This window comes from Acidovorax benzenivorans (assembly GCF_028680575.1).
GTDB classification, from domain to species: domain Bacteria; phylum Pseudomonadota; class Gammaproteobacteria; order Burkholderiales; family Burkholderiaceae_C; genus Acidovorax; species Acidovorax benzenivorans.
In genome coordinates, this window is record NZ_JAPCKI010000009.1 from 112,585 (window position 1) to 161,391 (window position 48,807).

General features: G+C 63.6%; 55 protein-coding genes and 1 tRNA gene (1 of these 56 only partly in view). 36 read left to right on the forward strand and 20 right to left on the reverse strand.

All coding sequences use genetic code 11. The annotated features are described in order from the left end of the window. The 10 genes from OIN59_RS16380 to OIN59_RS16425 all read left to right on the forward strand — a co-directional run. A protein-coding gene (locus OIN59_RS16380) for a BMP family ABC transporter substrate-binding protein (protein WP_274112136.1) crosses the window boundary here: on the forward strand, positions 1-637 show its 3' portion. The gene continues 449 nt to the left of window position 1, outside the view; only the last 637 of its 1,086 coding nucleotides appear in the window; its start codon lies off the left edge, out of view; its stop codon occupies positions 635-637. A 54-nt stretch (positions 638-691) separates the two neighbouring features. Further along, a complete protein-coding gene (locus OIN59_RS16385) occupies positions 692-1,342 on the forward strand; it encodes a flavin reductase family protein (RefSeq protein WP_274112137.1) in 651 nt (216 codons plus the stop codon). An 11-nt stretch (positions 1,343-1,353) separates the two neighbouring features. Next, positions 1,354-1,851 (forward strand): nucleoside deaminase, encoded by a 498-nt coding sequence (locus OIN59_RS16390; protein ID WP_274112138.1) that lies wholly within the window; start codon positions 1,354-1,356, stop codon positions 1,849-1,851. Positions 1,852-1,984: 133 nt separating this feature from the next. Next, the gene (locus OIN59_RS16395) at positions 1,985-2,917 is read left to right on the forward strand and encodes a LysR family transcriptional regulator (protein ID WP_274112139.1); all 933 of its coding nucleotides are present in this window, start codon (positions 1,985-1,987) and stop codon (positions 2,915-2,917) included. Between the two features lie 79 nt (positions 2,918-2,996). Further along, positions 2,997-4,604, forward strand: a complete 1,608-nt coding sequence (locus OIN59_RS16400) for an ABC transporter ATP-binding protein (RefSeq protein WP_274112140.1) — start codon at positions 2,997-2,999, stop codon at positions 4,602-4,604. Then, positions 4,597-5,670, forward strand: coding sequence for an ABC transporter permease (locus OIN59_RS16405; protein ID WP_274112141.1), 1,074 nt, complete (start codon positions 4,597-4,599; stop codon positions 5,668-5,670). The genes OIN59_RS16400 and OIN59_RS16405 overlap by 8 nt, the downstream gene beginning before the upstream one ends. Continuing rightward, on the forward strand, positions 5,670-6,590 hold the full coding sequence (locus tag OIN59_RS16410) for an ABC transporter permease (protein WP_274112142.1): 921 nt from the start codon (positions 5,670-5,672) through the stop codon (positions 6,588-6,590). The genes OIN59_RS16405 and OIN59_RS16410 overlap by 1 nt, the downstream gene beginning before the upstream one ends. Positions 6,591-6,704: 114 nt before the next feature. Further along, on the forward strand, positions 6,705-7,871 hold the full coding sequence (locus OIN59_RS16415; protein WP_274112143.1) for a BMP family ABC transporter substrate-binding protein: 1,167 nt from the start codon (positions 6,705-6,707) through the stop codon (positions 7,869-7,871). Positions 7,872-7,993: 122 nt separating this feature from the next. Further along, positions 7,994-8,977: an aromatic ring-hydroxylating dioxygenase subunit alpha gene (locus OIN59_RS16420; protein WP_274112144.1), complete on the forward strand. Its 984-nt coding sequence runs from the start codon at positions 7,994-7,996 to the stop codon at positions 8,975-8,977. Continuing rightward, positions 8,977-10,029, forward strand: coding sequence for an adenosine deaminase (locus OIN59_RS16425; protein ID WP_274112145.1), 1,053 nt, complete (start codon positions 8,977-8,979; stop codon positions 10,027-10,029). Before OIN59_RS16420 ends, OIN59_RS16425 begins: the two co-directional genes overlap by 1 nt. 7 nt (positions 10,030-10,036) lie before the next feature. Here the strand turns inward: OIN59_RS16425 and OIN59_RS16430 are convergent, their stop codons facing one another. Continuing rightward, positions 10,037-10,507: an HIT family protein gene (locus OIN59_RS16430; protein WP_274112146.1), complete on the reverse strand. Its 471-nt coding sequence runs from the start codon at positions 10,505-10,507 to the stop codon at positions 10,037-10,039. Between the two features lie 123 nt (positions 10,508-10,630). Between OIN59_RS16430 and OIN59_RS16435 the strand changes: the two genes are divergently transcribed. The 4 genes from OIN59_RS16435 (at position 10,631) to OIN59_RS16450 (ending at position 14,287) form a co-directional block, all read left to right on the forward strand. Then, on the forward strand, positions 10,631-11,731 hold the full coding sequence (locus OIN59_RS16435) for a BMP family ABC transporter substrate-binding protein (protein WP_274112147.1): 1,101 nt from the start codon (positions 10,631-10,633) through the stop codon (positions 11,729-11,731). 92 nt (positions 11,732-11,823) lie between these two features. Further along, a complete protein-coding gene (gene guaD, locus OIN59_RS16440; RefSeq protein WP_274112148.1) occupies positions 11,824-13,122 on the forward strand; it encodes a guanine deaminase in 1,299 nt (432 codons plus the stop codon). A gap of 80 nt (positions 13,123-13,202) precedes the next feature. Further along, a complete protein-coding gene (dcd, locus tag OIN59_RS16445; RefSeq protein WP_015012892.1) occupies positions 13,203-13,775 on the forward strand; it encodes a dCTP deaminase in 573 nt (190 codons plus the stop codon). A 143-nt stretch (positions 13,776-13,918) separates the two neighbouring features. Beyond that, positions 13,919-14,287 (forward strand): hypothetical protein, encoded by a 369-nt coding sequence (locus tag OIN59_RS16450; protein WP_274112149.1) that lies wholly within the window; start codon positions 13,919-13,921, stop codon positions 14,285-14,287. Between the two features lie 56 nt (positions 14,288-14,343). Here OIN59_RS16450 and OIN59_RS16455 read toward each other — a convergent pair whose 3' ends face one another. The 3 genes from OIN59_RS16455 to OIN59_RS16465 all read right to left on the reverse strand — a co-directional run bounded on the left by OIN59_RS16455 (position 14,344) and on the right by OIN59_RS16465 (position 17,340). After that, the gene (locus OIN59_RS16455; protein WP_274112150.1) at positions 14,344-16,044 is read right to left on the reverse strand and encodes a sensor domain-containing diguanylate cyclase; all 1,701 of its coding nucleotides are present in this window, start codon (positions 16,042-16,044) and stop codon (positions 14,344-14,346) included. After that, positions 16,041-17,030: a delta(1)-pyrroline-2-carboxylate reductase family protein gene (locus OIN59_RS16460; protein WP_274112151.1), complete on the reverse strand. Its 990-nt coding sequence runs from the start codon at positions 17,028-17,030 to the stop codon at positions 16,041-16,043. Before OIN59_RS16460 ends, OIN59_RS16455 begins: the two co-directional genes overlap by 4 nt. Positions 17,031-17,151: 121 nt before the next feature. After that, positions 17,152-17,340, reverse strand: a complete 189-nt coding sequence (locus OIN59_RS16465; protein WP_274112152.1) for a C15 family peptidase — start codon at positions 17,338-17,340, stop codon at positions 17,152-17,154. Between the two features lie 112 nt (positions 17,341-17,452). Here OIN59_RS16465 and ypfJ point away from each other — a divergent pair, with 112 nt between their 5' ends. The 9 genes from ypfJ (at position 17,453) to OIN59_RS16510 (ending at position 26,312) form a co-directional block, all read left to right on the forward strand. Continuing rightward, positions 17,453-18,337 (forward strand): KPN_02809 family neutral zinc metallopeptidase, encoded by an 885-nt coding sequence (gene ypfJ / locus OIN59_RS16470; RefSeq protein WP_274112153.1) that lies wholly within the window; start codon positions 17,453-17,455, stop codon positions 18,335-18,337. A 34-nt stretch (positions 18,338-18,371) separates the two neighbouring features. Further along, complete coding sequence (locus OIN59_RS16475; RefSeq protein ID WP_274112154.1) at positions 18,372-20,564, forward strand: SulP family inorganic anion transporter; 2,193 nt, start codon at positions 18,372-18,374, stop codon at positions 20,562-20,564. A 133-nt stretch (positions 20,565-20,697) separates the two neighbouring features. Then, positions 20,698-21,120: a group II truncated hemoglobin gene (locus OIN59_RS16480; RefSeq protein WP_274112155.1), complete on the forward strand. Its 423-nt coding sequence runs from the start codon at positions 20,698-20,700 to the stop codon at positions 21,118-21,120. Between the two features lie 102 nt (positions 21,121-21,222). Further along, the gene (locus tag OIN59_RS16485) at positions 21,223-21,816 is read left to right on the forward strand and encodes a LemA family protein (RefSeq protein ID WP_274112156.1); all 594 of its coding nucleotides are present in this window, start codon (positions 21,223-21,225) and stop codon (positions 21,814-21,816) included. Positions 21,817-21,835: 19 nt separating this feature from the next. Next, positions 21,836-22,927 carry a M48 family metalloprotease gene (locus OIN59_RS16490; protein ID WP_274112157.1) on the forward strand — a complete coding sequence of 364 codons (1,092 nt, stop codon included), beginning with the start codon at positions 21,836-21,838 and terminating at the stop codon, positions 22,925-22,927. Between the two features lie 66 nt (positions 22,928-22,993). Continuing rightward, complete coding sequence (locus tag OIN59_RS16495) at positions 22,994-23,467, forward strand: RidA family protein (RefSeq protein WP_274112158.1); 474 nt, start codon at positions 22,994-22,996, stop codon at positions 23,465-23,467. Continuing rightward, positions 23,464-23,877 (forward strand): GFA family protein, encoded by a 414-nt coding sequence (locus OIN59_RS16500; protein ID WP_274112159.1) that lies wholly within the window; start codon positions 23,464-23,466, stop codon positions 23,875-23,877. The genes OIN59_RS16495 and OIN59_RS16500 overlap by 4 nt, the downstream gene beginning before the upstream one ends. Before the next feature lie 11 nt (positions 23,878-23,888). Next, a complete protein-coding gene (locus OIN59_RS16505; RefSeq protein ID WP_274112160.1) occupies positions 23,889-24,122 on the forward strand; it encodes a DUF7661 family protein in 234 nt (77 codons plus the stop codon). Between the two features lie 192 nt (positions 24,123-24,314). Next, the gene (locus OIN59_RS16510; protein ID WP_274112191.1) at positions 24,315-26,312 is read left to right on the forward strand and encodes a bifunctional 2',3'-cyclic-nucleotide 2'-phosphodiesterase/3'-nucleotidase; all 1,998 of its coding nucleotides are present in this window, start codon (positions 24,315-24,317) and stop codon (positions 26,310-26,312) included. A 128-nt stretch (positions 26,313-26,440) separates the two neighbouring features. Here the strand turns inward: OIN59_RS16510 and OIN59_RS16515 are convergent, their stop codons facing one another. Together OIN59_RS16515 and radC are read right to left on the reverse strand one after the other, a co-directional pair. After that, positions 26,441-27,187: a Smr/MutS family protein gene (locus OIN59_RS16515; protein WP_407655112.1), complete on the reverse strand. Its 747-nt coding sequence runs from the start codon at positions 27,185-27,187 to the stop codon at positions 26,441-26,443. Between the two features lie 203 nt (positions 27,188-27,390). Beyond that, a complete protein-coding gene (radC, locus tag OIN59_RS16520) occupies positions 27,391-28,104 on the reverse strand; it encodes a RadC family protein (protein WP_274112161.1) in 714 nt (237 codons plus the stop codon). Positions 28,105-28,193: 89 nt separating this feature from the next. Here radC and OIN59_RS16525 point away from each other — a divergent pair, with 89 nt between their 5' ends. Together OIN59_RS16525 and ispH are read left to right on the forward strand one after the other, a co-directional pair. Then, positions 28,194-28,658, forward strand: coding sequence for an FKBP-type peptidyl-prolyl cis-trans isomerase (locus OIN59_RS16525; protein WP_274112162.1), 465 nt, complete (start codon positions 28,194-28,196; stop codon positions 28,656-28,658). Further along, on the forward strand, positions 28,658-29,653 hold the full coding sequence (ispH, locus tag OIN59_RS16530; protein ID WP_274112163.1) for a 4-hydroxy-3-methylbut-2-enyl diphosphate reductase: 996 nt from the start codon (positions 28,658-28,660) through the stop codon (positions 29,651-29,653). Before OIN59_RS16525 ends, ispH begins: the two co-directional genes overlap by 1 nt. Before the next feature lie 133 nt (positions 29,654-29,786). On the opposite strand, the gene OIN59_RS16535 is transcribed toward ispH, so the two are convergent. Beyond that, positions 29,787-30,515: a CBS domain-containing protein gene (locus OIN59_RS16535; RefSeq protein ID WP_274112164.1), complete on the reverse strand. Its 729-nt coding sequence runs from the start codon at positions 30,513-30,515 to the stop codon at positions 29,787-29,789. Positions 30,516-30,683: 168 nt separating this feature from the next. On the opposite strand from OIN59_RS16535, the gene OIN59_RS16540 reads away from it, so the two are divergent. The 3 genes from OIN59_RS16540 to OIN59_RS16550 all read left to right on the forward strand — a co-directional run bounded on the left by OIN59_RS16540 (position 30,684) and on the right by OIN59_RS16550 (position 33,239). Beyond that, a complete protein-coding gene (locus tag OIN59_RS16540) occupies positions 30,684-31,625 on the forward strand; it encodes a threonine/serine dehydratase (protein ID WP_274112165.1) in 942 nt (313 codons plus the stop codon). Between the two features lie 132 nt (positions 31,626-31,757). Further along, complete coding sequence (gene serS, locus OIN59_RS16545; protein ID WP_274112166.1) at positions 31,758-33,116, forward strand: serine--tRNA ligase; 1,359 nt, start codon at positions 31,758-31,760, stop codon at positions 33,114-33,116. Between the two features lie 33 nt (positions 33,117-33,149). Next, a tRNA-Ser gene (locus tag OIN59_RS16550) sits at positions 33,150-33,239 on the forward strand. 540 nt (positions 33,240-33,779) lie between these two features. On the opposite strand, the gene OIN59_RS16555 is transcribed toward OIN59_RS16550, so the two are convergent. Then, positions 33,780-34,232 (reverse strand): helix-turn-helix transcriptional regulator, encoded by a 453-nt coding sequence (locus OIN59_RS16555; RefSeq protein WP_274112167.1) that lies wholly within the window; start codon positions 34,230-34,232, stop codon positions 33,780-33,782. Positions 34,233-34,311: 79 nt separating this feature from the next. Here OIN59_RS16555 and OIN59_RS16560 point away from each other — a divergent pair, with 79 nt between their 5' ends. Further along, a complete protein-coding gene (locus OIN59_RS16560) occupies positions 34,312-34,584 on the forward strand; it encodes a hypothetical protein (RefSeq protein ID WP_274112168.1) in 273 nt (90 codons plus the stop codon). Between the two features lie 117 nt (positions 34,585-34,701). Here the strand turns inward: OIN59_RS16560 and OIN59_RS16565 are convergent, their stop codons facing one another. The 3 genes from OIN59_RS16565 to OIN59_RS16575 all read right to left on the reverse strand — a co-directional run bounded on the left by OIN59_RS16565 (position 34,702) and on the right by OIN59_RS16575 (position 36,458). After that, a complete protein-coding gene (locus OIN59_RS16565) occupies positions 34,702-35,013 on the reverse strand; it encodes an HU family DNA-binding protein (RefSeq protein WP_056057356.1) in 312 nt (103 codons plus the stop codon). A 70-nt stretch (positions 35,014-35,083) separates the two neighbouring features. Further along, positions 35,084-35,887, reverse strand: a complete 804-nt coding sequence (locus OIN59_RS16570; protein ID WP_274112169.1) for a DNA/RNA non-specific endonuclease — start codon at positions 35,885-35,887, stop codon at positions 35,084-35,086. A gap of 277 nt (positions 35,888-36,164) precedes the next feature. Beyond that, the gene (locus OIN59_RS16575) at positions 36,165-36,458 is read right to left on the reverse strand and encodes a DUF4148 domain-containing protein (RefSeq protein ID WP_108498094.1); all 294 of its coding nucleotides are present in this window, start codon (positions 36,456-36,458) and stop codon (positions 36,165-36,167) included. Positions 36,459-36,814: 356 nt separating this feature from the next. Between OIN59_RS16575 and OIN59_RS16580 the strand changes: the two genes are divergently transcribed. The 3 genes from OIN59_RS16580 to OIN59_RS16590 all read left to right on the forward strand — a co-directional run bounded on the left by OIN59_RS16580 (position 36,815) and on the right by OIN59_RS16590 (position 37,774). Then, positions 36,815-37,024 carry a hypothetical protein gene (locus OIN59_RS16580; protein ID WP_274112170.1) on the forward strand — a complete coding sequence of 70 codons (210 nt, stop codon included), beginning with the start codon at positions 36,815-36,817 and terminating at the stop codon, positions 37,022-37,024. 19 nt (positions 37,025-37,043) lie between these two features. Continuing rightward, positions 37,044-37,265 carry a hypothetical protein gene (locus OIN59_RS16585; RefSeq protein WP_274112171.1) on the forward strand — a complete coding sequence of 74 codons (222 nt, stop codon included), beginning with the start codon at positions 37,044-37,046 and terminating at the stop codon, positions 37,263-37,265. 68 nt (positions 37,266-37,333) lie between these two features. After that, positions 37,334-37,774: a DUF4124 domain-containing protein gene (locus tag OIN59_RS16590; protein WP_274112172.1), complete on the forward strand. Its 441-nt coding sequence runs from the start codon at positions 37,334-37,336 to the stop codon at positions 37,772-37,774. Positions 37,775-38,879: 1,105 nt separating this feature from the next. Here the strand turns inward: OIN59_RS16590 and istB (OIN59_RS16595) are convergent. Then, on the reverse strand, positions 38,880-39,695 hold the full coding sequence (gene istB / locus OIN59_RS16595) for an IS21-like element helper ATPase IstB (RefSeq protein WP_274112173.1): 816 nt from the start codon (positions 39,693-39,695) through the stop codon (positions 38,880-38,882). Continuing rightward, positions 39,688-41,211: an IS21 family transposase gene (gene istA, locus OIN59_RS16600; protein WP_274112174.1), complete on the reverse strand. Its 1,524-nt coding sequence runs from the start codon at positions 41,209-41,211 to the stop codon at positions 39,688-39,690. The genes istB (OIN59_RS16595) and istA overlap by 8 nt, the downstream gene beginning before the upstream one ends. A gap of 140 nt (positions 41,212-41,351) precedes the next feature. On the opposite strand from istA, the gene OIN59_RS16605 reads away from it, so the two are divergent. Further along, complete coding sequence (locus OIN59_RS16605) at positions 41,352-41,561, forward strand: FAS1-like dehydratase domain-containing protein (RefSeq protein WP_274112175.1); 210 nt, start codon at positions 41,352-41,354, stop codon at positions 41,559-41,561. A gap of 29 nt (positions 41,562-41,590) precedes the next feature. After that, entirely contained in the window at positions 41,591-41,734 is a 144-nt protein-coding gene (locus OIN59_RS16610; RefSeq protein ID WP_274112176.1) for a hypothetical protein, read from the forward strand. A 94-nt stretch (positions 41,735-41,828) separates the two neighbouring features. Here the strand turns inward: OIN59_RS16610 and OIN59_RS16615 are convergent, their stop codons facing one another. Genes OIN59_RS16615 through OIN59_RS16630 form a run of 4 tightly spaced genes read right to left on the reverse strand, consistent with a single transcriptional unit; the run spans position 41,829 to position 44,737 of the window. After that, positions 41,829-42,554, reverse strand: a complete 726-nt coding sequence (locus OIN59_RS16615; protein WP_274112177.1) for an SDR family oxidoreductase — start codon at positions 42,552-42,554, stop codon at positions 41,829-41,831. After that, complete coding sequence (locus OIN59_RS16620; protein ID WP_274112178.1) at positions 42,551-42,850, reverse strand: DUF1330 domain-containing protein; 300 nt, start codon at positions 42,848-42,850, stop codon at positions 42,551-42,553. The genes OIN59_RS16615 and OIN59_RS16620 overlap by 4 nt, the downstream gene beginning before the upstream one ends. A 15-nt stretch (positions 42,851-42,865) precedes the next feature. Continuing rightward, the gene (locus OIN59_RS16625; RefSeq protein ID WP_274112179.1) at positions 42,866-43,702 is read right to left on the reverse strand and encodes an alpha/beta fold hydrolase; all 837 of its coding nucleotides are present in this window, start codon (positions 43,700-43,702) and stop codon (positions 42,866-42,868) included. 36 nt (positions 43,703-43,738) lie between these two features. Continuing rightward, positions 43,739-44,737, reverse strand: coding sequence for a Bug family tripartite tricarboxylate transporter substrate binding protein (locus tag OIN59_RS16630; protein WP_274112180.1), 999 nt, complete (start codon positions 44,735-44,737; stop codon positions 43,739-43,741). A gap of 163 nt (positions 44,738-44,900) precedes the next feature. Here OIN59_RS16630 and OIN59_RS16635 point away from each other — a divergent pair, with 163 nt between their 5' ends. After that, on the forward strand, positions 44,901-45,824 hold the full coding sequence (locus OIN59_RS16635; protein WP_274112181.1) for a LysR family transcriptional regulator: 924 nt from the start codon (positions 44,901-44,903) through the stop codon (positions 45,822-45,824). A gap of 73 nt (positions 45,825-45,897) precedes the next feature. Here the strand turns inward: OIN59_RS16635 and OIN59_RS16640 are convergent, their stop codons facing one another. Beyond that, positions 45,898-46,170, reverse strand: a complete 273-nt coding sequence (locus OIN59_RS16640; RefSeq protein WP_328517982.1) for a hypothetical protein — start codon at positions 46,168-46,170, stop codon at positions 45,898-45,900. A 153-nt stretch (positions 46,171-46,323) separates the two neighbouring features. Between OIN59_RS16640 and OIN59_RS16645 the strand changes: the two genes are divergently transcribed. Beyond that, on the forward strand, positions 46,324-46,908 hold the full coding sequence (locus OIN59_RS16645; RefSeq protein ID WP_328517983.1) for a YagK/YfjJ domain-containing protein: 585 nt from the start codon (positions 46,324-46,326) through the stop codon (positions 46,906-46,908). A gap of 84 nt (positions 46,909-46,992) precedes the next feature. Here OIN59_RS16645 and istB (OIN59_RS16650) read toward each other — a convergent pair whose 3' ends face one another. Together istB (OIN59_RS16650) and OIN59_RS16655 are read right to left on the reverse strand one after the other, a co-directional pair. Further along, positions 46,993-47,889 (reverse strand): IS21-like element helper ATPase IstB, encoded by an 897-nt coding sequence (gene istB / locus OIN59_RS16650; RefSeq protein ID WP_274112183.1) that lies wholly within the window; start codon positions 47,887-47,889, stop codon positions 46,993-46,995. Next, positions 47,882-48,807: Mu transposase domain-containing protein (locus OIN59_RS16655; RefSeq protein ID WP_407655109.1), on the reverse strand; the 926-nt coding region annotated here is incomplete at its 5' end. The genes istB (OIN59_RS16650) and OIN59_RS16655, both read right to left, overlap by 8 nt.

The window sequence follows — 48,807 nt, forward strand, 5'->3', positions numbered from 1 at the left end:
TGTGACCAAGACCAACACGTTGGGTTATGTGGCGCCGTTTCCGATTCCCGAGGTCATCCGCAACCTGGATGCCTTTGTGCTGGGTGCGCGCAGCGTCAACCCCAAGGTGACTGCCAAGGTGGTGTGGATCAACAGCTGGTACGACCCGGTGCGCGAGCGCGACGCCGCGCAGGCACTGATCAACCAGGGCGTAGACACGCTCTACCAGAACACCGATTCGCCCGCCATCGTGCAGCTGGCCGAGAGCAAAGGGTTGTATGCCTTTGGACAGGATTCGGACATGAGCCGCTTTGGGCCGCGCGCCCACCTCACAGGCAACGTGCTCAACTGGGGTGTGTATTACGTGCACAAGGTGCGCCAGAAGCTGGCGGGCCAATGGAAACCCGAGGACACCAAGTGGGGCATGAAGGAGGGCATCGTGCAATTGGCGCCCTTCAGCAAGCAACTGCCGCGCGATGTGGCCGAGCAGGTGGAGAAACAACGTGCCGCCATCGTGGCTGGGCAGTTTCATCCTTTCACCGGCCCGGTGAAGGACCAGGCGGGCAAGCAGCGCCTTGCAGCAGGCCAGACGTTGCCGGAGTCGGAGTTGTGGACCATGAAGTGGTATGTGGATGGCATCGTGGGTCAGCAGCCCTGAAATGCAGCGGCCCGCGTGTTGGGCGGCCCCGAACACCCTAGAAAGTGACTGCCAATGGATATCGATTTTTCGACCATAGACGCCTACCAGCGCTACAAGCTCATGGCCAGCCTGATCGTGCCGCGTCCCATCGCGCTCATCACCACCCTGGGGTCAGATGGCACGGTGAACGCAGCGCCTTTCAGCATGTTCAACATGCTCGGCGAAGACCCGCCCGTGGTCATGGTCAGCATCAACCGATTGCAGGGTGGGGCGCTCAAGGACACGGCCGCCAACATCTTGCGCACCGGCGAGTTTGTGGTGCATATCACCGACGAGGCCATGGCGGAGCGCATGCACGCCTGCGGCGACCCGCTGCCCCCGCACGAGAGCGAGTTGGTGCATGCGGGGCTCACGGCGGTGCCGTCGGTCAGCGTGGCGCCGCCCCGTATCGCCGAAGCGCCCGTGGCCTTTGAGTGCGTGCTGCACGAGACCCTGGAAACCGCCAGTCGCTATGTCTTTATCGGCCGTGTGTTGTGGTTGGGCGTGCGCGACGGTCTGGTGGACACCGAGCGCTGGCGAGTGCGCCTGCAGGACTTTCACCCGGTGGGGCGCTTTGGCGCGAGCTTTTATGTGCGCACCGGCGAGCGTTTTGCCATCGACCACACCCAGCAGCAGCCGGGTGCTGAATCCACCGCGCACTCCACCGCCATCGATGAAATCTGAGGAGATATTCCATGCCCCGCGCCATCCACGCCATGCCGTTCTCCGATCACGACCAAGCCGCCATGCGGCTCGCCATCGACGCGTCCCTGCAGGCGCGGGCCCGGGGCGACAGCCCCTTTGGCGCCACGCTGGTTTCTCCGGCGGGGGAGGTGCTGTTGGTGGCACAGAACAACCAGAACACCACACAGGACTGCACGGGCCACGCGGAGATGGTGCTGGTGCGCGAGGCGGCTGCAGCGCTGGGGCCGCAGGCCCTGAAGGGCGCGACCGTCTATGCCAGCGGCGAGCCGTGCGCCATGTGCAGCGGGGCCATGTTCTGGGCGGGTATTGCTCGCGTGGTGTTCGCTGCCACCCAGCAGGACATTGCCCAGGCCCTGGGCGGCCCTGTTCTGCCGACAGGGTGCGAGGAGTTGCTATCGGCAGCCCGGCCCACCGTGGCCGTGCAACACGGCCTGCTGCGCGCTGAGGCGGCTGCCGCATTGCGTGGGGCGGTGGCGTCGGCGGGCTGAGGCGGTGCTTGGCACCCAGTGGGCGCGTGGTACCTGCGGTTAAAGTTCTGGCACCTCCCACCCACACGGTACAGCGCGGCAAACCCATGCTGCGGCATACGTGATGGCGTATGACAAGAATGCAGGCCCCCGTATGAGAGACCACGCCCTTTTCGACAAGATAGACCTCCATCTCATAAGGGTCTTGCACACCGTGCTCACAGAACGCAGCGTATCGAGGGCCGCCGTCCGCCTGGGCATGCACCAGCCGGCGGTGTCGGCTGCGCTCAAGCGGCTGCGCGACCTGTCGGGCGACCCGCTGCTGGTGCGCTCGGGCGCCAGCATGATGCCCACCGATGCCGCGCTGCGCATGGTGGAGCCCGCAGGGGCCATTCTGCGTTCGGCCGAGGCCTTGTTTTCAGATGCGCGGGGGTTTGACCCGCGCACTGCCACCCGCACCTTCCGTGTGGCCGCCAGCGACTACCTCGACCCGCTTTTTCTGCCCCAGCTGGTGGCCCGCATCAAGGTGGAGGCGCCTTCGTGCCCCATCGAAATCCTGCCCCTGTCGGCCGACGCGCACTACCACGCGCATCTGGCGCAGGGTGATGTGGATGTGGTGATCGGCAACTGGCCCCAGCCGCCGGACGACCTGCACATGGGCCGCTTGTTTGGCGACGAGGTGGTGTGTCTGGTGGGCAAGGATCACCCCGCCGTGCGGCGAGGCTGGGACGTGGAAAGCTGGCTGGCCGCCGAACACATCGCGCCCACCCCCACCCACCCTGGTGCGCGCGGTGTCATTGATGCGCACCTGGACAGCCTGGGCATGCAGCGCCACATCACGGCGCGCTGTGCGCATTTCAGCCTCATCCCCAGCATCGTGGCATCGAGCTTGCTTGTGCTGACCACGGGCCGGCAGTATTGCGAACGGTATGTGGACCAGTTGCCTCTGGCCATTCTGCCCAGTCCGGTGACGTTCCCCCGCCTCATGTACTACCAGCTGTGGCATGCACGCACCCACCATTCGGCCGCCGCCGCGTGGCTGCGCGACTGCGTGAAAACGGTGGCTGCGTCGCTACGAAAAGAATAGCTGCTTGCGCATGCTGAACAAGCGCCATGAGGTGTTTTCATTCTTATAACAAGTTGTAAAACTGAGAGACAATCCCCGCATGAGTTCACCCCCCAATTCCTCTGCGCCTGGTGCGGCGCCGCCACGGCTGCAGCTGGTGGGCATCACCAAGCGCTACCCGGCCGTGGTGGCCAACAGCGGCGTGTCGCTCACGGTGCTGCCTGGTGAAATCCACGCCGTGCTGGGCGAAAACGGCGCGGGCAAGTCCACGCTGATGAAGATCATTTACGGCTCGGTCAAGCCCGACGAAGGCAGCGTGTTCTTCAACGGCCAGGCCGTGCAGGTGCGCAACCCGCAAGAGGCGCGGGCCCTGGGCATTGCCATGGTGTTCCAGCATTTCAGCCTGTTCGACACCCTCACGGTGGCCGAGAACGTGTGGCTGGGCCTGGACAAGAGCCTGACGCTGGCCGATGTCACGCAGCGCATCACTGCCAAGGCCGCCGAATACGGCCTCGATATTGACCCCCTGCGCCCCGTGCACACGCTGAGCGTGGGCGAGATGCAGCGGGTAGAAATCATCCGCGCGCTGCTCACCAACCCCAAGGTGCTGATCCTGGACGAGCCCACCTCGGTGCTCACGCCCCAGGCGGTCGAAAAGCTCTTTGTGGTGCTGCGCAAGCTGGCCAGCGAGGGCTGCAGCATCCTCTACATCAGCCACAAGCTGCATGAGATCCGAGCGCTGTGTACCGCCTGCACGGTGCTGCGCGGCGGCAAGGTGACGGGTGTGTGCAACCCGGCCGAAGAATCCAATGCATCCCTGTCGCGGCTGATGATCGGCGCCGAACCACCCGCGCTGGAACACCGCGCGGTGCAGACCGGCGCCACCGTGCTGCGTGTGCAGGGCCTGTCGCTGCCGCGCGCAGACCAGTTCGGGGTGGATTTGATCGACCTGCAGTTCGAGGTCAAGGCGGGCGAGGTGGTGGGCATTGCCGGTGTCTCGGGCAATGGCCAGAAAGAACTGCTGTACGCGCTGTCGGGCGAAGACCAGCGGGCCGAGCCTGCGAGCGTTCAGGTGTCGGGCCAGAACGCGGGCCGCATGGGCCCCGGCCAGCGCCGTGCGCTGGGCCTGCACTTTGTGCCCGAAGAGCGCCTGGGCCGGGGGGCAGTGCCCACCATGGGGCTGGCGCACAACCTGCTGCTCACCCGCACCAATTCGGTCAGTGGCAGTGGCTGGATCAAGGTGGGTGCGTTGCAAAAACATGCCGAGGACATCATTCGGCGCTTCAACGTGAAGGCGGGTGGCCCCAACGCAGCCGCCAAGTCGCTGTCTGGGGGCAACCTGCAAAAGTTCATCGTGGGGCGCGAGATCGACGCCAACCCCAAGCTGCTTATCGTCTCGCAGCCCACCTGGGGCGTGGATGTGGGTGCGGCGGCGCAGATTCGCGGCTCCATCCTGGCCCTGCGTGACGCAGGTTGCGCGGTGCTGGTGGTGAGTGAGGAGCTGGACGAATTGTTTGAGATCTGTGACCGGCTGCATGTGGTGGCCAAAGGGCATTTGTCGCCTTCCGTGCCGCGCGCTGAGGCCACGGTGGAGCGCATTGGCGAATGGATGAGTGGGCTGTGGCATGCCGATGTGCAGGCGCACCTGGCGCAGCAAGCCCAAATGCAGCAACAGCAACAACAAGTCGGGGAGGTGCAGCATGCTTAAGCTGGAACCGCGCCCCCAGGCGTCGAAGCTCTGGACCTATGGCTCGCCCCTGCTGGCGCTGGCCGTTACGGTGCTGATCGGTGTGGCCTTGTTCATCGCGCTGGGCAAAGACCCGGTGCGTGGGCTGCAGGTGTTTTTCTGGGAGCCCATCAAGACGTCGTATGCCGTGGGCGAACTGATGGTCAAGGCCACGCCGCTGTTATTGATTGCGCTGGGGCTGGCCGTGTGTTTTCGCTCCAACGTGTGGAACATCGGTGCCGAGGGCCAGTTTGTGATCGGCGCGGTCGCCGCCGGGGGCATGGCCCTGCTGGCCGACAAGACCACCGGCCCGTGGATCGTGCCCGCCATCCTCATGGCCGGTGTGCTGGGTGGCATGGTGTGGGCGGGGCTTACGGCGCTGCTGCGCGACAAGTTCAACGCCAATGAAATCCTGGTGAGCCTGATGCTGGTCTATGTGGCCACGCTGGTGCTGGGCTACCTGGTCTATGGTCCGTGGAAAGACCCCATGGGGTACAACTTTCCGCAGACCAAGACCTTCGAAAAAGTGACGCAGATCCCGCGCCTGATGCAGGGCTCGCGTGTGTCCATCGGGCTGCTGCTGGCGCTGGCGGGCGCTGGGGCCTTGTGGGTGTTCCTGTTCCGTACGCGGGCGGGCTTTGCCCAGCAGGTGGGCGGGCTGGCACCAGCGGCGGCGCGTTATGCGGGCTTTTCGTCGCGTCGCGCGCTGTGGACCGCGCTGCTGATTTCGGGCGGCGCCGCTGGCCTGGCCGGTGCGTTGGAGGTGGCAGGGCCCATCGGCCAGCTCACGCCCTATGTGCCCGCAGGCTACGGCTTCGCGGCCATCATCGTGGCCTTCGTGGGGCGGTTGCACCCGGTGGGCATGATCCTGTCGGCCATTTTGATGAGCATGTTCTACATCGGCGGCGAGTTGGCGCAGTCGCGCATGGGCCTGCCCAAGTCGCTCACGGGCGTGTTCCAGGGCTTGCTGCTGTTCACACTGCTGGCCTGCGACACGCTGATTGCCTATCGCATCCGCTGGGTGGGCACCAAGAAAGGAGGTGTCTGATGGAGTCTTATGCACTGCTCATCGGCGCCACTCTGAGCGCGGGCACCGTGCTGGCCATCGCTGCCCTGGGCCTGCTGATCAACGAAAAGGCGGGCATCGTCAACCTGGGGGCCGAGGGCATGATGCTCTGCGCCGCCATTGCAGGCTTTGCCACCGTGGTGCACACGGGCAACACCTGGCTGGGCTTTGGGGCAGGCATGGCCGCTGGCGCGGTACTGGCCGCTATCTTCGGCGTGCTGGTGATCTGGCTCAACACCAACCAGTACGCCACCGGGCTCGCGCTCAGCCTGTTTGGCGTGGGTTTTTCGGCGTTTGCGGGCATCAGCTACGTGCAGGCCAAGCTGCCGGAGCTGCCAAAGTACGCGATCCCGGTGCTGGGTGATGTGCCGCTTCTCGGGCCCGCGCTGTTCCAGCAGCATCCGCTGGTGTACCTCACCATGCTGCTGGTGGCGGGGTTGATCTGGTTCCTGTACCGCTCGCGCGCCGGACTGGTGCTGCGTTCGGTGGGCGAATCGCCCGAGTCTGCCCATGCGCTGGGCTACCCGGTGCGGCGCATCCGCCTGGCCGCGGTGGTGGCCGGGGGCTCGCTGTGCGGGCTGGCCGGGGCTTACATCTCCACCGTCTACACCCCGCTGTGGGTCGAGGGCATGGTGGCCGGGCGTGGCTGGATCGCGCTGGCGCTCACCACCTTTGCCACCTGGCGCCCGGCACGGGTGTTGCTTGGGGCTTACCTGTTTGGTGGCGTGACCATGCTGCAGTTCCATTTGCAGGCCACGGGTGTGCAGGTGGCCAGCCAGTTGCTGAGCATGCTGCCGTATGTGGCCACCATCGTGGTGCTGGCGCTGATCTCGCGCAATCCGGCGTGGATTCGCATCAATATGCCAGCTTCGTTGGGCAAGCCGTTTTACCCCGGCTCGTGAAATCGAAGGTCGCCGCCATAAATGCTGGTTACCCCTTGGTAGATCGGCCCATAATTAATGTTTTCGTCCCGCAACCTTGCAAGTCTTACTTCTTCACTCGATAAGGAAACCGACATGACTGATCTGCAGAAACGCTCCATGCTCAAGGTGGCAGCGCTCTCCGCCGTGGCTGCTGCCGCCCTCGTGGGCTGTGGCAAGAAGGAAGAACCGGCACCGGCGCCCGCGCCAGCACCGGCCCCTGTGGCAGAAGCACCGGCACCCAAGCCAGAGCCTCTGAAGATCGCATTTGCCTATGTCGGCCCCGTGGGCGACGGCGGCTGGTCGTTCGCCCACGACAACGGTCGCAAGGCCATCGAGAAGGAATTCGGCGACAAGGTCGTGACGAGCTTCGTCGAAAGCGTGCCCGAGTCCGCCGACGCCGAGCGCGTGCTGCGTGACCTGGCCGGCCAGGGCAACAAGCTGATCTTCGGCACCACCTTCGGCTACATGGAGTCCATGCTCAAGGTGGCCGAGGACAACAAGGGCGTGAAGTTCGAGCATGCCACCGGCTACAAGACGGCCGAAAACATGCGCACCTATGACAGCCGCACCTACGAAGGCGCGTACATGGCGGGCATCATTGCCGGTGCCATGACCAAGTCCAACACGCTGGGCGTGGTGGGCTCGGTGCCGATCCCTGAAGTGATCCGCAACATCAACAGCTTCACGCTGGGCGCGCAGTCGGTCAACCCCAAGATCAAGACCAAGGTGGTGTGGGTGAACGAATGGTTCAGCCCACCCAAGGAAACCGAAGCCGCTACCAGCCTGATCAACGGCGGCGCGGACATCCTGTTCCAGAACACCGATTCTCCCGCCGTGCTCAAGACGGCCCAAGAGAAGGGCAAGCGCGCCTTCGGCTGGGACAGCGACATGACTGCCTACGGCCCCAAGGCCCACCTGGCATCGGCTGTGATCAACTGGGGACCGTACTACGTCAAGGCCACCAAGGACGTGCTGGATGGCAACTGGGCCTCGGGCCAAAGCTGGTGGGGCGTGAAGGAAGGCGCTATCGACATCGTCTCCATCGCTGAAGACGTGCCTGCCGACACCAAGGCCAAGGTCGAAGCCGTGAAGAAGGGCCTGGCCGACGGCAGCTTCAGCATCTGGAAGGGCCCCATCGTGGGTCAGGACGGCAAGCCCGTGCTCGAAAAGGACGCTGTGGCCGACGACAAGTTCCTGGGCGGCATCAACTTCTACGTCAAGGGCGTCGAAGGCAAGATCCCCGGCGGCGACAAGAAGTAATTCGTACCGCGTCCATCAGCAGCTCTTCGGAGCTGCTGTGGCAAAGGGCCGCCCTGGGGTGGCCCTTTTTTGTTTGACAGGGTCCTCGGCCAGAGGCCCGCAGGTTTTCAGGAGCAAGGACGATGGTGGAATCAACGCTGTGGCACCCCGTGGCGCTGTCAGAGGCCGTAGCCGCACAAGCCCCGCTGGCCGTGCATGTGCTGGAGCAACCGGTGGTGTTGTGGCGCGACGACCAAGGCGCCGTGCACGCGCTGGCCGACCAGTGCCCGCACCGGGGCGCACGCCTGTCGCTGGGCCGCGTGACGCCCCAGGGGCGGCTGGAGTGCCCCTACCACGGCTGGCAGTTTGCGGCCGGTGGGCAATGTACACACGTGCCTGCACTGCCCGCATTTGTGCCCCCGCCCACACACTGCGCCCGGCACTTCGAGGCGCAGGAGGCCCATGGCCTGGTGTGGGTGCGCATTGCCCCGGGCGACCAGGGGCTGCCCGTGTTCACTGCAGAAGGTGATGCCCGCCTGCGCAAGCTCAACTGCGGCCCTTATGACGTTGCAGCCAGTGCACCGCGCATCATCGAGAACTTTCTGGACATGTCGCATTTCGGCTTTGTGCACGAAGGCTGGCTCGGCAGCCGCGAGGCGACGGCCATCGGCGACTACCGTGTGGAGCCTACGCCCACGGGCCTGCTGGCCACGGGCTGCAAAGCCTGGCAGCCGCAGTCCAACCTGCATTCCACGGCCGCCGCGCAGGTCGAATACACCTACGAAGTCACTGCGCCCTACGCGGCCGTGTTGACCAAGGTGCCCGAGGCGGGCACCACGGCGGTGGACGGCTGGCGCGAGTCCATTGCGTTGTTCATCTGCCCGGTCACGCCCGTGCGCAGCCGGGTGTGGTTTCGGCTGGCGGTGGCAGATTTCGATTCGCCCGATGACAAGCTGCAGGCCTTCCAGCACACCATCTTCACGCAGGACCAGCCCGTGCTGGAGTCGCAGACGCCACAGTGCCTACCGCTCGACCTGCGCGCAGAGTTGCATACCGCTGCCGACAAGGCATCATCTGCTTACCGCCGCTTTCTGCGCCAGAGCGGTATCACCTTTGGAGTCTGCTGATGTTCAAAATCCCTCCTATTTCCGCCGATCGCCTGCCCGGCCTGTTGCGCGCTATGCCCAAGGCCGAGTTGCACATCCACATCGAGGGCTCGCTGGAGCCTGAGCTGATCTTTGCGCTGGCGCAGCGCAATGGGTTGACCCTGCCCTATGCCAGTGTGGAGGCCCTTCGCAGCGCCTATGCGTTCACCAACCTGCAGAGTTTTCTGGACATCTACTACGCCGGTGCCAGCGTGCTGCTGCACGAGCAGGACTTTTATGACATGGCGCGCGCCTACCTGGGCCGCGCGGCGCGCGACAACGTGCTGCACGCCGAACTCTTCTTCGACCCGCAGACCCATACGGCACGCGGCGTGGCCATGGAGACCGTCATCAACGGCCTGCACCGGGCCTGCCAGGATGCGCGCACCGAGCTGGGTATCAGCGCCACGCTGATCCTGTGTTTTCTGCGGCACCTGAGCGAGGAGTCAGCCTTCGAGACGCTGGAGCAGGCCATGCCGCTGCTCGACAAGATCGTCGGCGTGGGCCTCGATTCCAGTGAACTGGGCCACCCGCCCGAAAAGTTTGCCCGCGTGTTTGCGCGCTGCCGCGAGCTGGGCCTGCACCTGGTGGCCCACGCGGGCGAGGAGGGGCCCCCTGCCTACATCTGGAGCGCGCTCGATGTGCTCAAGGTCGAACGCATCGACCATGGTGTACAGGCCGTGCACGACGCCGCGCTGATGCAACGCCTGGCGCAAGACCGCATTGCGCTCACCGTGTGCCCGCTGTCCAACCAGAAGTTGTGCGTGTTCCCTGATCTGGCTGACCACAACCTTGGCAAGTTGCTTGACGCCGGGCTGGCCGCCACCGTGAATTCGGACGACCCCGCCTACTTTGGCGGCTACATCAACGAGAACTTCACCCAGGTGTTTGCCGCCACAGGCCTCACGGCCAAACATGCCTACCAGCTGGCGTTCAACAGTTTTGAGGCCAGCTTTGCGAGCAATGCGGACAAGCGGGTGTGGGAGCACAAGCTCAAGGAAGCCTTTGAGCGGTGTGTGGAGCATGACTACTGAGCGTCACTCAGTCATTCGCCAGCTGCGGGGGTGAATCGCCCAGCAGCGCTGCGCGGATCTGGTCTGCATAGGCTTGCAGCACGGCGGGCCCCGGCTCCTTGCGGGGCCACGTCAATGCAATGCCGTCCTGCGCGTGGCGGGGTACCACATGCATATGAAAGTGGAACACCGTCTGGTCGCCCTCGCGCCCGTTGGCCTGCAGCAGCGTGATGCCTGGTGGGTCAAAGGCCAGGCGCACGGCCTGGGCTACGCGTTGTGCGGTCTGCATGACGGCAGCAGCTTCTTCGGGCGTGATGTCGAGCAAGGTGGCGGCGTGGCGCTTGGTGGCCACCAGCACATGGCCGGGGTTGACCTGGCCGATGTCCATGAAGGCGATGGTCAGGTGATCCTCATACACCGTGGCTGCCGGGATTTCGCCCGCCACCAGGCGGCAGAAGATGCATTGGCCGGGGGGCGAGGTGTCAACAAACATGGGCATGGGGCGGGGCTCCGGGCTGTGGCAAACCCCATGGTAGTGCCCCTCGCTTAAAATACGCCACAAAGGCTGCTGTCCCGGCAGCCTTTTGCATTTTCTGTTTTCGGGACCATGTAGAGGACCACCATGTACAAAAACCTCGCAGCCACGCTTGTGGCCGCCTGTTTTTTCTCCCCCGTTTTTTCACAGACCACACCTGCCAAAGGCAGCGCTGCCGAGCCCGTCAAGGCCGGGTTTGTTTATGTCTCGCCCATCACCGAAGCGGGCTGGACACGCCAGCACGATGAAGGCCGCAAGGCCGTCGAAGCCGCGCTGGGCCAACAGGTGAAGACCACCTTTGTCGAGAACGTGGCCGAAGGCGCTGATGCCGAGCGAGTGATTCGCGACCTGGCCGCCACGGGCCACCAGATCATCTTCACCCCCAGTTTTGGCTACATGGAGCCCACGCTCAAGGTGGCGCAGGACTATCCGCATGTGAAGTTCGAGTCCATTACCGGCTACAAGACCACGCCCAATGTGGCCACTGCCAACGCGCGCTATTACGAGGGCCGTTACCTGGCGGGTATTGCCGCAGGCCGCATGAGCAAGACTGGCGTGGCTGGTTTTGTGGCGGGTTTCCCCATTCCTGAAGTGCTGCAGGGCATCAATGCTTTCACGCTGGGCATGCGCTCGGTCAATCCCCAGGCCACTGTCAAGGTGGTGTGGCTCAATGTGTGGTTCGACCCGCCCAAGGAGCGGGATGCCGCCATGGCGCTGTTCAATCAGGATGTCGATGTGATCGCGTTCCACACGGGCTCCACGGCCGTGATGGCAGCTGCGCAGGAGCGCGGCAAGATGGCCGTGGCCTACCACTCGGACATGCGCCGCACCGGGCCGGATGCGCAGATCGTGGCCGTGACACACCAGTGGGGCAGCTACTACACCGAGCGCGTGCGCGCCGTGCAAAGCGGCACCTGGAAGAGCGCTAACCTCTGGGGTGGCGTGCGCGAGGGCATGATCCGCGTCGGAGACTTTGGCCCGCGCGTGCCTGCCGCCGTGCAGCAGGAAGTGCTGAACGCGCAAAAGGCCATTGGGGCGGGCAAGCTCCAGCCGTTCCGCGCGGGCAAGACTCCGGTGCGCGACAACGAGGGACAAGAGAGGATCGCGCCGGGGCAGGCGCTGACCGATGCGCAAATCCTGCAGATGAACTGGCTGGTGGACGGCGTGGTCGGCAAGTTGTCCCGCTGATCCTGCACGAGCTACCGGCGCTCCCTGAGCTCCATAGCCACTATGGGGCGCTGCGTATACAAACTGCGCCCCCTGCCGCTAAGCTTGTCGCCATGCCTGTTTACCGATCTGCTCTTTTGCGCTTTGCCGACGACGGCTGCGCCCTCTATGACGAAGATGGCCTGCTGGCCATTGGCCCGGATGCCCAGGGCCGCCAGCGGGTGCTGGCGGCGGGGGCCTGGCAGGCGCTGTCGCCGCAATATGCCCACGAGCCCGTCACGCACCTGCCGGGCCGCATTCTGGCCCCCGGGTTTGTGGACATGCACATCCACTTTCCGCAGACTGATGTGATCGGCTCGCCAGCGGATGGCCTGCTGCCCTGGCTGGAGAACTACACCTTTCCGCACGAGTCCCGTTTCGTAGAGTCCGAATACAGCGGACAGGTGGCGCAGTTCTTCATTGAAGAACTGCTGCGCAACGGCGTGACCACGGCGCTGGCGTTCTCCACCTCGCACCCAGCGTCGGTGGACGCCCTGTTCACCGAAGCCCAGCGCCAGCAGATGCGTCTCATCACCGGCAAGGTGCTGCAAGACCGCCACTCGCCCGACGGCGTGCGCGACGACACCGAGCAGAGCCTCATCGACACCGACGCGCTGATCCAGCGCTGGCACGGCGTGGACCGCCTGGGCTATGCCATCACCCCCCGGTTTGCGCCCACCAGCACCCATGAACAACTGCGCGGCGCGGGTGAGCTGGCCGCGCGCTACCCCGATGTGTGGATCCAGTCCCACGTAGCCGAAAACCGCGACGAGATTCGCTGGGCGCGCGAGCTGTTTCCCGCCGCGCGCAGCTACCTGGGCGTGTACGACGACTTTGGCCTCATGCGCGAACGTGCGGTGTACGCGCACTGCATCCACTTTGACGACGACGACCGTGCGCTGATGCGCGACACCGGTGCGGTGGCGGCGGTCAGTCCCACCAGCAACCTCTTTCTGGGCAGCGGGTTTTTCGACTACGCCGGTGCCGACAGGGTGGGCTTTGGCTATGGGCTGGCCAGCGATGTGGGCGGGGGCACCAGCTTCAGCCCGTTCCACACCATGCTGGCGGCGTACTACGTGGGGCGTGAGGGCCAGACCAAGCAGGGCCTGAGCCTGTCGCCCCAACGGCTGTGGTGGCAACACACGGCGGGCGCGGCCAAGGCGCTGGGTCTGGCGGGTGTGGTGGGCAATCTGCAGCCGGGCTGCGAGGCCGATTTTGTGGTGCTGAATCCAGAGGCCACCCCACTTTTGGCACGCAAGACCCGCCAGGCGCGCAACCTGGATGAGCTTTTGTTTGCGCTGATCGTGCTCGGTGACGACCGGGTGGTGCAAGAAACAGTGATTTCTCAAGCAAAATACGGCTCTAGCGCTTGATATTCATGCGCTACCAGCTACGTATTTAATAGCGCCCGGCAGTCCACCACTGCAGGGGCCACAGCGCAGGGAGTTCTGCTATGAGCATCAAGAGCGACAAATGGATCCGCCGCATGGCGGCCGAGCACGGAATGATCGAGCCCTTCGAGCCCGGCCAGGTGCGCGAGGTCGAGGGCCGCAAGATCATCAGTTACGGCACCAGCAGCTACGGCTACGACATCCGCTGTGCGCCCGAATTCAAGGTGTTCACCAATATCCACAGCACGGTGGTGGACCCGAAGAATTTCGACGAGAAGAGCTTTGTGGATTTTGAGGGTGACAGCTGCATCATCCCGCCCAACAGTTTTGCGCTGGCCCGCACGGTCGAATACTTCCGCATCCCGCGCAATGTGCTCACCATCTGCCTGGGCAAGAGCACCTATGCGCGCTGCGGCATCATCGTCAACGTCACGCCATTTGAGCCCGAGTGGGAGGGTTACGTGACGCTGGAGTTCAGCAACACCACGCCGCTGCCTGCGCGCATTTATGCGGGCGAGGGCTGCGCACAGGTGCTGTTCTTCGAGAGCGACAAGGACGACGTGTGTGAGGTCAGCTACCGCGACCGGGGTGGCAAGTACCAAGGCCAGGTGGGCGTGACGCTGCCAAAAGCCTGAGTTGAACAGGTTCTCAGAGCGCAGCTTCGCAGAGGCTGCGTCCTACAAGAACCCTGCGCCTCGGCTGAAATGCAAGCGTTGGTAAGTTTCATAGCATGGGTGCCATGGCCTCGGATGTTGTCGGGGCCTGACGGAGTTTCACCATGCTGACCTTTGCTGCTCCTTCTGCTCCCTCTCCTGCTGAGACTTCTGCCGCCCGCTTGGTTTCAGATCCGGCTCCTGCTCCTGCTGCAGTGCAGGGCGGTCTGCCCAGCGTGACTGGCAGGCTGCCGAACGATGGTCTCTGCGGACCTGCGGGTGCACCGTCCAGCTACTGGCCGTGTGAAATGCTGAATGCGTTTGTGTTGCGCATGGCGGCTCAGGGCCACTGCGTCAACATGTCGATGATGTTGGGTCACCACCCCTATGCGCTGGAGCGGCTGTCAGTGGCCTTGGCTGTACCAGACCCCGCGTTGCGGCAGTTGGCGCTGCAGTTGCAGCCGTACTTCGAGGCTCCTGGCGTCGGCGGTTGAGGTTCGCACCAGCAAATGTCGGTAAGTGCCGACAGGTGCCCCTCGCGCATGCCCTCTCAGACCTCCACACACACCCTGTTGCGCCCCTGGCCCTTGGCTTCGTAGAGGGCTGCATCCCCCCTGCGCAGCAGGGCAGCGCTGGTGTCTTCGGCGCTGCGCATGCTGGCCACACCGGCACTCACGGTGATGGTGCCCACGACCGGGTCTTGCTGCTCCGCCATGGCTGTGACCAGGGCCTGCGCAATGGACTGGGCACCTTCCAGGTCAGTGTCGGGCAGCAATGCCACAAATTCTTCGCCGCCCAGCCGGGCCACCACGTCCGAGCTGCGCAGGCGCGACTCCAGCGTGCGCGCCAGGCGCCGCAGCACCTCGTCGCCAGCCTCATGTCCGTAGGTGTCGTTCACCCGTTTGAAGTGGTCCACATCCACCGTGATCAGGCTCAGGGGGCGGCGACTGCGCCGCGTCAGGGCCAGTGCAAACGCCATCTGGCTCTCAAAGCCGCGCCGGTTCAGCAGGCCGGTGAGTGCGTCGGTGCGCGCCTGCAGGTCCAGCGCGCGGTTGGCGGCCTCCAGCTCCAGCGTGCGCAGCCGTACCTTTTCTTCCATGGCCTCGCGGGCGGCCAGCAGGCGGTGCGTCATGCGGCCCAGAGACTGGGAGAGCTGTTGCACCTCGCGGCTGCTTTGCATGGCCGGAATGTCGCTGCCCGGGTGTCCGGCCTCTACCGCGCTGGCCGCGTCGGCCAGTGCATACAGGTCCACGCTCAGGCGCCGGGCAGCCAGCCAGGCCAGGGCCGACGCCAGCAGCGCGGCCGTCAGGCCAATCACCAGTGCCAGTTGCACGGTGCTGTCTGCCTCGGCAAAAGCCAGCTCAACTGGCTGGCGTGCCACGATGCGCCAACCCAGGTCGCTGGCCGCGTTGCGTGGCTGCAGTTGGGTGGCAGCCGTCAGGTAGCGCTTGCCATCCTGCCACTGCGCCACGGTGGTCTGTGTGCGGTCGCCGTCGCGGTTGTTGTTGACACTGATGTCCTCGGGCAGTCGCTGTCCGGCGGCGCGCATTGCCTCGGTCCGTCCGCCGGGTGCAAAAATCAATTGGCCTTCGCGGTCGAAAATGAACAGTTCCAGCGCGCTTTCGTCAGATGAAGCGGGGGTGAGGCTCTCCAGCACCTCGCGGGTCCATTGCCAGCTGCCATGGATGCCTAGCACGCCCACCGTGGTGGGGCCGATGCGGATGGGGGCTGCAAAGTCCACAAATCGGTGCGGCTCGCCGGTGGCGGTGGGGGGCAGCAGGGACTCCAGCAGCTTGGCGGGGTGCACATCCCCCACATGCACCCCTTCAAGTCCGTGTTGGAACCACGGTCGCTGGGCCACGCTCTGGCCCACCAGCAGGTCGCGCGTGGCATTGCGCACCACGCCTTGCGCATCGGCCACGCCGATCCAGACGTTGGTGGGCTGCATGGCCTGGCTGCGGGCCAGCATGTGCTGTGCCTCGGCAGAGTCGAGTCCCTTGGCCCAGACCACTTCGGCGCTGGCCATCACCTCGGCCTCCAGGCTGCGCTGCATGAGGCCGAGGGCCAGCAGCTTGCCCGCGTTTTCGGCCACCACCTGCAACGAGTTGCCTGCATCGCGCTGGATACGGTGCTTGAGCAGCTCACCAAACCCCAGCGACAGCAGCACCGCCAGGCCCACCACCAGCGTGCCAAACACCAGCGCGATCTGCATGCGCAGGCTGTGGGTTGAAAAGCGCGTGATGGGCATCATGCGGGTGTGGTCGTCGATGAGCGCGTCGCAGAAGTTGTGGGGCTGGCGTGGCGCAGGGCCAGCCGGGCGGCTGCCAGGTCCCACCCCGCCCAGCCGCAGCTTTTGAACAGCACCGGGCCCGAGTGGTGCGTGGGGGCTGCGGCACTGAGGCCGCTGACCACGTCGGCCAGCGTGGGCAGCGCGGCTACGTCCAGGCCCGCCTGCAGCAGGTCGCCCGCCTCGTGGAGGGCATCGCTGGTGTCCACCACGATCCGTCCGTGCCGCGCCGCATGCTGGCAAAGTGCGGGAGCCAGCTCTGCCATGGCGGGCGTGAAGGCGCCCACGGCTGCCACAAATGCGTCGGGCCGGGGCGGGGCGCTCAGTACCACCGCGCTGGCCGTGGTGCAGGTCGCTATCAGCGGGCAGTGGGGCACGGCGGCATCGGCATCGGCCACCACCCGTACCTGGGCGCCCAGGGCGCGCACCTGCGCCGCCAGGGCCTCGGCGCTGGCGCTGCTGCGCGAGGCAATCCATACCTCGCGCACGCCCAGGCCGTGGATGAACGCCTCGGCATGTGCCAGGCCCTGCACCCCTGCACCGACGATGAGCAAGGGGCCTTGCGGCGTCTGCGCCAGGTGCCGGGCTGCTAGCAGCGAGACAGCGGCGGTACGCCGCGCGGTGACGGTGGGCCCGTCCAGCACCAGTCGGCGCTCACCTGTGGCGATGTCAAACACCACCACATCGCCCTGGATCGACGGGCGCCCTGTGCCTGCGTTGCCTGGGGTGAAGGTGATGAGCTTGGTCATGGCCACCGATTGATCCGTGGCAGGCATCACAAACAGGCTGCCGCCTTGCGCCAGCGGCAGCACGGCGCGTGGCGGCACCGCCACGGTGTGGTCCTGCAGCAAGGCGGCTATTTCGTCGGCCAGATCGGACCAGGGCAACCGCGCAGCGGTGGCGGCTGCATCCAGCACGCCGAGAGAGGTCAAAGAGGGGGCTAAAAGCATGCGGGGACTGTACACAGCATGCCGCTGGCGTGGGAGCGGAGAAGCCCTCACATGTGCAGTGCCCAACGCAGCCCGGCAGGGGCTGGGCGTCGGTTCAGGCCCGCCATGGAGGCCGTGTCCATCAATGCGTGGCCCCTGCCTGCAGCGCGATGTCCTGCGGCGTCTGCACTGCGGCCAACAGGGCGGCATGGATGCCGCGCACCATGTCGCGCAGCGGCAGGTGGGGCTCGCCCTGGCCGCTGAGCCAGGGCACATGCACAAAACCGCCCCGTGCGCCTCGGGGCGCGCTGTGGTGTGCTGCAGAGGGCATGAAAGGCGGGGAAAAATGGGGTGGAACACATCGTAAATCGTCCGCGCCAGGGCGGCCCCGCGCGTAACATGGAGGCTTGGCCGCCCCGTCTGGAGGGCGCTGGAGAGACGCAATGAAATGGGAAGGCAATCGCGAGTCCGACAACGTGGAAGACCGCCGCGACGAGGGGGGTGGCGGCGGATCGCCAGTGTTTGGTGGGCGCAGCATTGGCATAGGCACCATCGTGATCGCGCTGCTGGGTGGTTGGGTGCTGGGTATCAATCCCTTGACCATCCTGGGACTGCTCAGTGGCGGCGGCCCTGCACCCCAGGTGCAGACGCAGCCCCATGCGCCCGCGCACCGTCCGCCCGCCGACGACACCATGGCGCGTTTTGTGTCCACGGTGCTTGCCGACACCGAGGACGTGTGGGGCGAGGTGTTCCGCCAGGGTGGCGGGCGCTACCAGGACCCGCGCCTGGTGTTGTTCCGGGGCGCTACGCCCACAGCATGTGGCACGGGACAGGCAGCCATGGGTCCGTTCTATTGCCCCGCTGACCAGAAGGTCTACATCGACCTGGGCTTTTACGAAACCCTCAAGACCCGGCTGGGTGCACCGGGCGACTTTGCCCAGGCCTATGTGATTGCCCACGAGGTGGGCCACCATGTGCAGAACCAGTTGGGCATCAGTGCCAAGGTGGACCAGATGCGGGGCCGCGTGAGCAAGGCGGAATACAACGCGCTGTCGGTGCGGCTGGAGCTGCAGGCCGACTGCTTTGCCGGGGTGTGGGCCCACCATGCCCAAAAGTCCCGCCAGATCCTGGAGCAGGGCGATGTGGAAGAGGCCATGAATGCCGCCGCCAAGATTGGCGACGACGCGCTGCAGCGCGCCAACGGCGGCGCCGTGGTGCCCGAGAGCTTCACACATGGCACCAGTGCCCAGCGGCAGCGCTGGTTCAACAGCGGCCTGCAAAGTGGCAGTGTCAAGACCTGCGACACCTTTGCGGCGCGCGGCCTGTAGGCGCGCAGTGCCTGTGGTTTGGTAGTTCCCCTCCATGCCATCGATCGCGCCTGTAGCTGCCTCGCTGCATCGCCGTGCCGAGCCCTTGGCGGGGGCTGAGGTGGGCGGCCCGTCCGCGCCGCAGCCCTCGGGCGCAGCGGCGGCGTGGTCTGCGGCGGCGGTCACGGTGCCCCATGCGGTGGGCCTGGGGCTGCTGGCGTTTGCGCCACTGGCGGGCGAGCATTCGCTGGCGGCGCTGGCTTTGTGGTCGGCAGCACTGCCCGGCCTGCTGCTGACCCTGGCGACACCCCGTGCCGGGGTGGTGTATGCGCCGACCACGGTGGTGGCGCTGCTGTTTGCTGCCGTGCTGGCTACCGCCCATGGCGCGGCGCCCAGTCTGGGCTTGAGCGCACGCCAGGTGCTGGCGGTCAGCGGGGCCACGGTGGCCTTGGCCTTTGTGTTTCAGTGGCTGCTGGGGGTGCTGCGGCTGGCGTCGGTGGCGCGGTTTCTGCCTATCTCGGTCACCCACGGGTTTGCGGCAGGCGTGGGCTTGTCGATGGTGGTGGGGCAGGTGCGCAATGGCTTTGGCGCCGGTGCCGACGCGCTGTGGGACGCACGCACAGCCTGGCACCTGCTGGCTGCGCTGACGGTGGTGGCACTGGCCTGGGCGCTGCGCCAGCGCTGGCCCCGCATGCCGGGGCTGCTATCGGCGGTGGCTGTGGTGGCACTGGCCGTGGCGCTGGCGGGGGTATGGGGCGTGGGGCTGGGCAGCGTGTTTGTGCCTGCCGTGCAGCCCAGCGTGTTTGCCTGGCCCATGCTGCCCGACTGGACCGGCATTCCCTGGATGGCGCTGGCCCGTCAGCAGGGCTCGGCCCTGGTGGTGCTGGCCGTGCTGATGGCGCTGGTCAATAGCCTGGAGATTCTGGTGTTCAACCAGGAACTGGAGCTGGACCATGGCCTGCGTGGCAACGCCAATCTGGCCCTGCGCCGCGAGAGCCTGCTGGGTGCACTGTGCGGGCTCGTGGGCATGATTCCGGCGTCCACCAGCGCCTCGCGTTCGCGCATCGTGCTGGCGCAGGCGGGCGCCTCGCGCGATGCCCCGCGCTGGCACGCCGCCATCATGCTGGGGGTGGCGGTCACCGGGGCGTGGTGGTTGCACTGGGTGCCCATGGCCTGTCTGGCAGGGGGGCTGGTGCTGGCGGGCCTGATGCAGGTGCCGGGCCTCATGTGGTCGCTGCGCTATGCGCGCCGGTCGCGGGTGACCTGGGCGCAGAGCTGGCTGGTGGCACTGGTGTTTGCGGTCATGGGGGGCGTGGGGGCGCTGGTGGCCGGGCTGGTGGTGGCCACGTTTGTGCTGCTGCACGATTCTGCCGCCACGGTGCTGCGCCATGTGCGGCTGGATGGCGAGCTGCGATCACGGCGCTTGCGCCGCGCTGGGTCGGACAGCTGGCTATCGCCGCGTATGAACCAAGTGGCGGTGTTCGAGCTGCAGGGCGTGATGTCGTTTGGGGTGGCCGCCCATCTGGCCGAGCAGGTGCGCATGCTGCAGCTGCCGCGCCACCGCTGGGTGATTCTGGACGCGGGCCGTGTGCCTGCGTGGGACAGCACGGCACTGGCACAGTTGCGGGCGCTGGTGCGTGACCTGGACCAGCAGGGCATTGCAGCCGCCGTGGCGGCGCTGGACCCGATGGCCGCCGAACATGTGGGGGAGCGTGTGCGCGCCTTTGCCGACCTGGACCGGGCGCTGGAATGGGCCGAGGTGGGCATCCTGTCCCAGCGCCCCATCGAGCAACGCCCTGCGCGCCTGGAGCGTGATTTGCTGGGGGAGGTGGGCGAGGGGGTGCCCAAGGCCGCCGCGGAGGCCTTGCAGGCGCTGCTGGTGCCGCAGGCCGTGCCGCCGCACGGTGTGGTGTTCCATGCGGGGGACACAGACCACGACCTGCTGGTGGTCAAGTCTGGCCACATCACGCTGGTCACCCAATGGCCGCCCGACAAGGGCTTGCGCCTTGCCACGGTTGGCCCGGGCATGGCGTTTGGTGAGATGGCTTTCCTCAACGGCGCGGCCCGCAGCGCCTGCGCTGGCTCCGAACGTGGCCCGGCGCACCTGGTGCGGTTGTCTCGCGCGCATTTCGATGCCTGGGCCCGGCAGTACCCCGAGGCGGCGCTTACGGTGATGAACAACCTGGCCCAGATCGGCGCCCGCCGCCTGGGGGTGACCACGCGGCAACTGCGGGCTGTGTTGGAGTAGCGCGAGCGGGCGGTGGGCCTTCGCATGGCGTGAGGCGTGACCCGGTCCTGGGTTCGACAGGCGCGTAAAAACCGTGAATTTCTATAATCGAAGGTTGGCCAACACCGCTTGGCAATCCCCCCTTGCAGCCCCCATGGAATCCACCACTCCGTCCTCCTCCGCTGAAACTCCCGTGGCCATCACTCCCTTTGAATGGATCGGCGGCGAAGAGCGCGTGCGCGCCTTGACCGAGCGCTTCTACGACCTGATGGACCTGGAGCCCGGCTACGCCGAACTGCGCGCCGCCCATGGCAGCGACCTGGGTCAGGCCCGGCAAAAGCTCTTCATGTTTCTGTGCGGTTGGCTGGGCGGCCCCTCGTACTACACCGACCAGTTTGGCCACCCACGCCTGCGCGCGCGCCACATGCCGTTTGCTATTGGTATCAAGGAACGGGACCAGTGGGTGGCCTGTATGGACCAGGCCATGGGTGAGACCGGTGTGCCCACAGACCTGCGTGTGCGGCTGAAGGAGAGCTTCATGGGCACCGCCGACTGGATGCGCAACAAAGGGGTGTAGCCAGTCATTGATGTGGCGCCAGGTCACAGGCCGTTGATGATCCCCTGGGAGCTCTTCAACAGGCTCTAAGATGCCCGCTCCAACAAATACAGGAGGTGGGGTATGTCGGCAACCGCTTGGGTCGTGGTCGTTGTGCTGGTCGCAGTGCTGGTGTGGGCTGTCACGGTCTACAACCGGCTGGTGCAATTGCGCAACCGCATTGCCAATGCGTTTGGCCAGATCGACGTGCAACTGAAGCGCCGGTACGACCTGATCCCCAACCTGGTGGAGGTGGCGCGTGGCTATCTGGCGCACGAGGCCGCCACGCTGGAGGCCGTCATCCAGGCCCGCAGCCAGGCGCAGGGAGCGGTTGCAGCAGTGCGCGCAGCCCCTCAAAGCGCCAGCGCCATGGGGGCGCTGGCCGCCGCTGAAGGTGTGCTTGGTGGCAGCCTGGGCCGCCTGATGGTGGTGGCCGAGAGCTACCCTGAGCTCAAGGCCGACGCCACCATGCAGTCGCTGTCCGAGGAGATCACCAGCACCGAAAACCGCCTCGGTTTTGCACGCCAGGCCTACAACGACCAGGCGCTGGAGTTCAACGATGCGGCAGCACAGTTCCCCGAGCTCGTCGTCGCGCGCCTGCTGAGCTTTGCTCCGGCGCCCATGCTGGCTTCCACGCAGTCCGACGAAGAGCGCGCCGCACCCCGCGTGAAGTTCTGACCTTCCCACTCCTGCACCCATGAAATTCTGGGACCACCAGCACAACGCGCGCAGCGAGACCCGCCGCCTGCTGCTGGGCTTTGCGCTTGCCGTGGCCGTTCTGGTCGTTGCGGTGCATGCCGCCCTGGCCTTGGCCTGGTGGCTGATGGTGGCGGTGCTGCCGGTGCATTTGCCATTTCCGCAGGGTTTTCTGGCCGCCAATGTGGGCGTCTCGTTGATGCTGGTGCTGGGCGGCTGGTGGGTCGAGACGTCCAACCTGCGCGCAGGCGGTGTCAAGCTGGCCCGCCGCGTAGGGGCGCGCGAGTTGCGGCCTTCGCTGTCGCACGCTGAGCAGCGGCTGTCCAACATCGTGGATGAGCTGTGCATTGCCGCGCACATGCCACGCCCGCAGATCATGGTCATGCCGCGTACCGACGCCATCAATGCGTTTGCTGCGGGCTGGGACGAGAGCGATGCCGTCATTGCCGTGACGCAGGGCGCGTTGGACTACCTCACCCGTGAGGAGATGCAGGGTATGGTGGCGCATGAGCTAAGCCATCTGCACGAGGGTGACACGCGCCTGAAGATGCGGCTGGCGGGCATGGTGTTCGGGCTGGAGCTGGTTTACAACTTTGGCAACGCGATGCGCGAGCGACGTGGCCTGGCCTGGTGGTTTGGGTCGGCCATCATGGTGGCGGGTTTGGCGGGCTGGCTCACCGGGCGCATGCTCAAGGCGGCGGTGTCGCGCCAGCGCGAATACCTGGCTGACGCGCGCGCCGTGCAGTGGACGCGCAGCAAGGATGGCCTGGGTGGTGTGCTGCGCAAGGTGATGGCCCAGCGCCGCGATACTCCGGCCGGGTATGCCGAGAACCCCGTCCACACCGGCCTGGCCCATCCGGCCGTGCAGCACATGCTGCTGGTGGATGTGGACGGCGGCAGCCGCATGGAGCGTTGGCTGGACACACACCCTACGCTCGACGACCGCGTGCAGCGCGTGTATGGCCGCCGCATGCAGCCCTTGCCTGCCGTGCCGGTGGCTGCTGGGCCGGAGTCTGCGCGGCGTGACGCTGGCGTGGCGCCTGGTGCGGTGTCGATCGCCTCGCTGGTGGACCCGTTTGCGCGATTTATGTAGCCCAGACATCGCCACTATCAGGGCAGGCGGCGAGCTGTTGTTGTTTTTGCAGGAGAGCCATTTTTCATGTCACGCGATGCACGTTTTCTGGAGCAAGCGCTGGCCCTCGGGTACAGCTTTGATGGCGAGATCAAGATCGGTGGCAACTATGTGCCGCTGGTGCGCGATGGCCACCACATTTACCTGAGCGGCCAGATTCCGCGCGTGGGCGACACCGTCGTGGTCACGGGCGCCGCCGGGGCGGGCGCCACGCTGGCCGATGCGCAAAAGGCTGCGAAGGTGTGTGCCATGCGAGCGCTGGCCTTGCTGCAGCGCTCGCTGGGTTCGCTCGACGCCGTGCAGTCCATTTTGCGCATCACTGTGTACGTGCAGTCGGCGCCCACCTTTACGCAGCAAAGCGAGGTGGCCGATGGTGCGTCCGACCTGCTGTTTGCCGTGTTGGGCCCGGCGGGGGCCCACACCCGCACCTCGGTGGGCGTGCTGCAACTGCCCAAGAATGCCACCGTGGAGGTGGACTTGATCGCATCGGTGGCGCCATGACCGCACCTGTTGCTGTGCACCAAGGCAGCTGCCTGTGTGGTGGCGTGCGTTACGAAACCACGGCGCCGTTGCAGGGTGCATCGCACTGCCATTGCTCGATGTGCCGCAAGGCGCATGGTGCGGCGTTTGGCAGCTATGGCAGCGTGCGGCGCGAGTACCATCGCTTTGTGTCGGGCCAGGCACTGGTTCGCACCTATCAGTCTTCGCCCAAGGTCACGCGCACGTTCTGCTCGGTGTGTGGCTCGCCCCTGCTGTGGCACCGCGACGGCACCTATGCCGAGTGGGTGGCCGTGCCGCTGGGAACGCTCGATACCCCTTTTGACACACCGCCCCAGAAACACATCCACGTGGCCTCCAAAGCCGCGTGGGTGGTGATCTGCGATGGTTTTCGGCAAGAGGCCGAAGGATAGATCGGTACCCCATGGAAGCACCACCGAACCCGCACCCCCGCTTCAACGTCTTTGGCCGCATCGTCGAGGTACGGCGCGCAGGCGCGCTGTGGCAGGCGTACCGTGTGGGCGCCGATGGCAAGCGCACGCCTTCGGGCTTTGTCATCCCTGATTTTGTCGAAGAGCATGAGCTGGCGCAGTTTCTGGAAGACCTGTTCCACGAAAGCGCCTCGCCGCACAACGGCGACGTGTATCGCATCGATTGACTTGGCACGAGGCGCGATGCTGACTGCAGCACGCGGCGCAGGTGTTGCGGCCACACCGCCGCGTCACACTGCTGTCAAACCCGACCCAGACACTCGGCCCCTTGTTTCAATTCGGGACTGTTCATGTCTGAACGCACTCTGGGCTTTTTGATTTCTCCCTCGCATGTCTCGCGCCGCGTGGCCACGCTGGGTATGGTGGCACTGGCCGCTTCGCTGGCCGCCTGTGGCGGTGGCAACGACAGCGCCAGCAGCAATGCGGGCGCTACGGCCACGCTGGCCGTGCTGGAGACCACCGACCTGCACTTCAACGTGCGCAGCTACGACTACTTCAAGCTGGCCGATGACAAGAGCTACGGCTTCGAGCGCACCGCCACGCTGGTGCGCGCCGCGCGCAAAGAGTTTGCCAACACCTTGCTGGTGGACAACGGCGACACCATCCAGGGCACCGCGCTGGCCGACTACGAGGCCACCGTCAGCCCCATCCCCTGCACGCAGCAGCTGTCGATGTACAAGGCCATGGGCGCGCTGGGCTTTGACGCGGGCACGCTGGGCAACCACGAGTTCAACTACGGCCTGCCCTTTTTGAACCAGGTGCTGGGCGGCGGGCTGGATGTGGACGGCGTGGACCCCGCCAAGAAGTGCGCGGGCGCGGGCTACCCCGCCGTGCTGGCCAACGTGTACAGCAGCAAGACCAAGAAGCCGCTGGTGCAGCCCTACACGCTGCTGGAGCGCACGCTGGTGGGCAAGAGCGCGGATGGCAAGGAAGTGAAGCTGCCGATCAAGATCGGTGTGATCGGCTTCACCACGCCCGGCATCATGAACTGGGACAAGCGCTACCTGGAAGGCAAGGTCTATACCGAAGGCGCGGTCGAATCGGCCAACAAGTACGTGCCCGAGCTGCGCGCCAAGGGCGCCGACGTCGTGGTGGCGTTGCTGCACGGCGGGCTCGACAGTGCCGCCTACTCGGCCACCATGGAGAACCCGGGCCTGTACCTCTCGAAGGTGGCAGGCATCGATGCGATGGTGATGGGCCACCAGCACGGTGTGTTCCCTGACACGGCGGCCACCCCCAGCTTCAACCAGGCCGGTGTGGACCACAAGGCGGGCACCATCAACGGCGTGCCAGCCGTCATGGCCAGCTCCTGGGGCAAGGCGCTGGGTGTGGTGCAACTGGCATTGCAGTGGGATGGTGCCAAGTGGGTGGTCAACAAGACCGCCAGCAAGTCTGAGCTGCGCAACATCCAGAGCAAAAACGCGGCGGGCACGACGGTGACCGTGGATGCTGACTCTGCCATTGCCCCGCTGATCGAGACGCAGCACCAGGCGGCCATCAAGTACGTGAAGACGCCCATCGGCCAGACCGACTTCCGCATGAGCACGCTGTTTGCTGATGTGGGTGACCCCGGCTCGATCCAGATCGTGAACCAGGCGCAGCAGGCCTATGTGGCGGCTTACATCAAGGCCAGCCTGCCGCAGTATGCGCAGCTGCCGGTGCTGTCGGTGAGCGCGCCGTTCAAGAGCGGCTTCCAGGGTGGCGCGGACTACACCGACGTGGCCGTGGGCCCGCTGGCCATCAACAACGCGGCCGACCTGTACCTGTACCCCAACACGGTGTACGCGGTGAAGGTGAACGGTGGCGACATCAAGAAATGGCTGGAAGCCGCTGCCAAGCGCTTCAACCAGATCGACCCGGCCAAGACCACCGAGCAGGCGCTCATCAGCACGTTCCCCGGCTACAACTTCGACATGTTCACCACGGCCGATGTGTTGTACGAGATCGACGTGACCCAGCCCGTGGGCAGCCGCATCAAGAACCTCACGTACCTGGGCAAGCCCATCGACGTGGCGCAGGAGTTTGTGATTGCCACCAACAACTACCGCGCCACCAGCGGCAAGAGCTTCATCGACAAGCTCGACGGCTCGGGCACCATCTGGGCCTCGCCCGACGCCAACCGCGACGTGGTGATCGACTACATCCGCAAGAACCCGGCGGTGACCCGCGTTGCCAACGGTGCAGCCAAGAGCTGGCGCTTTGCCAAGGCCACGGTGGCGGGCCCGGTGGTGTTCAGCTCGGGTGCCAATGCACTCAGCGTGGCTCAGGCGGCCGGGCTGACCAATGTGTCGCTGCTGGCGGCCGATGATGGATCGGGCAAGGGCACGTCGAAATACGGCGTGGATCTGTCCAAGTAAGCATCAGCCTCTCGCTACGGGGAATGTGGCGGTGCGTGCCTTCGCGGCGCCGCCGCTACGCATCCCAATGATTTGCTATATTTTTAATAGCTGCTACCGCTTATTAATCAAGCGCTAGCGGCTATTTCTTATGAATTTCTGTGCAGCACAGGCTGCAGCAGCACCACCAGCGCCCCCGCGCCCCCATCCATGGGCCGGGCCTGCACAAAGGCCAGCACCTCGTTCTTTTGCACCAGCCAGCGCTGCACGCGGCCCTTGAGCACGGGGCTTTTGCCGGGCGAGCCCAGCCCCTTGCCATGCACCACGCGCACGCAGCGCAGGCCCGTCTTGTGGGCGTGGCGGATGAACTCGCCCAGCGCCTCGCGCGCCTCGTCCACGCGCAGGCCATGCAGGTCGAGCTGGCGCTGGATGCTCCAGTGGCCCGAGCGCAGGCGGCGCGTTACCTCTACGCCAATGCCGGGGCGGCGAAAGCTGAGCTGGTCGTCGGTGTCGAGCAGGGTACTCACGTCAAAGTCGTCGCTGATGGATTCGAGCAGCACCCGCTCCTCGTCCAGCCAGTGCTGCACGGGCAGCGGCGGGGGCAGGTGCTTGCGCAGCCGAGCCACGTTGGGGTTGCGCAGCGGGGTGACGGGGCCCACGCTGCGGCTGAAGAGGTGGCGCTCGGCCTCGGCCCGCGCTGCTGCCTCACGGCGGGCTTTCTCTTCGGCTTCGCGGCGCTCCTGGTCCTCGCGCAGGCGGCGGGCCACGGTGGCCAGGTCTTGCAGCTGGGTGATCCGTTCGCCCGCCCGGCGAGGGGCGGGTGGCGCGCGGCGCCGGGGCGGTGCTGGTTTTTCGTCGGCAGCGGGTGGCGCGGGGGCGTGGCGCAGGGGGCGCATCGCCGCCTTGGCCGCTGCCTTTTTATCGGCCAAACCTGCGCGCCGGGCGGATCGGGGCACGTTGGGCGCCGTGGGTGTATTGGGCGCAGTGCGCGCAGGGGTGGGCTCGGTGGTGCCCAAGGGGTCTTCGGTGCGGCGCGCAGCGCGTGCCAGCGCGGCGTGTAGTGCCGTGGGTGGGTGGGCCGGCGCGGGCGCAGGGGCAGTCACACCAGGCCCTTTTCGGCCATCGACAGCGCCTGGCCGGGCGCCACGATCACATGATCGAGCACGCGCACATCCACCAGGGCCAGCGTGGTCTTCAGGGTTTGTGTCAGCGCCTCGTCGGCGCGGCTGGGCTCCACGCTGCCGCTGGGGTGGTTGTGGGCCAGCACCACGGCTGCGGCCTGGTGGTGCAGGGCACGCAGCACCACCTCGCGCGGGTACACGCTGGTCTGTGTGAGCGTGCCGCGAAACAGCTCCTCCATGGCCAGCAGGCGGTTTTGCGCATCGAGGAACAGCACCGCAAACACTTCATGCCCCTTGGCCGCCAGGTGCAGCTGCAGGTAGTGCTTGACGGCGTCGGGTGAGTCGAACACTTCGCGTTCGCGCAGTTGCTGGGCCAGGGCGCGGCGCGCGAGTTCGAGCACGGCCACCAGTTCGGCGCGCTTGGCAGGGCCCAGGCCCTTGATGCGCTCCAGATCGGCCGCGCTGGTGTGCAGCAAGCCAGCAATGCCGCCAAAGCCGCCGGTGACAGCGCCCGTGGTGGGGTCGATGCCGGGCGGGTCGAGCAGCTCTTGTGCCATCTGCAGCACGCCCTTGCCCACGATGCCGGTGCGCAGCAGGATGGCCAGCAGCTCCGCATCGGCCAGGGCGGCAGGGCCGCGTGCCAGCAGTTTTTCACGGGGCTGGGCGTCGGCGGGCAGGTCTTTGATGGCCATGGGACAAGGAGGTGGGACCCGCCAGCGGCGGTGGCGGCGGTAGGGCTTTGCCCGGTTTTCTACAATCGCAGGAGTTTATCGAGACTGTCATGACCTCTACCGCTGCTGCTTTGCCCACCGTTCAGCCGGGCTCCTTCCTTACCTTGCACTACCGTCTGGCGGGCCCTGCAGGCGATGTGATCAATACGTTCAACGACAAACCCGCCACCCTGTCGCTGGGCACGGGCGAGCTGTCACCCGCCGTGGAGCAGCGCCTGCTGGGCCTGGCCGAGGGCACGCGCACCACGTTCGAGCTGCCTGCGGGCGAGGCTTTTGGCGAGCGCAATGCCGACATGCAGCAGTGGGTGGCGCGCAAGCTGATGAACGAGCTGGGCGACCCCGACGAAAAGTACAACGTGGGCGATGTGGTGCAGTTCCCCACGCCCGATGGCCTGGGGCAATACGCGGGCGCCGTGATGCAGGTGCGCGACGACGGCGCGGTGCTGTTCGACTTCAACCACCCGCTGGCGGGCCAGCCGGTGACCTTTGAAGTGCAACTGATCGGAATCCTGTGATGCAGGCGCCGCAAGAGATCCTGCTGGCCGAGCCGCGTGGGTTTTGCGCAGGCGTGGACCGCGCCATCGAGATCGTGGAGCGCGCCATCCAGAAGTTCGGCGCCCCCATCTACGTGCGCCACGAGATCGTGCACAACACCTATGTGGTGAACGACCTCAAGGCCAAGGGCGCGATCTTTATTGAAGAATTGTCGGATGTGCCCCCAGGCGCCACGCTGGTCTTCAGTGCCCACGGCGTGAGCAAGGCGGTGCAGCAAGAGGCCGTGGCGCGCGGCTTCAGCATTTTTGACGCCACCTGCCCGCTGGTGACCAAGGTGCACGTCGAAGTGGCCAAGCTCGCCAAAGAGGGCTACGAGTTCATCATGATCGGCCACAAGGGCCACCCCGAGGTCGAAGGCACCATGGGCCAGCTCGACCATGGCATCCACCTGGTGGAAGACGTGGAAGACGTGGCCCGCGTGCAGCCCCAGCAGACCGAGAAGCTGGCCGTGGTCACGCAGACCACACTGAGCGTGGACGATGCCGCCGAAATCTCGGCCGCCGTGCGCGCGCGCTTCCCCAGCGTGCGCGAGCCCAAGCAGCAGGACATCTGCTACGCCACCCAGAACCGGCAGGACGCCGTCAAGGTGCTGAGCCCGCAGGTGGACGTGGTGATTGTGGTGGGCAGCCCCACCAGCTCCAACAGCAACCGCCTGCGCGAACTGGCCGCCAAGCTGGGCACCACGGCCTACATGGTGGACAACGCTGACGAATTGCAGGGCGAGTGGTTCAAGGGCCTGGCGCGTGTGGGGCTCACGGCTGGCGCCTCTGCACCGGAGATCCTGGTGCAGCAGGTCATCGACCGCATCAAGGCACTGGGCGCCGTGTCGGTGCGCACCATGGCGGGCATCGAGGAAACCATCAAGTTCCCGCTGCCCAAGGGGCTCAAGATCGACGCGGCCACGGGCTTGGACATCACCGAACGTACGCCGGAGACCGGGCCAGCGGGGCATTGAGCGGCGAGGGCGGGCACTCCGTCAGCGGGTGCCGTCAATCAAATGCTTCTGTTTTGATAGCTGCTAGTGCTTGATGCATAAGCGCTACAAGCTAATTTGGTTCATTTTTTACCATCGCGCCTGCAGGGGCTTCTTACAGCGACACTGCAGGCCCGCTCCACAAATCCAGCGGTGGGTCCGCAGCTACCGCACGCAGGATGTCGGTGCGCGAGATAAAGCCCGACAGCACCCCCACTTCATCGGTCACGGGCAGGCCGGGCAGGCCGGTGTCCAGCAACACGGCGGCCACGCGGCGCAGTTCGGTGTCGGGCGCTACGGTGGGCACGGGGCTGATCATCACTTCAGACACCGGGCGGCGTGCCAGGTCGATGGCCCGCTTGACGGCACCGGGCTCGGGCAGCAGGTCCAGCGGTGCCATGTCGGCCCGCAGCAGCAGCCCGATCACGCGGCCCAGCGCATCCACCACGGGAGCCTGGGCCACCTTGTTCTCGGCCAGGGTCTGCCAGGCATCGTTCACGCGCACGTCGGGCGCCACACTCACGCCGCCGGTGGTCATCACGTCGCTGACCTTGGTCAGTGGCTGGCGGGTGTTGGCCTGGGGGCCTTGCTCGGTTTGGGCGTAGGCGCTCACGGCATCGTGCATGCGCAGGTTGACGATGGCTGCAGGCGCGGCAGCGCTGGTGTCGGCCGCCGTGGGGCGGGGCTGGGCCGTGAAGACGGGCCCTGGCTGGCCATCTTGCGCATCCATGGCCCGCGTGCGCAGGGCCTGTGGGCGCTGCACGCTGCGCACTGCAGAAATACGCGACAGGTTTTCGGGGCCACCCCGGTACATCTGGCCCGACGGGCCGAATACAAAGAACATGCTTTTCTCCTGCGCGCAGGCCCGCCAGCGCGTGTGCGTGAGGTACTGCCCTGCCCATGTTATCGGCTGTTGTGCGGCGCGCATGCAGTCAGCGTTGTGTCTGCATGTTGCGGGCAGCCCCTACACTGCCCCTTCTTTTGACCCCACCAGCCTCACCGGAGCCCCCGCATGATCGACCGCGCCGCCATTGCCGCCGCCCGCCGCCAACTGGCCACCCAGCCTGATTTTCTGCGCACCACGCCGCTGATGCGTGTGTCTGGCCGATCCCTGGGTGTGGACTGCGGCGAGGTGTGGCTCAAGCTGGAGCACCTGCAGGTGGGTGGCAGCTTCAAGGCGCGCGGCATGCTGTACCGCCTGCTGGCGAACCCGGTGCCCGAGAGCGGCGTGATCATCGCCTCGGGCGGCAACGCAGGCATCGCCGTGGCCGCCGCAGCCAAGGCGCTGGGCGTGCGCTGCGAGGTGTTTGTGCCAGAGGTCTCGCCCGAGGCCAAACGTGCCCGCCTGCGCGCGCTGGGCGCCGAGGTGGTCGTCACCGGCGCAGCCTATTCCGAAGCCTTTGAAGCCTGCGTGGCCCGCCAGAAGGCCACTGGCGCGCTGCAGGCCGACGCCTACGACCAGCCCGAAGTGGTGGCCGGTGCAGGCACCCTGGCGCTGGAGATGGAAGAGCAGGGCGGCCGCCTGCCCGACACGGTGCTGGTCAGCGTGGGCGGTGGCGGCCTCATCGGCGGCGTGGCCGCTTGGGTAGAGAGCCGCGCCCATGTGGTGGCGCTGGAGCCCGAACGCGCGCCCACTCTGCACGCGGCGCGCGCTGCGGGCCAACCGGTGGATGTGGAAGTGGGTGGCGTGGCCGCTGATTCATTGGGCGCCCGCCGCATCGGCGCCATTGGCTGGGAGGTCAGCCAGCGCCACGTGCACGATGCCCTGCTGCTGCCCGACGAGGCCATCCGCGCCGCCCAGCTGTGGCTGTGGAAAGAGCTGAAACTGGCCGTGGAGCCCGCTGCCGCGCTGGGGTTGGCGGCGCTGCAAACCGGCGTCTACAAGCCCCAGCCGCAGGAGACGGTGGCCCTCATTCTTTGCGGCGCCAACTTCGACCCGGCCAGCCTCGCCTAAGCCAGAAAGCGCGCTACGCAACTGGCGCGCCCCGTGCCAGTGCACCCGCAGAACCGGCTTTGCCGGGCCACCGGGTGCGTCCCCCTTGGGGGAAGGCGCGAAGCGACTCAGGGGGGCGTCTAAAATCCAGCAATGCTTGACATTCTTCTCCTCCGCAAAGACCTCGACACCGCCATCGCGCGGCTGGAAACCCGCAAAAAGCCCCAGGCCTTCCTGGACGTCTCCGCTTTCCAGGCCCTGGAGTCCGAGCGCAAGACGCTGCAGACCCGCACCGAAGAGCTGCAGGCCCAGCGCAACCAGCGGTCAAAACAGATCGGTGTGCTGATGGGGCAAATTGCTCGTCTGATTGCGACTGAGGAGTTCGATCAGGCTGAGTTCAATAAGCGGCAGGCCGAGGCATTCAAGTTAGAAGTCGCTGCAATCAATCAAGAGTTTGATTCCTCCAAGATTCGGCTCGACCAAATCCAGTCCGAGCTGCTGGCCATGCTGGTGGCCGTGCCCAACCTGCCGCACGAGTCCGTGCCCGTAGGCAGCGATGAAACCGGCAATGTGGAAGTACGCCGCTGGGGCAGCGCCCCCAGTTTTGCGTTCGAGGTGAAGGACCATGTGGATCTGGGCACCCCGCTGGGCCTGGATTTCGACATGGGCGTCAAGCTCTCGGGTTCGCGCTTTACCGTGATGAAGGGCTCCATCGCCCGCCTGCACCGCGCACTCAGCCAGTTCATGTTGGACGTGCAGACGCAAGAGCACGGCTACACCGAGTGCTACGTGCCCTACGCTGTGAACGCTGATTCGCTCAAGGGCACCGGCCAGTTGCCCAAATTCGAAGGCGATCTGTTTGCCGCCAAAAAGGGCGGCCAGGACGGCGAGCCAGTGCCCGACAACTCCGCGCTGTACCTTATCCCCACCAGCGAAGTGCCCCTGACCAATTTTGTGCGCGATGTGGTCACGCCAGAGGCCGACCTGCCCATCAAGCTCACGGCCCACACACCATGCTTCCGCTCGGAGGCCGGGAGTGGCGGGCGTGACATTCGGGGCTTGATCCGCCAGCACCAGTTCGACAAGGTCGAGATGGTGCAGATCGTGCACCCCGACAAGAGCTACGAAGCCCTGGAAGAAATGACCCGCCACGCCGAAGCCGTGCTGCAAAAGCTGGGCCTGCCCTACCGCGTGATGAGCCTGTGCACCGGAGACATGGGCTTTGGCGCCGCCAAAACGTATGACCTGGAAGTGTGGCTGCCCGCGCAGAACACCTACCGCGAGATCAGTTCGGTGAGTAATTGCGAAGCCTTCCAGGCCCGCCGCCTGCAGGCCCGCTTCAAGAACGCCCAAGGCAAGAACGAGCTGCTGCACACCCTGAACGGCTCTGGTCTGGCCGTGGGCCGTACGCTGGTGGCCGTGCTGGAGAACTACCAACAAGCTGACGGCAGCGTGACGGTGCCCGAAGTTCTGCGCCCTTACCTGGGCGGCTTGGCCGTGCTGGCTCCCTGAAAAACTTGCTATACTCGCAGGCTTCGACACATAGGAGAGGTGGCAGAGTGGTCGAATGTACCTGACTCGAAATCAGGCGTAGTGGCAACACTACCGTGGGTTCGAATCCCACCCTCTCCGCCATTACATAACCCCAAGTAATTGATTTACTTGGGGTTTTTTGTTTTTTGCTGACGCTGGTATGCCAGTTGGTATGCCATGGCAGATTGTTTCTTGTTGCATCTGCATGGATGACGTTGTAACTCGTGCCATGTGTAAGACCTATACGTAACTCATGGCTACGTAGCAGTTTTTGCCGTAGCTACCCGGTCGCAGCCCACATTCGATCTTCCACAGCCATGGTTGGAGCGGCCGGAATCGGTGCCGTAGAGCGCAATCAGTGCTGAGCGGCCTCTACTGGCAAAAGCTGTCCTATCGTCCTCTTTGCCAACTCCTGATTGCTGATCGGCCGAGCCACCTTCTTCCCATTGCGATTCTTCTGCCGACGCGCACGGGCCTTGGCGGTTGAGGCGGCGTACGCGAATTTGTACGACAGCTCGCCACTTGCACACCAGCTGTTCCTTGTTCCTCTGGCTATGGCTAGCGACCGAGCACCACTTCCATGTCCTGGGCTGGAGGTTATTGCAACTATGCACAAACCGAGTTTGGGCCCGTCGCCCTTAGTTACACGGAATCGAGCAGTGCCAACGCCTTGCGTTTGCCCAGTTTGAGCACTTCAGCAATGCGCTGCAGTTGCGCAGCCCGGGGCTGGACATGGCCCGTCTCCCACTTGTAGACCGACAGCGAGGAAGCGCCCAGCAGCTGAGCCATCTGCTTTTGCGTAATGCCGAGTGCTGTGCGTTTGTCGATCAACACCTGAGCATCGAACTGGATCTGTTTTGGCTTCTTGAGAGTGACGTCTTCTGTCACCGCCTTGGCTTTGGGCGCATCCTTTACTTTGACCTGCCGTTGAGTTGCTTTGAGCTGGGAGGTCAGAGCTTTAACCTCACGCTTGAGTGCCGCGATCTCCGAGCGATGGCTGGTGATCAACTTGCGCATATCCTGAAGTTCAGGCTTGAGCTCCTTGCGAGCCATGCGAGCAACTTCATTGCGAAAGGCATTGGAAAACGTAGTCATAGCCCCGATGGTGAGAGATGCCTGCTTTCTGTACCTAAAAAATCGATACGACATCCTCACCTCGTAAGATCACTGCACCATGCGCAGCAAACCCACTTGGACACAGGAAAACCTCGAACAAACGCTTTGGGCCAAAGAGTTCAAGAAGGAAGCGCCTGTCAGTTATCCCACTGCCATCCGCTATGCCTTGGAGAACAAGCTGGAGGTGATCATCGATCACACCACCGAGACAGGCGAGCCGCAATGGGTCATCCGATTGCTGGACGATCCCTCGTTCTGGATGGACGCCGTACCCACCAAAGCTGCAGCGTTGCAACTCAGCCGTGAGATGGGCTGGAAGGTCGTTCGGTAGCTGCTTGGATCAAACCGGGAAAATCGGTCTATGTCCCGGTCCGGCAGCACCAAAAACAAAACCGCCGAAGGCCTGAGCCCATGGCGGTTTTTTTGATTGAGACGGAAAGCGCTGTACTTACTTCCCAGCCTTGTCCGCCTTGCGCTTGGCAGCCTTGGGATCCACCACGGCTTTGAACTTGGCACCCGCCACGAACTTCGGCACCGTGCTCGCCGGGATCTTCAGCGCTGCACCGGTCGATGGGTTCTTGCCCGTGCGTGCTGCACGCTTGGCAGACTTGAAGGTCCCAAAACCCACCAGCTGCACGGCATCACCCTTCTTAACGGCCGTCTGGATGGTGTCGATCAACGTTTCCAGCACCGCATTGGCTGCGGTCTTGGACAGATCATTCTTGGAAGCCAGGATTTCAACGAGTTCTGCGCGGTTCATGGATGCTCACGAGTAGAGGTTGGAAAGGACCGATTTATACCCCTGCCGCTGACGCGGCCCTTGCTGCGACTCAATGCTGTAGTGCACTTCTTGGCAAAAACTCCACGCCCGTGCGTTTGACCAACTCCTGGTAGCTTATCGGTCGCCCCACCGTCTCCCCCTCGCGGTTCTCTTGCCAGTGCGCCCAGGCTCTTTGGGTGTTCGCGTCGTACACCAGCTTGTACAGATAGGTGGGCACCTTCACCCCATTGGCCCCAATGCGTGGCCCCGCATCCGTGAACACCGGTCCGGTGATCACAAACACATCCCCCTTGGCCCGCTTCACATAGTGCCGCGTGTCCTGCTCGATCTTGTTCCAGGCGCCCCCGTTGTGCTGGGCATTCTGGGGGACCATGTTCGCCAAGCTGAAGCTCTGGGCCATGGAAGTGGGCGTGGCCATATCTCCCGCCGGCGCCATGTGACCTCGGGAGTAACCTGAGTTCTTGTAATCCTCCAACTCGGCCCGCTCACCACTGGGCAGGCGCGCATCCGCGAAGAACCGTTTGGCCCGTTTCTCGTTGGCCCCATCCAGCATCTGCCGATTCAACCGCTGGGCTACGAACACTGGCGTCTTGGTGGTGCCGGAGTGCAGTACCGCAAACGCTTCATAGCAAAGTTCGCGCAGCTGCGGCCGGGGCGTGATGGCGGGTGGTGTCCCATTCGCAAAGAACTGCGGGCACTGCGCAAAGGAGGTGGGCTCGGGCGTGAGCAGGGCTGCACTATCAAACTGCGGAAATCGCGCCCAGGAGAGATTCGGGAGGACAACGCCGGCCAGAGTCAGGGCCAGCACAGCCGCCAGGCGCACACGGCCTGGCCAAGAGAACAAACGATTCACAGAAGGAGCATTCGGGTCGAACAAAACGGAGCCCGATTGGAGCACCGTTCAACTCTCGCTTTGGGCCCGAATGCTTGGATCCTGCAGGGTTTTGCAGCTGCTTGCAGAGTGGCGCCCACAAACAGAAAGGGCCCCCAAAGGGAGCCCGATCTGCCTGCCCGCCCCTGCGGTTCAGTTAACACTCCCCATGGCAGCAGCACCCGCACCGCGCGAAGTGCCACCGCCATGGGAAGTCCCGCAACTGCTTCAAACCAATCTCAGCAGTTGGTCTGCCCAATTACATGGCGCTGAATTCACCCGAAGGGATCTGGCCGGTGCGCACAGCTTCAGCAGCCTGGGCACGCACGGCAGCGCGGTCAGCGGTGGACTTGTAGGTCACCACACGCGAACCAGCAGGCTCGATGCTGCGTGTTTGAGCCACCGTAGCGGCTTCGGCAGCCACTTCAGCGCGGGTGCGGTTCGTGTCGAACTTCAGAGCAAATTGCGAGCCATCGGCTTCGTCAGCATGGGCGCCAAAGGCGGCGAAAGCGGCAACAGCGGCGACGGAGAGGAAACGAGCGGTCTTGTTCATGATGAAAATCCTTGAAAGTTAAAAAGCGTCTCAAAAAAACCGGGTCAAAAACCATTCCTGAACCGGGTTCGGTGAGTCGCCTTGCGGGTTCGGCTCATCGATGGGATGAACTGTACGCCGATGGTGTTTAGAGAAAAACCACCCAGTCGCGAACTAACTGTTCCAGTATTGAAAACAATAAATCTTCATCGGCTTGGCTTCCCAAACGGGGGAGGCCTGCAGGCGCTGTCCCTGCATGGGGTTGCCGTTCCTCTCGTAGTGCCCCGGCATTGATGCTGAGCAAGCTCTGCAGTTTTAGCCTTGGGGAGAGTGGGGCGTTCTGCTTAACATGCAGATACAACCAATCGAGGAGATACATGAAAGCAGTATTTTTCGCGCTCATCCTGGGCGCATCCACCATGGTCAGCGCAGCACCGGTTCAAACGCCATGGAGTGCAGGCTTGTCTCTCTCGGTTGCATTGGACCCGTCGTCCCTTTTTGAAACCAAGGGCCGTACTGGCAGCACGCGGGTTGGTGGGAAGGGTCGCAGCGGTAAAGGTGGTCGCTACGTCGGTGGCCACAAGTAAAGTGCAGATCGGAACACCCATGAAACCTAATCTGCTTGCCAGCGCTTTGGCCTTGTCTGTGTTCGCCGTGCCCGCCATGGCCAAAGGAGGTAGCCACTCCGTCAGCGGACACACTACCAAGAACGGTACCTATGTTCCGCCCCATCGCGCGACCAACCCTGATAGCTCCAAGACCTACAACTGGAGCCACAAGGGTAATGTGAACCCGTATACGGGCAAAGAGGGCACGAAGAAGGACTGATGCCTACACGCAGGCATAAGCCGCCAACCGGGGCGGCTTTGTTCATAGGGGCCACTCATAATCCGCGCATGCGTACTCTTCTGGCAATCATGGTGCTGATGTTGCTGGCAACAGCCGCCAGTGCCCAGGTCTATCGCTGTGAACACAGCGGCAAGGTGTCCTACTCCGACGAGCCCTGCGTCGGCGCCAAGGTGGTGGACGCCACCCCCACCCAAGGTATGGACAAGATGACCGGTAGCACGCGCAAGGGCGCAGAGGTCTTGCGTGACGATCGCAGAAAAGTAATGGATTCTGCATTTCAGCCGCTCACGGGCCTGAATCACGAACAGATGAACGTGGAGCGAAAGCGCCAAAAACTGTCGCCGGATGCCAAAGCGATCTGCCGCAATCTAGACCGCCAGCTACCCCAGTTGGAGGCGCAGGTAGGGAGCGCATCGGCCAGTCAAAAGCAGGAGACCGAAGTAGCGCTGTACCGGGCCCGCAAAGTCTTCTTTGAGCAGAAGTGCTGAGCCAGGTAACGGCAGATCATCACTGGGATTTCGTTGGAAGGTTTTCGGACAGCCCGCCAAGCATTCGTAATGCGCTGGCTCATGGAAGTCCAATGCTGGCACGAAGTGCGTTGGGAACCATAGAGCTGGTTGCCGAGATCTTGAATCAACTGTATCCAGGAACACCCATGGCGGAGGCCGGAGGACTGTCATCCTGAGAACTGCCGCACATTGTTTTAGTCAGTCCCCATCAAGCGCGAAACCGCCGAAATTTTCTTCCGTCGCCGCTCTGAGGCGCGTGGTGCAGGCCTTCTCCGCGCACCTTGTATTCGGTCTGTTTGCGTATGGCCGAAATCTTTCGCTCTGCAGATGACAATCTGTTACCGTAACGCACTCTTATGGGTCAGCGCAGATGCGCCTTTCAAGTGCGAGGGAACGGGATGGCGGAAAAGACGAAGACAAGCAGCGGCGTTATTGCGGCCATAGCCGCATTGGTTCTTTGTATCGTTTTCCCCCGAAGCACATGGGGCTACATCGTTTTCATCGTCGGCGGTATTTGGGCCTATCGAGTGTTTTTTTCCAACGCGTCGAAACAGCCGATTGCTGACACGCCTTCCCGAGCCAAAACGGCCACCGCAACGAAGACATTGGAAGCCTCTGCCCGAGCAACGTCGCGGGGTGAGACGCTTCAAGTGTCAGAGTCCAGCTTACCGCCCGCCTCAGTTGTTGCAACCTCTAGATTCGTCCCAGATGACCACCCTGTGTCATTGGCCCAGAAGGCACCTATGTCGACAGCTGCCTTGACCCCGCACCCAGCACCTCCTACTGCCCCCCGGCGATTCGTGGATGACGATGCTCCGGTTTCTGTCGTCGCAAAGGAACCTTCAAAGCCGGCGCACTACGCGATACCTCCTGCGCCAACTCAGCCTCAGGCCTACACTGGGCCCGGGCGCTGGATACCTCCGGGAGAAGACGTCGTCATTGGCGGTAGCCACATCAGCGGGGGAATGATCTATGTGGGTAGAGTGTTGGCGCCGATTGAATCTTGACAGTGTGTGCCGATCCAATTTTGATAGGGGGCGTGTAGCCAGCGTTGGTTAGGCTGGCTGTGGATAACTATAGCCTCCTACTGGGTTTGCACCTCCAGACTGGTCTCGGTCTTTCTGTTCAGCTCCCTGGCTTTGATCTTTCCCTTCGCCTCCTTGGAGCTGTGGCGGAAGCGGTAGGACTCATTGCCGGTTTCAACGATGTGACAGTGATGGGTGAGCCGGTCCAGCAATGCCGTGGTCATCTTGGCATCACCGAAGACAGCAGACCACTCCGCGAACGTCAGGTTGGTAGTGATCAGAACGCTGGTGTGCTCATACAGCTTGGACAGCAGGTGGAACAGTAATGCTCCTCCTGCCTGACTGAATGGCAGGTATCCAAGTTCATCCAGAATGACCAGGTCCATGCGCATCAAGCTCATGGCTATGCGTCCCGGATTTCCCTTGGTCTTCTCCTGCTCCAACGCATTGACCAGATCCACCGTCGAGTAGAACCGAACACGTTTGGAATGGTGCGTCAGCCCATTGATTCCCAGAGCCGTTGCCAAGTGGGTTTTGCCGGTACCAGGACCACCAATCAGGACAACGTTCTGCGCATCTTCGGTGAAGCTCAGGTCCGCCAACCTCTTGATCAGCACCTTGTCCACGGGTAAGACCTCGAAGTCGAAGCCAGCAAGATCCCGGTGAATCGGGAAGCGTGCAGCTTTCATCTGGTGGGCAATCGAGCGCATATGCCGATCCACGTCCTCCGCCTGAAGCAAATGCTCGATCAGCCAACGCGAGCTCTGAATCGTGGAGCCGCCATCCTGTTCCATAAGGTCAGCCCAGGCGCTGGCCATTCCATTCAAGCGCAGGGCCTTGAGTTCGCTTTGCACATCGCGTTTGGATTCAGACATGAATGACCCCTTGGTTATCGTTGTGGGTCGGGCGCAACCGGTCGTAGCGTGCCGTATCTGCCAGCGGGAGGTTGGTCAGTTGTAAGGTGGTTTTTGCATGCTCCGGCCTGGGGGGCGCGTTCAGCCTGGCCAGCACATTGCGCACATGCTCAGCACTGACACTTCCATTGGGCGTGGCACCTTCAAGGACAAGATCAACCGCCACCAGTACCGCATCCAAGCCAGCCTGCGGCACGCTGGCTAGCACCTGTGCCATGGTGCGGTCACCGCCTGGGTGCCTCAGAAGGGATTTGCGCAAGCGCTGCAAGGGCTCAGGCAAGTCCAGGAACGGTGCACCGTTGCGCAGTGCACCGGGCTTGCGCTGCACGAGTTCAATGTAGTGCTGCCAGTCATAGGTGACTTGGCCGCTGCCAGGCGTGCGGGCGTGGCTGGCGATGATGGTTTGCGCGCAGGCAATGTCCACCCGATTGGGGTACAGACGAGTGCTGACCAGGTGCCCCGCCCATTCGCAAGGAACGGAGTAGCGGTTGCGCGCCACCGCCACCAGACAGGTGCTGCTCACCCGCGCTGGCTTCTCCACATACCCATCAAACAGCACAGGCATGGACATGAGGTGGGGGCGCTCCAACTCCAGCATCTCTGCCACCGAGAACTGCTTGTGGATCGGATGCACGGTGTCGGACCACACCGAGCGACATCGCTCGCCCAGCCATGCATTGAGTTCGGCAAACGATCCGAAGCGCCTGCTGGCAGCCTCGATCCAGATCCGCCTGCGACTGTCCTGCACGTTCTTCTCCACCACCCCTTTCTCCCAGCCCGAGGCGACATTGCAGAAGTCCGGATCAAACAGGTAGTGGCTGCACATGGCCGAGAAGCGTGCGTTGACGATGCGCCCCTTGCCTTTCTTGACCTTGTCCACCGCCGTCTTCATGTTGTCGTAGATGCCGCGCCTGGCAACGCCTCCCAATGCCTGGAAGGCGCGGGTATGGGCATCGAACAGCATCTCATGGCCTTGCCCCGGGTAGGCGACCAGCCAGAAGGCACGACTGGCGCATAGCTTCAGATGGGCCACTTGCAGTTTGTAGAACACCCCACCAACCAGCAGGCCTTCCTCGCTCCAGTCAAACTGGAAGGCCTCGCCCAGCTCGAAACTCAGCGGTACAAAGGCCCTGGCGGGATCCTTGGCGCTCTCCACCCGCCATGCACGGATGAAGTCCGTCACGGCGCTATAGCCACCCCGGTATCCCTGGGCCTGGATCTGGGCAAACAGTGCCTTGCCACTGCGCCTTGCGTTCTTGGCCCGGTGCGCATCCGTGCGCAGGGCCTGCTCCAACACCGCCACAAATGGCGTGAGCTTTCCATCAGCCTTCTTGCGCTCGTACTTCGGGGTTATGTCGCCGGGGGCCCTGAGCCACTTCTTGACCGTGTTTCTGGCCAGTCCCGTTCTTCTGCAAATCTCTCCGTCAGAGAGTTGGTCGCGCCACTTCATGCGCCTGACCTTGCCAATCATGTCCATGGTGATCACCTCTTACATCCCTGCTGAAAAATTCAGCAGGGCAGTTGAACACCCCTGTCAATTTTGGATCGGCATCAGACCTTTCAGACTGTCAGATTTCGGTCGGCGGCAACAACCACTACATCCCGCAGCAGTTGGCCATGGCATCGCCCGGCGTGGAGCAGTTGCGCTGGCTGCACCCGGTGCGCCCTGGCGACCGGCTCCGGCTGCGGGTCAGCATCCTGGCGGTGCAGCGCTCGCGCAGCAAGCCCGACCGGGGCGTGGTGACGGCCCGACAGGAAGTCATCAACCAGCACGGCCAGACGGTGATGTCGCTGGACGGCAAGTCGATGCACCGGGTACAGCCATGAAACCACGGGCCAATACAGAGCCCGCGTGAATGAACTTTGTGACCGCCACCCACATGGCTGCGGCACGCTGCTTCGAGGAGGGCCGCTTCAACGACATGCGCATGCCCGCAATAAGCAGCCAGATCGCCACCTGCCTGCGCCAGTTCGAGAAAACCCTGGAGACCGCCGCGTGAACAACTCGTTTCCCCGACTGATCGATGATTCGCCCCGGCCGCTGTTCGCCGAGATGTCCAGCGGCAAGGAAGCAGGCTGAATGTCGGTTTGCCTCTAACGACCCGCCGTGCCATGCGACCAGCCGCCGTCGCTGACAAGGACCTGGCCCGTGATGTAGCTGGCCCTATCCGATGCCAGAAAGGCTGCGGAAGCGCCGAACTCTTCCGCAGTGCCGAATCTTCGCGCAGGGATCGTATCGAGCGTAGAAGACGGAACTCCGAGCTTTGATAATCGATCCGTGAGGTGATAGCCTGGCGCGATCGCATTGACCGTGATTCCAAAAGGAGCATATTCCGCGCTGAAGGTCGTCACGAGGCCATGCAATCCCGATCGGAGAGAAGTCGATATTGCCATTCCCGGCATATAGCTCTTGGCAGCGACGGAGGTCACCCATAGGATGCGGCCCCAACCTCGGCTTTTCATGGCCGGAAGAAGCATGCTGACAAGGCGTATCGGGCCGCCCCACAGGATGCGGAATCCATCCTCCCAGTCTGCTGCGCTGACCTGGTCGCTGTATCCGGGCGACGGGCCAGGGCCATTCACCACCACGATATCGGGCAAGAGCTTCATCGCCTGAAGCCCTTCGATCAACCCGTCAATGGAGTAGGGATCCCGGAAATCGAGTTTGAAGACCGTTTTTCCGTCTGCGCCGTTCGGAGGGCTGGAGGACGTGCACAGGACCTGAAGCCCCTCGGAGGAAAAAGCCGACGCAATGCCCAGCCCGAGCCCCCTGGTTCCTCCGCAGACAAGTGCGGTTCGCTGAAGCCGGTCGCTGGTCATGGCGCAGGAGAAAAGCCGTCGATAAGAATGAACTCGGCAGAAGATGCAGGTGCCCTCATTCTGACAAGTTCCTGGTACTCTTCGGAATAGTAGAAATCCTTCGCCGCTTGCCGGTCCGAAAACTCGATAACCACCATCCGGCCATTGAATTCATCGCCTTCCAAGGTAGTGGGCTCTCCACCCCGGACAAGAAATTTCCCTCCATATTGATTAACGACGGCCGGGGATCTGGATGTGTACGATTTATAAAGATCAAGGTCATTTACCTTGACACGAATGATGAGATAAGCGCTCATTTTTAACCAGTGCTGTCAGCCGAAGAAGTTCCTGAGCAGAGCATGAAAAATCTCTGCCTTTTCGATCTGTGTCCAATGATTGCAACGCCCGATCACATGCAATTGGGCATACGGAAGATGATTGAGCAGATACGTGCTGTTCTCATACGGAACAACGGAATCGTCACGCCCATGAACAATGAGCACCTCGTTCGATATCCGCCGCAAGGCGGAGGATGGCACGATGAGGTCGTCGAGATGGCGCTGGCGCGGCGCCGGGAAAAGCCACTCATAGCTCGCACGCACTTCCGGTTGCATGGCCGCCGCTAGGCGCATGCGAGCGACATCGTCGATCCGCTGTGCGATGAAACTCTCGTCGTGGGCAAACCACCGCATGTGATTTTTCATCACGGCGGGCGTCGGATCGTCGTAAAAACCCCAGATGCGATCCAGTTCGGGCGTCAGCCGGATGGGAGAGCCTGCCGGCCCCATCAAGAGTACCTTGCCAAACCGGTGAGGAGCCTCCATGAGGAGGTTCAATGCAATCGCTCCACCCAGTGAATTCCCGACGAGATGCACCCGATCCAGTTGCAACTGGTCCAGCAGGTTGCACATCTGATCGATCCAGAGCCTCATCCATTGGCGAATCCCGCCGGGCGGCGTACGGGGATGTGAACTGGCTCCATATCCGATGAGGTCCGGAATCAGCAGATCGTACTCTTCCACCAGTTCTTGACTTGCGAGTGTCCAGTTTGACATTCCCGTCGCTCCTGGGCCTGAGCCGTGGAGAAAGAGAACTGGCGCACCCTTTCCGGTTCGGGTGAGGGCGGTCTCATACTCGCCCGTCTTGATGGATTGGTTTTCTTTGCTCATATGTCGTTGGTAATTCTTATCCGATGAAATATCAAATCAGGCTATCTTGATGTTGTTGGCCGATATGATGCCTTGGAGAAAGTTTTGATCCTCGATCATCTGCTTCCTGAAAGACGCCCGTGAATCGCTGTAGCGGGGAATGGATCCGCCTTGTTCGAAATAGCTCTTGACGGCCGGAGCCTTGATGGAATCGACAATCACACTGTGCAATCTATCGGCAATCTGATCGGGTATTCCGCTGGTGGCGCACAGCCCCATCCAATATCCCATCGGCTTCACGGGAATCCCGATTTCCGAGAAGGTCGGAACATTGGTCAGGAGTTTATTGCGTTCCTCGCTGAGGACTGCAAGGGCCCGCATCTGGCCTTTGGCCAGGTAAGGCTCGGCCAGTTGGGTGATGAGATAAGCAAAATCAATCTGCCCACTGAGAAGGGCCTGCACCATTTCGGCTCCCCCTTTGTAGGGAACATGAAGCGCACGGATTCCCATCGTTTTGGAAAGGCTCTCAATGAGCAGGTGCTCGAACGAGCCCACTCCCAGGGTCCCGTACGCCAGTCCACCGCCCTGGCGTGCGGCGGCGGCCTTGAAATCGTTCATTGAGGCAATGCCCCCCGCTCCCGAAGCGACGAGCGTGAGTTGGAAATCGCCCGCGATGCTCAAGGGCGATAGCCCGGAGATCATGTCGAAGCGCTTCATCAGTAATTGTCCACTGATGACGCCAGGATGGACGTGCACCAGCGTGTGGCCGTCCGCAGGGGACGCCGCAGCGGCCTGCAGCGCCACCAGTCCCACGGCCCCGGGGCGGTTGTCCACGACCACGGGCTGCTTGAGCCTGGTTTCCATTTGCTGTGCCACGAGGCGGCAGACAGCATCCGCCGGGCCGCCAGGCGGTACCGATACGATGATCCGCAGAGGCTTCACTGGCCAATCTTCGGCCGCAGATGCGATCGGGGGATAAATGAGCGACGCGGCGCCGGAGGCAGCACATTGCAATGCCTTGCGCCGATTCATATACGGCATGTCTTTTGTCTCCATCATTGATTCTTAAAAAGGGGCTATCTCCAAGGAGGTGCGGTGTGAAGCGGCTGGCGCCAGCGTCCTTGTATCTCCCGATGGGATCTTAGGATCCATGACCTCCCTGAGAAAGCGCATCCCTCTATACTTCAGTTATCAACCATGGTGATAACTGGAACGAAAGATGGCGAAATCGATATTGCAAGCCTATGACTGGTCGATTTCCGAGCTCCAGGCTTTTTGCATGGTTTGCGATTGCCGGAATCTCAGCGTGGCGGCACAGCGATTGAATGTGACGCAGCAAGGGCTGTCGATGATGGTCCGCCGATGGCGCGCTGCGCTCGGGGATCCGATCTACACACGATCGCGCTATGGCATCAACCCGACCGATCTTTCGCTATCGCTGAGGCGGCAACTTGAGCGGCCTCTTCTCGAAATCCGGCAAAGCCTTGATGATCCGAACAGCTTCAACCCGCAAACGTCCTCCAGGGTTTTCAAGTTGCATATGTCGGATGTGGGGCAGCTCATTTTCCTGCCCGCGCTGTCGAGGGCCATGAAGGCGGCGGCGCCCCATGTGCGCCTCGATGTCCGGCAGATTCCCTGGGACGATGTGCCTTATGCGCTAGCGACGGGTGCCGTCGATCTCGCAATAGGTTCGCTTCCCATGGTGAAGGGACGAACATTCGTCAAAAAATTGCGCCGGGAGAGCTATGTCGTCCTGATGTGCCGCAATCACCCTCTGGCCTCCAAAGAGCTCGGCCTGGACGACTACATGGAGTCCACCCATCTGAGTATTGATGCGCCCAGCAGTGGACACGCCTTCATAGAAGCCCTTCTCCAGGGGATGGGGCTGTGCCGGGATATCAGGCTGACGATATCCCACTATCTTGCCGCCGAGAGGGTCTTGAAGGGAAGCGATTATCTGCTGACGATACCGAGGGTGGCCATCAATGCTTTTCACGGAGCTTCTGATTTTGTCATTCGGCCCGTTCCCTTTTCTCTTCCCAACTTCGAGATCAGCCTGCATTGGCATGAGCGCGCATCTGGCGACCAAGCCGTTCAATGGCTCAAAGGGGAAGTTGTGAGAATCTCGGAAGGTATTTCCTGATCAGCGCGAGCCCAGCCAAGACGCCATGTTCTGCATGCATGCATGCATGCAGGGAATACGGACAGATCGCTTCTCACGCATAGATCTCTTCGATCACACCAGCGTACTTCTCGTAGATGCTCTTGCGCTTGACCTTCATGGTGGCGGTCACCTCGCCATCGTCATGGTCCAGTTCCTTGGTGAACAAGTGGAACTTGCGCACCTGCTGCACCTGCGGCATGTGGGAATTGGCCTGATCAACCTCTTTCTGCACCAGGTCTTGCACGGCCGAGTTCTCCACCAGGCTGCGGAAGTGCTGAAATGCCAGAGGCAAATTCAGGTCAAACCTTATATCGACTTCGGACACGCCTAAGGAAGGTCTGCACAAAGCGGTGTTCGGCAGGTGAGTGCGTTGATTTGAGCAAAGGCACGCCTCGATACGGTGCGCAGAGAGCATCAGCGGAAGCGCTCTGTCCTGGTTCAGCGTCTCGTTGCTTTCAAGCAAGCCTTCCCGAAACTGATGGTTCTACGCCTGGACCTTGGCTACGGAAAGGAGCACTCGCCGATCTCCACAGATCGCATCATTGGCGACTGGGAAGAGCTCAAGGCCTTCATCAGCACGAACTTTCCCAGCTACCTGTGCCATGCCGTCAAGCTCGAATATGGGTTGCAGAAGGGTGCCCACATGCACGTGCTGCTGCTGTTCAATGGCGCAATGGTGCGTCAGGACGTGACTATTGCCAAGCTGATCGGCGAGCATTGGTCCAACGTGGTTACTGGCGGCATGGGGGTGTACTTCAATTGCAACGCAGTGCCCTACAAAAACAGGTTCAGTCACTGTGGCGTGGGGGTTTTCAACAAGCTAGGAGTCTGCGCGGCAGAAGTTTTAAGCCCGGACTTCTGCGCCAGACGAAGTCAGTGGCCGAGGTCATTGCGGGGTCTGTCGGATGGCAAGACTAGCAAATGCGGCTCGCGGTACTGCTGGGCGTTGCAATCAGCCCCCCATTGGGTGCAAGCCGTTTTTTTTAGCTCCTACCCTACCAAGACCGCCATTCGCCGCAAGTTCAGCGCCATGCACACGAGCTTGAATTCGGCACGTTGTTAGTGCCAGTGCAAACGTGAGCAGCAGTGCCAGTCGAACATTGACCAGGGGCTGGAGCTGGTTCCATTAGAAGCCAGCTGTGGATAACTATAGGTTGGATGCTTCGGTAGGTCCTCCTTTTTTTGAACTGGTAGTTGGTATTCCCGATCCATCAGGTGAGGGCCCCTCCTGCGAGTCCTTGCTCAACTGGGCCGCTGCTGACTTCTTGGTCTGCTCACGGGCCTTGATGCGCCCCTTGGCTTCGTGCGTGCTGTGACGGAAGCGGTAGGACTCGTTGCCGGTCTCGATGATGTGGCAGTGATGCGTCAAGCGATCCAGCAGCGCCGTGGTCATCTTGGCATCGCCAAACACCGTGGACCACTCCGCGAACGTCAGGTTGGTGGTGATCATCACGCTGGTGTGCTCGTACAGCTTGGACAGAAGGTGGAACAACAAGGCACCACCGGCCTGGCTGAAGGGCAGGTAGCCCAACTCGTCGAGCACGACCAGATCCATGCGCACCAGGCTCATGGCGATGCGTCCGGCACGGCCCTGGCTCTTCTCATGCTCCAGGGCATTGACCAGATCGACCGTTGAGTAGAACCGCACTCGCTTGGCGTGCCGGGTGAGCCCAGCAATTCCCAGCGCCGTGGCCAGGTGGGTTTTGCCGGTGCCTGGGCCGCCGACTAGCACCACGTTCTGCGCATCCTGCGTGAACGAGAGGTCCGCCAGTTTCTGGATCAACGCGCGGTCGACCGGCGCGACGGTGAAGTCGAACCCAGCCAGGTCGCGGTGCATCGGGAAGCGTGCCGCCTTCATCTGGTGGGCGATGGAACGCATCGCCCGATCCGCATCTTCAGCCTGCAGCAGGTGCTCCACCAGCCAGCGTGATGCGGCCAGGGTCGTATCGCCGCCTTGCTCCGTCAGATCGGCCCAGGCCGTGGCCATGCCATTGAGCCGCAGCGCCTTCAGTTGGGCCTGTACATCGATGGAGGTCTCACGCATGGCCCACCTCCTGCCCGTCTAGATGATCCTGGTGGGTGGGGCGCAGCCGGTCATAACGCGCGGTGTCGGCCTTGGGCGCCTGGGTGAGTTGCAAGGACGTCTGCGCCTGCGCCGGCGTGGCAGGGTTGTTCAAGCGGGCCAGCACGTTGCGCACATGCTCTACGCTGATGCTGCCGCTGGGCGCTCTGCCTTCGAGCACCAGCTCCACGGCCACCAGTACCGACTCCAGGCCGGCTTGCGGCACCACAGCCAGCACCTGTGCCATGACCCGATCTCCTCCAGGGTGCCTGAGCAGCGACTGGCGCAAACGCAGCAACGGCGCCGGAAGGTCCAGGAACGGCGTGCCATTGCGCAATGCGCCTGGCTTGCGCTGCACCAGCTCAATGTAGTGCTGCCAGTCGTAGCTGGTCTGGCCACTGCCCGGCAGCCGGGCGTGACTCGCGACGACGGCGTCCGCGGCCGCCACATCGATTCGCTCGGGATAGACGCGGGTGCTGACGATGTGGCCGGCCCACTCGCACGGCACGGAGTAACGGTTGCGCGCGGCAGCCACCAGGCAGGTGCTGCTGACCCGAGCCAGCCGCTCGACGTAGCCGTTGAAGGGGGCCGGCATGGACATGAGGTGAGGCTTCTCCAACTCCCACATCTCGGCCACGGTGAACTGTCGGTGGATCGGATGCGTGGTGTCGCTCCACACCGAACGACACCGCTCGCTCAGCCAGGCGTTGAGTTCGATGAACGAGCCGAAGCGACGGGTCGCGGCTTCGATCCAGATGCGCCTGCGGCTGTCTTGCACGTTCTTCTCGACCACACCCTTCTCCCAGCCGGAGGCGACGTTGCAGAAGTCGGGGTCGAACAGGTAGTGGCTGCACATGGCTGCGAAGCGCGCGTTGACCGTGCGCTGCTTGCCGCGCTGCA

Bases quoted from the DNA above. Each gene is read 5' to 3' on its own strand.
- serS (WP_274112166.1), top strand. From the start codon at position 31,758: ATGCTTGACATTCTTCTCCTCCGCAAAGACCTCGACACCGCCATCGCG.
- OIN59_RS16455 (WP_274112150.1), bottom strand. From the start codon at position 16,044: ATGATGCCCATCACGCGCTTTTCAACCCACAGCCTGCGCATGCAGATC.
- OIN59_RS16405 (WP_274112141.1), top strand. From the start codon at position 4,597: ATGCTTAAGCTGGAACCGCGCCCCCAGGCGTCGAAGCTCTGGACCTAT.
- OIN59_RS16415 (WP_274112143.1), top strand. From the start codon at position 6,705: ATGACTGATCTGCAGAAACGCTCCATGCTCAAGGTGGCAGCGCTCTCC.
- OIN59_RS16410 (WP_274112142.1), top strand. From the start codon at position 5,670: ATGGAGTCTTATGCACTGCTCATCGGCGCCACTCTGAGCGCGGGCACC.
- istA (WP_274112174.1), bottom strand. From the start codon at position 41,211: ATGGACATGATTGGCAAGGTCAGGCGCATGAAGTGGCGCGACCAACTC.
- OIN59_RS16610 (WP_274112176.1), top strand. From the start codon at position 41,591: ATGAACTTTGTGACCGCCACCCACATGGCTGCGGCACGCTGCTTCGAG.
- OIN59_RS16450 (WP_274112149.1), top strand. From the start codon at position 13,919: ATGCTGACCTTTGCTGCTCCTTCTGCTCCCTCTCCTGCTGAGACTTCT.
- OIN59_RS16480 (WP_274112155.1), top strand. From the start codon at position 20,698: ATGGAATCCACCACTCCGTCCTCCTCCGCTGAAACTCCCGTGGCCATC.
- OIN59_RS16535 (WP_274112164.1), bottom strand. From the start codon at position 30,515: ATGTTCTTTGTATTCGGCCCGTCGGGCCAGATGTACCGGGGTGGCCCC.
- radC (WP_274112161.1), bottom strand. From the start codon at position 28,104: ATGGCCATCAAAGACCTGCCCGCCGACGCCCAGCCCCGTGAAAAACTG.
- OIN59_RS16495 (WP_274112158.1), top strand. From the start codon at position 22,994: ATGTCACGCGATGCACGTTTTCTGGAGCAAGCGCTGGCCCTCGGGTAC.
- OIN59_RS16630 (WP_274112180.1), bottom strand. From the start codon at position 44,737: ATGGAGACAAAAGACATGCCGTATATGAATCGGCGCAAGGCATTGCAA.
- OIN59_RS16525 (WP_274112162.1), top strand. From the start codon at position 28,194: ATGACCTCTACCGCTGCTGCTTTGCCCACCGTTCAGCCGGGCTCCTTC.
- OIN59_RS16460 (WP_274112151.1), bottom strand. From the start codon at position 17,030: ATGCTTTTAGCCCCCTCTTTGACCTCTCTCGGCGTGCTGGATGCAGCC.
- OIN59_RS16575 (WP_108498094.1), bottom strand. From the start codon at position 36,458: ATGAACAAGACCGCTCGTTTCCTCTCCGTCGCCGCTGTTGCCGCTTTC.
- OIN59_RS16515 (WP_407655112.1), bottom strand. From the start codon at position 27,187: ATGCGCCCCCTGCGCCACGCCCCCGCGCCACCCGCTGCCGACGAAAAA.
- OIN59_RS16645 (WP_328517983.1), top strand. From the start codon at position 46,324: ATGGTTCTACGCCTGGACCTTGGCTACGGAAAGGAGCACTCGCCGATC.
- OIN59_RS16385 (WP_274112137.1), top strand. From the start codon at position 692: ATGGATATCGATTTTTCGACCATAGACGCCTACCAGCGCTACAAGCTC.
- OIN59_RS16565 (WP_056057356.1), bottom strand. From the start codon at position 35,013: ATGAACCGCGCAGAACTCGTTGAAATCCTGGCTTCCAAGAATGATCTG.
- OIN59_RS16510 (WP_274112191.1), top strand. From the start codon at position 24,315: ATGGTGGCACTGGCCGCTTCGCTGGCCGCCTGTGGCGGTGGCAACGAC.
- OIN59_RS16425 (WP_274112145.1), top strand. From the start codon at position 8,977: ATGTTCAAAATCCCTCCTATTTCCGCCGATCGCCTGCCCGGCCTGTTG.
- OIN59_RS16420 (WP_274112144.1), top strand. From the start codon at position 7,994: ATGGTGGAATCAACGCTGTGGCACCCCGTGGCGCTGTCAGAGGCCGTA.
- OIN59_RS16540 (WP_274112165.1), top strand. From the start codon at position 30,684: ATGATCGACCGCGCCGCCATTGCCGCCGCCCGCCGCCAACTGGCCACC.
- OIN59_RS16430 (WP_274112146.1), bottom strand. From the start codon at position 10,507: ATGCCCATGTTTGTTGACACCTCGCCCCCCGGCCAATGCATCTTCTGC.
- guaD (WP_274112148.1), top strand. From the start codon at position 11,824: ATGCCTGTTTACCGATCTGCTCTTTTGCGCTTTGCCGACGACGGCTGC.
- ispH (WP_274112163.1), top strand. From the start codon at position 28,658: ATGCAGGCGCCGCAAGAGATCCTGCTGGCCGAGCCGCGTGGGTTTTGC.
- OIN59_RS16475 (WP_274112154.1), top strand. From the start codon at position 18,372: ATGCCATCGATCGCGCCTGTAGCTGCCTCGCTGCATCGCCGTGCCGAG.
- OIN59_RS16400 (WP_274112140.1), top strand. From the start codon at position 2,997: ATGAGTTCACCCCCCAATTCCTCTGCGCCTGGTGCGGCGCCGCCACGG.
- OIN59_RS16625 (WP_274112179.1), bottom strand. From the start codon at position 43,702: ATGAGCAAAGAAAACCAATCCATCAAGACGGGCGAGTATGAGACCGCC.
- OIN59_RS16505 (WP_274112160.1), top strand. From the start codon at position 23,889: ATGGAAGCACCACCGAACCCGCACCCCCGCTTCAACGTCTTTGGCCGC.
- OIN59_RS16390 (WP_274112138.1), top strand. From the start codon at position 1,354: ATGCCCCGCGCCATCCACGCCATGCCGTTCTCCGATCACGACCAAGCC.
- OIN59_RS16485 (WP_274112156.1), top strand. From the start codon at position 21,223: ATGTCGGCAACCGCTTGGGTCGTGGTCGTTGTGCTGGTCGCAGTGCTG.
- OIN59_RS16560 (WP_274112168.1), top strand. From the start codon at position 34,312: ATGCGCAGCAAACCCACTTGGACACAGGAAAACCTCGAACAAACGCTT.
- OIN59_RS16490 (WP_274112157.1), top strand. From the start codon at position 21,836: ATGAAATTCTGGGACCACCAGCACAACGCGCGCAGCGAGACCCGCCGC.
- OIN59_RS16555 (WP_274112167.1), bottom strand. From the start codon at position 34,232: ATGACTACGTTTTCCAATGCCTTTCGCAATGAAGTTGCTCGCATGGCT.
- OIN59_RS16605 (WP_274112175.1), top strand. From the start codon at position 41,352: ATGGCATCGCCCGGCGTGGAGCAGTTGCGCTGGCTGCACCCGGTGCGC.
- ypfJ (WP_274112153.1), top strand. From the start codon at position 17,453: ATGAAATGGGAAGGCAATCGCGAGTCCGACAACGTGGAAGACCGCCGC.
- dcd (WP_015012892.1), top strand. From the start codon at position 13,203: ATGAGCATCAAGAGCGACAAATGGATCCGCCGCATGGCGGCCGAGCAC.
- OIN59_RS16615 (WP_274112177.1), bottom strand. From the start codon at position 42,554: ATGACCAGCGACCGGCTTCAGCGAACCGCACTTGTCTGCGGAGGAACC.
- istB (WP_274112183.1), bottom strand. From the start codon at position 47,889: ATGCGTGAGACCTCCATCGATGTACAGGCCCAACTGAAGGCGCTGCGG.
- OIN59_RS16500 (WP_274112159.1), top strand. From the start codon at position 23,464: ATGACCGCACCTGTTGCTGTGCACCAAGGCAGCTGCCTGTGTGGTGGC.
- istB (WP_274112173.1), bottom strand. From the start codon at position 39,695: ATGTCTGAATCCAAACGCGATGTGCAAAGCGAACTCAAGGCCCTGCGC.
- OIN59_RS16635 (WP_274112181.1), top strand. From the start codon at position 44,901: ATGGCGAAATCGATATTGCAAGCCTATGACTGGTCGATTTCCGAGCTC.
- OIN59_RS16620 (WP_274112178.1), bottom strand. From the start codon at position 42,850: ATGAGCGCTTATCTCATCATTCGTGTCAAGGTAAATGACCTTGATCTT.
- OIN59_RS16585 (WP_274112171.1), top strand. From the start codon at position 37,044: ATGAAACCTAATCTGCTTGCCAGCGCTTTGGCCTTGTCTGTGTTCGCC.
- OIN59_RS16435 (WP_274112147.1), top strand. From the start codon at position 10,631: ATGTACAAAAACCTCGCAGCCACGCTTGTGGCCGCCTGTTTTTTCTCC.
- OIN59_RS16395 (WP_274112139.1), top strand. From the start codon at position 1,985: ATGAGAGACCACGCCCTTTTCGACAAGATAGACCTCCATCTCATAAGG.
- OIN59_RS16465 (WP_274112152.1), bottom strand. From the start codon at position 17,340: ATGCCCTCTGCAGCACACCACAGCGCGCCCCGAGGCGCACGGGGCGGT.
- OIN59_RS16590 (WP_274112172.1), top strand. From the start codon at position 37,334: ATGCGTACTCTTCTGGCAATCATGGTGCTGATGTTGCTGGCAACAGCC.
- OIN59_RS16580 (WP_274112170.1), top strand. From the start codon at position 36,815: ATGAAAGCAGTATTTTTCGCGCTCATCCTGGGCGCATCCACCATGGTC.